Origin of the sequence: Streptomyces sp. Y1 (assembly GCF_041053115.1) — a bacterium.
Taxonomy (GTDB): domain Bacteria; phylum Actinomycetota; class Actinomycetes; order Streptomycetales; family Streptomycetaceae; genus Kitasatospora; species Kitasatospora rubellomurina.
Genome location: NZ_CP163445.1, coordinates 1,312,347 through 1,367,642 on the forward strand (window position 1 = coordinate 1,312,347; position 55,296 = coordinate 1,367,642).

Genomic DNA, 55,296 nt, shown 5'->3' on the forward strand with positions numbered 1-55,296 from the left:
CCCGCACGACGCCGCCACCGAGGCGGAGGTCGTCCGGGGCGAACTGCGCAAGATCAACGACATCCGGCTCAACCGGCTCCTCGACGAGGATTCCTGACGGGCCGTCACCGAACCGGACCGCCGGGCCACGCCGGGTCGGAGGGGCCCGGCAGCACGGACGTCCCTAGAGTGGGCGAAGCGGCACTTCTCGTCTGACGCATCATCAGATCTGCTATCAGTAAGGTCACTCCACTCATGACCGACATCTCCACCCACGTGCTCGACACCAGCCTCGGCCGCCCGGCCGAGGGCGTCCCGGTCGAGCTCGCACTGCGCACCGAGGGTGGCTGGCAGGTGCTCGGCACCTCCGCCACGGACTCCGACGGCCGGGTCAAGGACCTGCCGGCCGTGGAGGCGGGCTCGGTCGTCCGGCTGCTCTTCGACACGACCGCCTACTTCGCGCTCCGGTCGTCCGAGCCGCCGTTCTTCCCCGAGGTCCCGATCGTCTTCACGGTCGCGCCCGCGCAGCACCACTACCACGTGCCCCTGCTGCTCAACCCGTTCGGATACTCGGTCTACCGCGGAAGCTAGTAGACCGGCCTGGAAGCTTAGGAGCCACGTCATGGCCCACGTGCTCGGTCAGAACCAGTACGGCAAGGCGGAGAACCGCATCGTCCGGGTCTACCGCGACTCCACCCGGCACGAGATCAAGGACCTGAACGTCTCGGTCTCCCTCCAGGGTGAGTTCGAGGACGTCCACCTCACCGGATCGAACGCCAACTGCCTGCCCACCGACACCACCAAGAACACCGTGTACGCCTTCGCCAAGGAGTACGGCATCGAGTCGGCCGAGGCCTTCGGCATCGTCCTGGCCCGCCACTTCGTGGACGACACCGAGCGCGGCGTCGTCCACGGCGCCCGCATCCGGATCGAGGAGTACGCCTGGGACCGGATCAGGACGCCGGACAGCTCGGCCCGCTTCATCGGCTCGGAGGAGGTAGGCCACTCCTTCGTCCGCAGCGGCCAGGAGGTCCGCACCACCGAGGTCTTCTACGACGGCGAGAGCGTCCGGGTGATCTCCGGCCTGAAGGACCTCGTCGTGCTGAACTCCACCAACTCGGAGTTCTGGGGCTACATCAAGGACAAGTACACCACCCTGCAGGAAGCCTACGACCGCATCCTCGCCACCCAGGTCACCGCCCGCTGGAAGTACGGCTACAGCGGCCGCGACGGCGAGGCCCAGCCCAACTGGAACCGCTCCTACACCCACGTGCGGCGCCACCTGCTGGAGGCCTTCGCCGAGACCTACTCCTACTCGCTGCAGCAGACCCTGCACGCGATGGGCACTCGGGTCCTCAACAACCGCGCCGAGGTGGACGAGGTACGCCTCGAACTGCCCAACAAGCACCACTTCCTGGTCGACCTCGAACCGTTCGGGCTCAAGAACGAGAACGAGGTCTACTACGCCGCGGACCGGATGTACGGCCTGATCGAGGGCACCGTGCACCGCGAGGGCGTCGCCCCGGTCATCCCGGTCGCCTGACGCCCCGCTCCCCCACCGCCGACCCACCACCGACCCACCCGCGACCCACCGCCGACCCACCGGCGACCCACCGGCCGCGCCGGCACCTTCTCCGCCGGCCGTGCTCTCCACCTGACCGCTCCACCTGAAAGCTCCACCAGTTTCTCCACCCCCACCCACCGGAGTTCGTGCCTGCCTCGCGGCGGCCGGCCCGGGGTGCTGGAGAGACCGGCCGAGGGACCCTTGCACCGCCGTCCCGCCCTCGGTCTCCGCAACGTCAGCCGGTCTCCAGCGCCACGGGCGCGCCGGGAGCCACGGGCACAAGAGGGGCTCGACATGGCACCCAGCAACACCAGTAGCACCGACGGCGGTTCCACCCCGGCAAGAACCCCCGGACCTGACGAGTCGTCAGTTCCCGTAACCGACCGGCCGTCCGGGTCCGGACCCCACCCCGTGGACGAGTTGCTGCCCCCGGTGAAGCTGTTCTCCACCGGCCTGCAGCACGTCGCCGCGATGTACGCGGGAGTCGTCGCACCCCCGCTCATCGTCGGCGCCGCGGTCGGGCTCTCGCCCGCCGAACTCGCCCTGCTCATCTCGGCCAGCCTGTTCACCGCCGGACTGGCCACCCTGCTCCAGACCATCGGCGTCTGGAGGATCGGCGCGCGGCTGCCGTTCGTGAACGGCGTCTCCTTCGCCGGAGTCGCCCCCATGGTCGCCATCGCGCACGAGCAGGGACCGAGGAACGCCCTCCCGGTGATCTTCGGAGCGGTGATCGTCGCGGGGGTCCTGTGCTTCCTCGCGGCGCCGTACTTCTGCAAGCTCATCCGGTTCTTCCCCCCGGTCGTGCAGGGCACCGTGATCACCCTCATCGGGGTGTCCCTGCTGCCGGTGGCGATCAACTGGGCGCGCGGCGGCTCGCCGTCCACGCCCGGCTACGGCTCCATGCGGGCCATCGGGCTCGCCGCGTCCACCCTCGTCGCGGTGGTGCTCTGCAACCGGCTGCTGCGCGGTTTCTGGCAGCAGCTGTCCCTGCTCATCGGGCTGGCGGCCGGCACCCTGCTCGCCTTCCCGCTGGGCCTCGCCGACTTCGGCGCGGTCCAGGACGCGGACGTCTTCGCGCTCCCCTCCCCGTTCCACTTCGGCGCGCCGCGCTTCGACGCGGCCGCGATCGCCTCGCTGTGCATCGTCATGGTGGTCTCGATGACCGAGTCCACCGCCGACATGCTGGCGCTCGGCAGGATCGTCGACCGCCCGGCCGACGAACCCGTCCTCGCCGCCGGCCTGCGGGCGGACGGGCTGGCCACCGCGCTCAGCCCCGTCTTCAACGGCTTCGCGGCCAGCGCCTTCGCCCAGAACATCGGGCTGGTGGCGCTGACCCGGATCCGCAGCCGTTTCGTCGTCGCGGCCGGCGGAGGCATCCTGATCCTGCTCGGGCTCTTCCCCGTGCTCGGGTCGATCGTCTCCCTGGTGCCGCAGCCCGTCCTGGGCGGCGCCGGGATCGTGCTCTTCGGCACGGTCGCGGCCAGCGGCATCCGCACCCTCGCGGAGGCCGGAATGGAGTCCAGCGGCAACACCATCCTGGTGTCAGTCTCGCTCGGCGTCGGCATCGTGCCGATCGCCGCGCCGACCTTCTACGACTCCTTCCCGGAGGCCGTCCGCACCCTGATGCACTCCGGGATCTCGGCCGGCTGCGTGCTGGCCGTCCTGCTCAACCTGCTCTTCCACCACGCCGGAACCGCCCGCCGGTCCAGAACCGGCCGGGCCTCCGGCGCGACGGTGCCGACCGTGACACCGTCCTGACCGGCCCGGGAGGGGCGCACCCCGCCACGGCGCGCCCCGAGCCCGCCACCGCGCGCCCCTCCCGGCCACCATCCCCCTCAAGGAGCTCCGCCATGGCAGTCCAGCCCCCGCCCGCCGACCAGCGGATCGTCATCGAGAACGCCGCGATCGCCACCGTCGACGCCGAGGACACCGAGTACGCCCGCGGCCACGTGGTCCTGCTCGGCAACCGGATCGAATCGGTCGGCGACGGCCCCGCGCCGAACTGGCTGGACAACGTCGTGCGCCGGATCAACGCCGAGGGCCACCTCGTCACCCCCGGCCTGGTCAACACCCACCACCACTTCTACCAGTGGATCACCCGCGGCCTCGCCCAGGACGCCATCCTGTTCGACTGGCTCGTCGCCCTCTACCCGACCTGGGCGCGGATCGACGAACGGCTCGTGCACGCCGCCAGCCAGGGCTCCGCCGCCGCCCTGCTCAAGTCCGGCTGCACCACCGCCTCCGACCACCACTACGTGTTCCCCGCGGACGGCGGCGACGTCCTCGGCGCCTCCATCGAGGCCGTCCGGGAGCTCGGACTGCGCTTCACCGCGCTGCGCGGGTCGATGGACCGCAGCCGCAAGGACGGCGGGCTGCCGCCGGACCACGCCGTCGAGGACCTGGACGCGATCCTCGCCGCCTCCGAGGCCGCCGTCGACCGCTACCACGACGCCTCGTTCGGCTCGATGCTGCACGTCGCGCTCGCGCCCTGCTCGCCGTTCTCCGTCTCCACCGAGCTGCTGCGGCAGTCCGCCGAACTCGCCCGCCGCAAGGGCGTGCGGCTGCACACCCACGGCTCCGAGACGGCCGAGGAGGAGCAGTTCTGCAAGGAGCTGTTCGGGATGGGGCCGACCGACTACTTCGAGTCGGTGGGCTGGCTCGGCGAGGACGTCTGGATGGCGCACTGCGTGCACATGAACGACTCCGACATCGCCAAGTTCGCCGAGACCGGCACCGGCGTCGCGCACTGCCCGTCCTCCAACGCCCGGCTCGGCGCCGGGATCGCCCGGGTGCCCGCCATGCTGCGGGCCGGCGTCCCGGTCGGGCTCGGGGTGGACGGCACCGCGTCCAACGAATCCGGCGAGCTCGGCACCGAGCTGCGCAACGCGCTGCTGATCAACCGGCTGCACGGCTCCCCGGCCGCCCTCACCGGGCGGCAGGCGCTGCGGCTGGGCACCATGGGCGGCGCCCGGGTGCTCGGACGGCAGGACGAGATCGGCTCGATCGAGGCCGGGAAGCTCGCCGACCTGGCCCTGTGGAAGGTCGACGGGGTCATGCACTCCTCGATCGCCGACCCGGTCGCCGCGCTCACCTTCGGCGCGCTGCCGCCGCTGTCGGTGCTGTTCGTGAACGGGAACGCGGTGGTGGAGAAGGGCCGGCTGACCACCGTCGACGAGGACCGGATCGCCCAGGCCTGCGCCCGCGCCGCCAGGGACCTGGCGGCCCGGCCGGTGTGACTCCCCCCTGACTCCGGGACGCCCAGGGACGGTGCGTGACCCGGACTCCGCGCGCCCGGCCGGGCGCGCGGAGCGCGGCCCCGAACCCACGGCGAGGGTTCGGGGCCGCGGCGTCGGGCGCGACGGGGTCCGGCGGACAGGGTTCGGCCGACACCCGTCCGATGACAACTTTCAGCGAACAACTTTCAGCGGACAACTTTCAGATAACAGATAACAGATGTTGAAAGTTGTCAGCTGTCATCTGTTCGCCGCCGGCTGTGCACTCCGCTCGCCACCGCCCCGGCCCGCCGGGGGTGCGCTCACGCCGTGCGGCCGAGGGTGGCGAGGTAGGAGCGCCAGCCGCCGTGGTGGGTGATCTCGCGGTGCACGCCGCGCTCGGCCTCGCCGCGGGCCAGCAGCATCGACAGGCAGGCCGAGCCGTCCTCCAGCTCGATCACGCCGAGCTCCAGCTCGCGCGGCTCGCCGGGCAGGATGACGTCGCGCAGGCGCTCCAGGCTGATGTCGTACAGCTCCCCCTCGATGGCGGTGTCGACCGCGGGGTCGCGCAGCAGCCCCGGGCACACGTCGTCGATGGAGAAGAAGCGGTAGCCGGGCGCCGTACGGGCCGGGCCGATCAGCGCGTCCGAGACCTTCGCGTGGAAGGGCCCGCCGACCATCGCCTGACCGTTGAAGAAGATCCTTGCCATGCTCCAACTCCTATGCCGGGTAAGGAAGAACAAAGAAAAAAACACCGTCCCGCTCGGCGACGCGAAAACAGCCGGACGCGTCGCCGTGCGGAACGGAGCAGGTGGGTGCGCAGCCGGACCGGGCCGGGCCCGGGCGGGCTCAGCCCAGCAGGGGCAGCGCGGGGAGGGTCAGGAAATCCACGAACTCCTCGGCCAGCGCGACCTGTTCGAAGAGCCGGGCGGCCTCCGCCCAGCGCCCGGCGGCGTACGCCTCCTCGCCGAACTCGGCGCGCAGCTCCGCGAGTTCGGTGGCGACCAGGGAGCGGACGAGCTCCGCGGTGGCCTTCTCACCGGTGTCGGAGAGCACGACCCCGTTGTGGATCCACTGCCAGGTCTGGGAGCGGGAGATCTCGGCGGTGGCGGCGTCCTCCATCATGTGGAAGATCGCGACGGCGCCGAGTCCGCGCAGCCACGCCTCGATGTAGCGGATGCCGACCTGGACGGCGTTGTGCAGCCCGGCGCGGGTGCAGCTGCCGCCCGCGCCCGCGATGTCGAGGAGTTGGGCGGGGGTGACGGGTTCGGCCGGCCCGGGGTTGTCCTTCTGGTGGGGCCGCTCGCCGAGGACGGCGTCGAAGCAGGCACGGGCGACCGGGACGAGGTCGGGGTGGGCGACCCAGGAGCCGTCGAAGCCGTTGGCGGCCTCGCGCTCCTTGTCGGCCCTGACCTTCTCCAGGGCGGCGGCGTTGACCTCCGGGTCCTTGCGGCTGGGGATGAAGGCGGCCATGCCGCCGATCGCGTGGGCGCCGCGCCGGTGGCAGGTCCGCACCAGCAGCCGGGTGTAGGCGGCCATGAACGGCGAGGCCATGGTGACGCCGTTGCGGTCGGGGAGGATGTAGTGCTCGCCGGCGTCGCGGAAGTTCTTGACGATCGAGAACAGGTAGTCCCAGCGCCCGGCGTTGAGGCCGGCCGCGTGCTCGCGCAGCTCGTAGAGGATCTCGTCCATCTCGAAGGCGGCGGTGATGGTCTCGATCAGCACGGTCGCGCGGACGGTGCCGTGCGGGATGCCGAGTTCGGCCTGGGCGCGGGTGAAGACGTCGTTCCAGAGCCGGGCTTCGAGGTGGCTCTCGGTCTTCGGCAGGTAGAAGTAGGGGCCGGAGTTGGGGTCGTCGGCGCCCCTGGCGAGGAGCCGCGCGGCGTTGTGGAAGAAGTACAGGCCGAAGTCGACGAGGGCGCCGGCGACCGGGGTGCCGTCGACGAGCAGGTGGTTCTCGTCGAGGTGCCAGCCGCGCGGGCGGACGACGACGGTGGCGAGTTCGGCGGCGGGCCGGAGGGTGTAGGCCTTGCCGGCGGGGCTGGTGAAGTCGATCCGGCCCTCGAAGGCGTCGATCAGGTTGAGCTGTCCGCCGACGACGTTCTCCCAGGTGGGGGAGGTGGCGTCCTCGAAGTCGGCGAGCCAGATCCGGGCACCGGAGTTGAGGGCGTTGATCGTCATCTTGCGGTCGGTGGGGCCGGTGATCTCGACCCGGCGGTCCTGGAGGGCGCGCGGCGCCTCGGCGACCTTCCAGTCGCCGGCCCGGATGTCGGCGGTGTCGGGGAGGAAGTCCAGCGTGCCGGTGGCGGCGATCTCGGCGCGGCGGGCCCTGCGCCTGGCCAGCAGGTCCTGCCGGCGGCCCTCGAAGGCGCGATGGAGGCCGACCACGAAGGCGATCGCCTCCGGGGTGAGCACCTCCTCCGCCCGGTGGACGCGCGGACCGGCGACAGTGACGACCGGAGCGGCGGGGGAGGCGCCGGGTCCCTGATCTGCAGCCATGGGCAGGACACTCCTAAGACGGTTGAGCCTGGCGAGAGGGGTTCCGGTGGGAGCCCCGCTCGGGGAGATTCCTTGGATCGGGCCCGCCTGTCGGCGGGTTCGATTCTGTAAAGTGGAGACTAGTTTCCGCGATACAGAATTTCAACGGTTTGTTGAAAGATCGCCGGGACTCTGCTCCGCCCCGACAGCGAAGGGAACACCGGTGGCCCGGACCTCCGACCCAGCATCGACGACAGGCACCGACCGCGCGAGCGGCGGGGTGCAGTCCGTCGAGCGCGCGTTCCACCTCCTGGAGGCGCTGGCCGACTCCGGCGGCGTGGCCACGCTCAGCGAACTCTCCACCAGCTCCGGCCTCCCGATGCCCACCATCCACCGACTGGTTCGTACCCTCGTCCAGCAGGGCTATGTCCGCCAGGACACCGCGCGCCGCTACACCCTCGGCCCCCGGCTGATCCGCCTCGGCGAGACCGCCGGCCGACTGCTCGGCAGCTGGGCCCGCCCCTACCTGGCCGAACTCATGGAGGCCACCGGCGAGACCGCCAACCTGGCGGTGCTGGAGGGCGGCGAGGTGGTGTACGTCGGGCAGGTGCAGTCGCGGCGCTCGATGCGGATGTTCACCGAGGTCGGCCGGCGCGTCCAGCCGCACTGCACGGGCGTCGGCAAGGCGCTGCTCGCCCAGCTCCCCGAGGACGAGGTGCGCGCCGTCCTCGGCCCCAACCCCCTTCCCGCGCACACCGAGTTCACCGTCACCGACCCGCAGGAGCTGATCCGCCAGCTCGCCGAGGCGCGCGAGCGCGGCTACGTGGTCGACGACCAGGAGCAGGAGATCGGCGTCCGCTGCATCGCCCTCGCCGTCCCCGGCGCGCCGACGCCCACCGCCCTGTCCGTCTCCGGCCCGGAGGCCCGCATCCGCGCCCTGGAGGAGCAGACCGGCGCCTCCTCACTGGTGCCCGTGATGCACCGGATCGCGACCAGGCTGGGGCAGGTCCTCGCCCCCTGACCCCGGCGGGGCACGAACGACGGGGGCGCGAACGCAGGAACCGGCAGCCGTCCGGCCTCGTGGAGGTCGGGACGACTGCCGGTTCGTGAGAGCGGCTGGTCTGCGGGCTACGGGCTACCGGCTACGGCGCTCAGCGGTACACGCGCACGTAGTCGGAGGCGAAGGTGATCGGGGCGGTCCCCTGCGGCGCCGGGTGGTACTTCCCGGCGGACACCGACAGGTTGAGGATCAGGTACGCGGACCAGTTGGCGCCCACGCCCGTGCCGTCAGAGAAGACCTTGACGCCGTTGACGTACCAGTCCACCGAGTTGGCGCCGTAGTAGGTGCCGATGGTGACCCAGCCGTTGTTCGCGATCGACTTGGTGTCCTTGTAGAACAGGTGGTTCGGGTTGACGTGGTTGGTCAGCTCCAGCGTGCTCGAGTTGTCCGCGTGGTACTCGAAGGAGTCGATCTCCCCGTGCGTGCCGCTGGTGCCGTTCCAGGTCCACAGCGCCGGCCAGGCGCCGGTGCCGGCCGGGAGCTTGACCCGGGTCTCGGCGTAGTCGCCGGTCTTCACCTGGAAGCCCTGGCTGGAGAACTCGGTGGTGAGCAGGCCGGCGTCCCAGGCCTGCTTGCCGTTCTCCAGGGTGTGGCTGCTGGGCGCGGCGGTGAAGGTGGCGACGCCGTTCGCGACCGTGACCTTGCTCTTGTCGATCCAGTCGAGCTTGTTGTCGTTCGGGTTGTGCGTCTTGTAGTGGTACGAGCTGCTCTGGTCGCCCGTCCAGCGGGAGCCGTACGCGATCGGGCCGTTGAACTCCTCGTCGAAGGCCATCGACTTGCCGGCGATCGGGGCGGCCTGGGCAGGCGGGGTGGTCGGGGCCGGGGTGGGCGTCGGCGTCGGCGTCGGCGTCGGCGTCGCGGTGGTGGAGACCACGAGCTTCTGCGAGGTCAGGTTATGCCAGGTGCCGGCGCTGTCCTGCCAGAAGCCGAACTGGGTGTACGTGCCGGCCGGCAGGCTGCGGGCGGCGCTGGTGAAGGTCGTGCCGCTCGGGCATATCTGCACGTTGGAGGCGTTGCCGGGGAAGTCGAGGTTGGCGCCCTTCGCGTCGCGCACGCCCACGCCCACGGTCTTCGCGGTGAAGCAGGCCGAGGAGTGCAGGGTGAGCGAGGCGGTGGTGGCCTTGCCGGCGACCATGGTCGCGGGCGCGAGCCGGTCCTGGGTGACGGTCGGGGCGGTCGCGGCCTGGGCGCCGGTGGCGGCCGGCAGGCCGAGCAGGGCGGCGCCGCTGAGGGCGAGCGCACCGGTGGCGGCGACGGCGGTGTTGCGGGCGCGGTGCGACGGGCGGGCATGGCGCGGCGCGCGGCGCCGGGCAGGCTGCTGCATGGGATGTCCTCTGCGACGCCTGCGAGGTGAGCTGTCGGGTTCGGGCTGAGGATGCCCGGCCGCCGGATGTGGCGGCTTCACCCCAAGCCGCGGCGCGCACGCGGGAGCGTACGGCCGGGCGCTGACCTTGGTTCCCCCGCTCCCGTCCGCTGTGATCCTCGAGTGACCCGCCGGCGGGTGGACGGGACTCGGCGTCCCGGCGGCGGGGTCCGCGACGGCGGACGACCGTTGCAGGCTAGGCGGGCCGTCCGTGAACGGACAACTCCCCCGGGCCGCTTGTCGCGCAGTTCACACTGGTGTCGATCAACGACGCTGCGTGGCGGTCGAGTTGATCAATCCTGCCGGTCCGCCGGGTCGGCCCCGGCCGCAGGGCGGGGAGGGGGACGGGAAGCGGGCGGGGAGGAGGCGGGGGGGAGGCCGGGGGGGCGGTGCGGCAGGCGGCCCTCGACCGCGCCGGAGCCGGGCGCCGTCCACCGCCGCGCCGTGGGCCCGGTCGGATAAATTGGAGTCCTGGCATTTTCCGCACTGCACAAGACCCACCGCACGAGATCCACCGCACAAGACCACCGCGCGCTGCGTCGCGACCACCGCACGAGAGCGCCGTACCGAGGAGCCGCCCCGCCATGACCGCGTCCCTGCCCGCCTTCGCCGGCCGCACCTACCTCTTCCGGGTCGACAACGGCGCTGCGTTCCGCAACACCTACTCGGCCGATGGCACGCGGCTGCGCTGGGAGGGCCTCGGCGAGTCGGCGGGCCAGTGGGAGGACGTGCGGCTGCACGTCGCCGAGGTCGCGCCGGCGGTCTACTTCGTCAGCTGGACGGAGCAGAGCGGGATCACCGTCAGCCACGTCATGGACCTCAACCGGCTGACGGTCCGGGCGTTCTGGACCTTCGAGGGCGAGGGCGGCCGGGTCGGCCAGCTGCACACCGGCACGCTGGAGCCGGTCGCCTGACCCGGCGGGACGCACGAGCCCGGGGACGTCGACGACGGCCCCGGGCCGGGAGTCTCAGACGGTGGGCCGGCCGGGCACCTTGAGGTGCTGGGACAGCCACTCCAGCGAGGACGGCAGCAGCGCGCTCCAGGTCTCGAAGTTGTGGCCGCCGTTCTCCAGCATGGCGTACGAGACCTTCATCGGGGCCTGCACGGCGTCGATGAACCTGTCGGTCTGCTGCTTGTACTCGCCGTCGCCCTTCTTGGTGCCGGCGAGCAGCACGGACACCTTCGGCTGCGGCAGGTTCTTCAGCCGCCACATCAGGTCCGCCTCGTCGCGGCGCTGCTTGCTGCCGCCGAACAGGTCGCCGGTGGTCGGGTCGTCGGCGGCCTCGTAGTACCCGGAGAGGGCGACGGCGGTCGGGAAGACGTCCGGGTGGCGCATGGCCAGCTTCACGGCGCAGTAGCCGCCGGTGGAGTTACCCATGAAGGCCCAGGCCTGCGGGTCGGTGGAGACCCGGTAGCTGGCCTGGATCGCCGAGGGGACGTCCTTGGTGAAGTACGTGTCGGACTGCGGGCCGTTCGGGATGTCCTCGCACTCGGTGTCCTGCGGCATGGCCGGCGAGGGCTTGACCAGGACCATGACGGTCGGCTGCATCCGGCCCTCCTGTAGCAGCTTGAGGGCCGCACCCGGGTAGTTGAAGCGGGTGATCAGGTTCTCGGCCTGCCCGGGGAAGCCGGTGCTGACGATCACGGCCGGGAACTGCCGGTTCGCGTACTCGGGCTGGAAGTACTGGGGCGGCAGGTAGACGTAGCCCTCGGTGGAGAGCCGGCTGGCCTTGCCGTCGATGCGGACCTTGCGGATCTCGCCGGACTGGGCGGGCTCGCGGCCCACCGCGCCGCCGCCCTTGACCGAGGCGGTGCCGATCGTGTCCACCAGCAGGCGGCCGGAGGCGTCCGCCTTGTTCTGGATCACCACCGGGCCGTTGTCGCCGGTGCCCAGCAGGTCGTCCCAACTGCTGTAGAAGGCGAAGTAGTTGTTCGCCACCAGGCCGAGCGCGGCGAGCGCCGCCAGCTGGGTGCCGAGCAGCGCGCCGATCCGGCCGAGCACCGCCCGCCAGCCCTTCCCGGCGAGTCTGGGCCACAGCCAGACCGTGCCGACCATCATCACGACGGCGACCAATACGGCCAGCGCCAGCACCTTGTGGCTCGTCAGACCCATGTCCTTCTTGCTCCCACGCCTCGAACTCCCCGCCCCTCCGCTAGCTACAGGACATCCGAGGTCGTCGACCCGGTTCCCCCGCCGGGGCGCGAGGACCAACCCTAGCGGGAGCTGGGAGACAGCTGATCGCGGGCTGGGGGCGGGCAGGGCGCCGCCGCCGGCGGGTAACAGATGACAGATTTCAACTTTCAGCTTTCAGATTTCATCTTTCAACTTCTGTCATCTGTTACCTGTCAGCCGCCGGCCGTCAGCCGCAGCCCCGCCGTGAGCTCGCGCATGCAGCGGCCGCCGAGGTCCTGCGGGGAGCCCGGGCCGGTGACCGGGGCGTCGGAGGCGGCCCACTGCTCCAGCGCGACCCGGATCGCGGCCGTCGCCGCGGCGGCGGCCAGCCGGATCTCCAGCGGGTCGGCGCCGTCCGGGCAGCGGACGGCCAGGACGGTGCGCAGCCGCTCCTCCGAGCCGGCGTGGACGCGCTGCCAGGTGCCGTCGAGCCGGGGGTCGCGCAGCAGGCTGCGGGTCCAGTGCATCGCCTCGACGGCCGCGTCGTCGGCCGGGGTCAGCGAGGCGACGGCCGAGCGTTCCAGCGCCTCGCGCAGCGGGAGGTCCGCCGGGCTCTCGGCGAGCAGGTCGACCCACCGCTGCCCGCCCGCCGCGAGCAGCGGGGCGACGGCGTCCTCCTTGACCGAGAAGTACCGGTAGAAGGTGCGCAGCGAGATGCCGGCGGCGAGGGCGATCTCCTCGGCGGTGGTCTCCTCGACGCCCCGCTCGGCGAAGAGTGCGGCGGCGGTGCGGGCGATGTCGAGGCGGGTGGCCTCGCGGCGGCGCTGGTTCAGGGTGGGGCGTCCGGTCACGGGCTCAGCGTACGCGGCCCCCTGCCACTTCGGCGCGGCCTGCCGATATGGCACGGCGAGACTTATTGGCACAACGTGCCACATCGGCGTACCGTGTCCCTTCAGGTCGAGAGACCACGAACGGAACGGAGTACCACCATGGAGCGCTTCAGCGGACGGAACGTCCTGATCACCGGCGGCGGCTCGGGCATCGGCCAGGCCACCGTGCACCGGATCCTCGCCGAGGGCGGGAAGGTCGTCGCCGTCGACGTCAACGAGGACGGCCTGAAGAGGACCCTGGAGCGCGCGACCACGGACGGCACCGCGGACCGGCTCACCCTCCAGGTCCTGGACATCGCGGACGAGGCCGCCGTCGTCGCGGGCGTGGCCGAGGCGGTCGCGGGCCTGGGCGGGCTGGACGTCCTGGTCAACGCGGCCGGCATCCTGCGCTCCTCGCACACCCACGAGACCACCCTGGAGTTCTGGAACAAGCTCCTCGCGGTGAACCTGACCGGCACCTTCCTGATGACCCGCGAGGCGCTCCCCGCCCTGCTCGCGGGCGGCAAGGGCGTGGTGGTCAACTTCAGCTCCACCTCGGCGAGCTTCGCCCACCCCTACATGGCCGCCTACGCCGCGACCAAGGGCGGCATCCAGTCCTTCACCCACGCCATCGCCTCGGAGTACTCGAAGCAGGGCCTGCGCGCGGTCTGCGTCGCGCCGGGCAGCATCGACAGCGGCATGACGAACAACCCCGGCCTGCCCGCCGACGCCGACTTCAGCCTGCTGGCCAAGCTCTCCCCCGCCCTCGGCCAGGGCTTCGCGGGCCCGGAGACGGTGGCCGGCGTGATCGCCATGCTGGCGTCCGACGACGGCGCCTTCGTCACCGGCACCGAGCTCCGGATCGACGGCGGCACGCACATGTGACCCGCCGCCCGCCCCGGCAGGCAGCGGGGTCCGCGCCCTCCCCCGTGGGGCGCGGACCCCGCTGCGCCGCGTTCCGACCGGTTTCGGGCCGGGCTACGCAGGCCGGACCGTTCGGGCCCGGCTGTTCGGGCCGCACTGCTGAGACCGGGCTGCTCAGGCCGCACTGCTGAGACCGTGTTGCTCAGGCCGGGCTGCTCAGGCGCTTCGCGAAGCGGAGCTCGCCGGGCCCGTCCGCACCGGGCGGCTCGTCCAACGGGGCGAAGCCGTGGCGCCGGTAGAGGGCGATCGCGGGGGCGTTGCCGGGGAGGACGGCGAGGCGCAGCTCGGTGCCGCCGTCCGCGCGGGCCCAGCGCTCGACCTCCTCGATCAGGCGGTCCGCGACGCCCCGGCCGCGCGCCCGCGGGCCGACCCACAACGAGCGCAGCTCCCGTTCGCCGGGGCCGCCCGTCCCGGGCATGCCGCCGACCAGGCCGACCGGGGTGTCGGCGAGGAACGCCGCGACGCGGTGCGCGCCGGGGAGGTGGAGCCGGGCGCGCCAGCGCTGCGCGCCGCCGTCGTGCCAGTCCGCGAGACCCGCCTTGAAGGCGTGCGGCGCGTCGGTGAGGGCGGCGAGGCGCAGGTCCCGCCAGAGCGGCCAGTCGTCGGGAGTGAGGGCGCGGAGGGTCACCATGGCCGCCACCGTAGGGCTCCGGGCCGTCAGCCGGTTCGGGCGCGGGCGTGGCGGCGGCGCGGGGCGGGGTCGCGGCGGGCGTCCCGGTGGGCGGCGAGGGCGTTGCCCGCCGCCACGATCGCCCCGCCGACCAGCAGGAACGCCACCGCCATCAGGAAGCTGGCCCCGGCGACCCGCCGGTACCCGCCGTGCCGGGCGGGGTCGAGGAACGGGTACGGGTACCAGTCGACGGCGTGGCCGCGCAGCAGCGTGTACGTCAGGTAGAGCAGCGGGACGGCCAGCCAGCCGAGCACGACCGTCGGGCGCAGGCGCCGGGCGGGCGGGTCGATCAGCCAGTCGGCGAGCACGACGAGCGGCATCGCGCGGTGGACGACGTCGTTCACCCACGGGATCACCAGCAGCTCCGGGTACTTCGCCAGGACGGTGCCGTAGACCAGGCCGGTGATCGCGAGGTAGAGCACCGCCGCCCCGCGCACCGCGTCCGGGACGGGCGGACGGCCGGTGAGGCCGGCCCAGCCGCCGTAGCCCAGGACGGCCAGCCCGACGAAGTTGCTGAGGTTGGTGAAGTAGCTGAAGTAGTTCACCACCCCGGTGGGGTCGGTCGCCGCGTGGTAGCCGTTGATGCCGAGCGCGACGGCCAGGAAGACGGCGACGGCGAGCCGGGCGGGAGCGAGCCACGCGTGCATCGTCTCCTCCCCCTCTCTGGTGCCCCCGCTCTGGGGGCGTGGTCCGGCAGGGCTACTCGGATTGAAACCCGGGCGGGAGGAGTCGGCCACAGGAGCGGGGGCGGCGGCGCGGGCACCAGCGGGGGCAGCGGGGGCAGCGGGCGCCAACAGGGCGGCGGGCGCGGCGCTGAGCGGCTACGGCGTGCGCCAGTCGGCCGCGAGGGCGGCGGCCGGGTTGGCGGTGAGCAGCAGTTCGGGCAGCTCGGGGCCGAAGGTTCGGGCCAGGCGGGGGGCGAGGTCGGTGAGCAGTCGGGCCGGGCCGCCGGCCTGGCGGGCGGTGCGGGTGGTGGTGTCGGCGCCGAGGAGCAGCTGGCCGGCGTGGCCGGCGTCGACCAGGTCGGCGATGAGGTCGAAGGCCTGGTGGTCGGCGGGGTGGCCGGCCCGGGAAGGGCTGTCCAGTGCGAGATGGACGCCCTCGGCGGCGAGGCTGCGGTGCAGGGTCGGGTCGGGCAGGCGGGTGAGGTGGCCGAGGACGATCCGGTCGGTCGGGACGCCGTGCCGGCCGTGCAGTCGGTCCAGGATCTCGTGCGGGTCGCCGGCCGCTTCGAGGTGGACGGCGATCGGGGCGCCGGTGGCGTGGTGCGCCTCGGCGGCGGCCGCGTGCACCCGGCGGGTGTAGGCGGTGGTCGGGCCGGTGTCGGAGGCGATCTTGATCAGGCCGGCGCGGACGCCCCGGGGCGCGCCGGGCAGTCCGGTGGTCAGCTCGGCGACGAAGCGTTCGGCGAGGTCGGCGTGGCCCGCGACGGCGTCCCCGCCGTAGTGGACGGCCTGGTGGGCGCCGGTGGCGGCGACCAGCTGCACGCCCGTCGCCCGGGACAGCTCGGCCAGGGAGTCCGCGCCGCGGCCCATCCCGTACGGGGTCCATTGGACGAGGGTGCGGCCGCCGGCGGCGGCGAAGGCGCGCAGGACGTCCTCGGCGGCGGCCGGGTCGTCCAGTTCCTGGCCGGGGAGCAGCGGGCTGCGGATGAAGAGGTGGTCGTGGGAGTCGGTGACGCCGAGCTCGGCGGGGTCGAGGTCGCCGAGGACGGTGCGGACGGTGCGGCTCATGCGCGGGCCTGCTCGGGCTGGAGGGCGGACTCGGGGGCGGACTCGGGCGTGACCTCGGGCGCGGACGCGGACTCGGCGAGGGTGGCGGCGACGACCCGGAGGCCGGCCAGGGCCTTGGGGACGCCCACGTACGGGGCGAGGTGGACCACGACCTCGGTGATCTCCTCCGGCGTCAGCCCGATCCGCAGGCTGTTGCGGACGTGGTCGGCGAGCTGCGGCTCCACGCCGCCGAGGGCGGTGAGGGCGGCCAGGTTGGCCACCTGGCGTTCGCGCAGGCCGAGGCCGGGGCGCTGGTAGGTGCCACCGAAGAGGGCGGTGACGATCCAGTCGGGGAAGCCGGGGGCGATGGCGTCGAGGCCGCCGAGGGTGTCGACGGCGACCGGGCCGGCCAGGTCGGCGAGCAGGGCGTAGCCGGCCTCGCGGTCGAGCGGGGCGACGGCGAGGTCGGTGGGGATCAGCTGGTCGGGCATGGCGGTGGCGAAACCTTTCACCAGTGGCGGCCGGCGGGCAGCCGGTCGAGTTCGGGGCTGGACAGGTGCAGCACCTGGTAGCGGGTGCCGGGGGCGTCCTGCGGGGCCGGGCCGTGCCAGAGGGCGAACCGGAGCAGTTCCCAGCGGCTCGGGTCGACGGCGACGGCGGCGGTGTGCAGCGCGGGGTGGGCGGGCAGTTCGGCGAGCGCCCGTTCGACGGCCTCGGCGGGGTCGGCCGACTCCGGCAGCCGTACGGTCTCGAGGGTGGCGCCGGTCGGCGCCCCGGCCCGGGTGCCGTGGGCGACGCCCGCGCCGAGCCAGTGCCGGACGGCGGGGCGCCCGAAGTCGGCGCTCAGGCCGCGGAAGCCCGGGCCCCAGAGGAAGCCGTTCATGCCCTCGGGGGTGCGCCAGAGGTAGAACGGCGCGTACTGGTTGACCGGCGAGCCGTCCCGGCCGCGCTCGCGGATCAGGTACGCCTTGAGGCCGAGGCCGGGGTGGGCGTCCAGCAGGTGGCCCTTGTCGGCGACGCGCTTGCGGATGACGTCCATGTCGTAGTCGGCCGGGAGGGTGATCTCGTACTGCATGGCGTGCACGGCTGGGCTCTCCTCGGGGTCGTCGGGGTCCTCGGGTTCTGCCGGGTTCCTCCGGTGGCGGCCGGGCGCCGCCCGGGTGTCAGGCCGAACGGTGCGCGGCCAGCAGGCCGAGGGCGCCGCGCGTCGCCCGCTCGAACGGCCCGGCGTCGCCGGCCGCGCGGGCCAGGACGTAGCCGCCCTGGACGACGGCGACCACGGCGGCGGCGGTGTCCGCCGGGTCGAGGCCGGGGGCGAACTCGCCGGCGGCCTGGCCCTCGGCGACCAGGTCGGCGATCCGGCCGCGCAGCCAGTCGAAGGTCTCCTCGACCGGGGCGCGCAGCTGCGGGTCGGCGACGACGTCCGGGTCCTGCGCCATCCGGCCCATCCGGCAGCCGCGCAGCACGTCGCGGTCGCGGCGCAGGTAGGCGGCGATGCGGTCGTAGGCGGTGCCGGGGGCGGCGAGGTCGGCCTCGGCGATGCCCCGCATCTGCTCGGCGCTGCGGCGCAGGGCGGCGGCGGCGAGGTCGGGCTTGCCGGTGAAGTGGTGGTACATGCTGCCCTGGCCCACGCCGGAGCGCTGCTGGATGGCCTTGGGGCTGGTGCCGACGTAGCCGCGCTCCCAGAGGAGGTCCTGGGTGCTCTCGATGAGACGGTCCTGAGTGGTCACGAGGAACACTGTACATACCAGTAGGTACAGAGCGCCAGTGGTTTCGCGCGTTCCGGAACGCCGGAACGCCGGGAGGCGGGGAGTTGGGGAGTCGGGGACGACAGAGGGCCGTGCGCCGCCCCCCGGCGGCCACGGCCCCTCGACCGTTCGTCCTCCCCCGCCCGACCGGACGGCATTCCGCCGCGCGCCGGTGGCGCGCGTCACGTCACGGAAAGTCGCCGACATGACGCACCGTGAGGAGCGGGCCGCCGCCGCACCGGCCGTACACCGCACGGACATTGACGGCCGGGCCGCCCCTCCCCCGGCCCGCCCGGGGCCGGGACACAGCCGGCGGCCCGCACCACCCGAAGGGGACGAGGGGCCCGACACGCCGCGGCGGCTGGCAGGATGTCCGACATGAGCTACCTCGCCTCGGATGACCGCTACGCCTCGATGACCTACCGCAAGGCCGGCCGCAGCGGCGTGCGGCTGCCCGCCGTCTCGCTCGGGCTCTGGCACAACTTCGGCGACGCCCAACCCCTGGACGTGCAGCGCGCGGTGCTGCGCCGCGCCTTCGACCGGGGCGTCACCCACTTCGACCTGGCGAACAACTACGGCCCGCCGTACGGCAGCGCCGAGCGCAACTTCGGCTACCTGTACGCCCAGGACTTCCGGCCGTACCGCGACGAGCTGTTCATCGCCACCAAGGCCGGCTGGGACATGTGGCCCGGCCCGTACGGCGACGGCGGCAGCCGCAAGTACCTGCTCGCCAGCCTCGACCAGTCGCTGGGCCGGATGGGGCTCGACTACGTCGACGTCTTCTACTCCCACCGCTACGACCCGGAGACCCCCGTCGAGGAGACCATGGGGGCGCTGGACAGCGCGGTCAGGTCGGGCAAGGCGCTGTACGCCGCGATCTCCAACTACCCGGCGGAGCAGCACCGCGAGGCGGTGGCGATCCTGCGCGAACTGGGGACGCCGGCGCTGCTGAACCAGTCGGCCTACTCGATCCTCGACCGGCGGGTGGAGGACGGCGGCGTGCTGGACGCGGTGGGCGACACCCAGACCAGCCTGATCGCCTACTCCCCGCTCGCCCAGGGGCTGTTGACGGACCGTTACCTTTACGGCGAGGTGCCGGCGGGCTCGCGGATGTCGATCGGGAAGTTCCTGACCGAGGAGGCACTGACCGGGGAGAAGCTGGAGCGGCTGCGGGCGCTGAACAAGGTCGCCGAGGGGCGCGGGCAGACGCTGGCCCAGCTGGCGCTGTGCTGGGTGCTGCGGGATCCGCGCGTGGCCTCGGTGATCATCGGCGCGAGCAGCGTCGCCCAGCTGGACCAGAACCTCGACGCGCTGGCCGGCGGGCCGCTGACGGCGGAGGAGCTGGCCGAGATCGACCGACTGAGCCGCTGACAGGGCGCGAAGCCCGGTCGGTTGACAGCTGACGGCGAACAGCTGACAACAAACAGATTTCAGCGAACAGATAACAGATGTTGAAATCTGTTATCTGTTCGCTGTTTGTTGTTCGCTGTTCGCGGGTCGCCGCCGGCCGGGGAGCGCCAGCCGTCAGCCGGCCGGGGTGTACTTGTAGCCGACGCGACGGACCGTCACGATGCTGTCGCGGTAGGCCGGTCCGAGCTTGCGGCGCAGCCGGGCGACGTGCACGTCGACGGTGCGGCCGTCGCCCACGTGCCCGTACCCCCACACCGCGGTGACCAGGTGGTCCCGGGTGTGGACCCGCTGCGGGTGCTCGGTGAGGTGGGCCAGCAGCTCGAACTCCAGGTAGGTGAGGTCGAGCAGCCGCCCGTCGACGTAGGCGTTGCGCCGCTCGGTGTCGACGGTGACGCCGCGTCCGACCGGGCGGACCGGTCGGACGCCGGCCGGTGCGGGCGCCTCGGCGGGCGCCGGGGCGCCTGCCGCCGGGGTCTCGGCGGGCACCAGCACCAGGTACCCGACCATCGGCTGCCCGGCCGCGCCGGTGAACTGCGTGCCGTACTGGGCGAGCAGCCCCGGCGGCAGGGCGCCCTGCGGCAGGGCGGCGACGACCGTCGCGCCCTCCGGCAGTGCGGAGAGCAGCGCCTGCGGCGCGGCCGGCGGCAGCGCGGCGCCGACCGGGCGGGTCGACGGCACGGGGGCCGAAGTGCCGTGGGGCGGCAGGTGGTTGGGCGTGGTGACGACGGGGGGCAGGGAGCGGACCGCGCGCAGGTGCGGGGTCGCGGCGGGCAGGGGCAGGGTGGCCGTGGAGGACGAAGACATGGTGTGCCGCTCATTTCGCGCGTGACGGACGGGGTGGAGTCGTCTGCGCGTCGACCGGGTGTCCTGTCGGTCGCCGAACCGGGCCGTCCGGTGGACGGGGTTCAGCGGCCGCAGGGCCGGGACGCGCCGGGCGAGCCCGGACACGTCTGGTCGAACAGGTGCGGCTGCCGGGACGGCCAGAACGGTTCGAGGTCGGGGCGACCCCGGCGGCCGTCGACGGCGCGGCTCGCGCACCCGTTCCACCGGCCGGCGGGGCCGGCGCCGGGGGCAGGGGTCGTGCAGGCGTTGTTCACTGGTGCTCTCTCCGCGCGGCGGGGGCGTTTCGGGAGGCCGCGGACGTTCCGCGTGGGACGGGTCCGCCGCGGCCTGGTCGACGGGATCGAGGGTGCGTCAGACGGCGCGGCCGGGCGTGGGCCGGGGTGCCGGGGACGTACCGGAGGGGGCAGGTCCGGTCAGCGACAACAGGCGCTGCAGATCAGCGCGTGGTCGATGTAGCGGCGCACGGTGAGGGCCGGGACGGCGCGGGGGGACACGGCGGGACCGGGACGTCGGTCGACGGTCATCCTGCTGCCCTCCCCCTGGTCTCCGCGCGGTCGCGCCGCGGTCGTGTTCCCTCCCCCGGGCACGGCCGGGGGCGGCCTTCGTCCACAGAGCCTTCCACGGCCGGGGCGGTCCAGGCAACCTCTCGCGCACCGAACGTCCGGCATACGGACACCCGAATGAGACGGCCGGGGCGTGCCGGTCCCGGCGCGGCGGGCCGGGATCCGGCGAACTGGCCGGTCAGGCCCGGGCGGTGGCGGCGCGGTGACGGCCGGCGGCGGCGTGTTCGACGAGCGCGACCAGCACCTCCTTGCCGTCCTCGCGCAGCCGCGCGTCGCACAGCAGCACGGGGATGCCCGGGTCCAGGTCGAGGGCGTCCCGGACCTCCTCGACCTCGAACCGCTCGGCGCCGTCGAAGCAGTTGACCGCGACCACGAACGGGATGCCGCGCCGCTCGAAGAAGTCGACCGAGGGGAAGCAGTCGGCGAGCCGCCGGGTGTCCGCGAGCACCACCGCGCCGAGCGCGCCCCGCGCCAACTCGTCCCAGACGAACCAGAACCGGTCCTGCCCGGGCGTGCCGAAGAGGTAGAGCGCGAGGCCCGGCTGCAGGTCGATCCGGCCGAAGTCCATGGCCACGGTGGTGGTGCGCTTCGTCTCGACGCCCGAGGTGTCGTCCACCGGGCGGCCCTGCTCGCTCAGTTCCTCCTCGGTGCGCAGCGGCCGGATCTCGCTGACCGAGCCGACCAGGGTAGTCTTGCCCGCGCCGAAGCCGCCGGCGACCAGGATCTTCACGGCCGCGGCCGGACCGCCGCGCCAGCGCGGTTCGGCCGCGCCGCCGCGCGTGGCCGGGGTGTGGTCAGAGCGCACGGAGTCCATTGATCACGTCTCGCAGCAGGCGCTCGTCCGGCAGCTCGGCGAGCGGAACGGGTCGGGTGACGCTGATCAGGTCGGCGTCGTAGAGGTCGCCGAGCAGGACCCGCACCACGCTGACCGGAAGGTCGGTGAAGGAGCCCAACTCGGCGACGGACAGAGGCTCGTGGCGACACCAGGTGAGGATGGCCTGGTGTTCCGGGGTGAGGCCGTGCGCGGGCACGCCGCCGGAGTCCGGGCCGGGCCGGGCGGCGGTGATCAGCGAGATCAGGTCGAAGAGGCCCTCCTCGACCGGCCGGGTGCGGCCCCCGGTCATCGAGTAGAGCCGCACCACCGGGCCGGCCTCGTCGTCGAACCAGCGCTCCTCGGCCTGGGCGCGCGGACGGAACAGGTCGACCTCGGGCCCCTCGCCCGGGTCGGCCTGCTCCGCCCGCGCCGACTCCTGTGCGCCGGGCGGCAGTTCAGGGCCGCCCGGCACCTCGCGGCCGGCCGGCACCCCGGGGCCGTCCGTCGCGACCTTCGATTCCGCCATCGGTCGGTCTACCTCCCGGGCGGGGCGACTTCGGTGCGCGGCTCGGCGGCCATGTGCTCGCCGACCCGCTTGACCAGCAGGGCCATCTCGTAGGCGATCTGGCCGATGTCCGCCTCGGCCTCGCTCAGCACGGCCAGGCAACTGCCGTCGCCGGCCGCCGTGATGAACAGGAACGCCTCGTCCAGCTCGATCATGGTCTGGCGGACCCCGCCGACCTTGAAGTGCCCGCCGGCGCCCTTGGCGAGGCTGTGGAAGCCGGCCGCGACGGCGGCCAGGTGCTCGGCGTCCTCCCGGTCCAGGTCGCGGGAGGCGCCGGTGGCCAGGCCGTCGTTGGAGAGGATCACCGCGTGCCGAAGGGCCGCCACGCGCCCCACCAGGTCGTCCAGGAGCCAGTTGAGGTCCCCGGACGGCTGCGTCGAGATGGTCATGAATCGGTTCCTTCCGATGGAGCGGGTGATGCGGGTGGTGCCGATGGTGCCGATGGTGCGTTCGGTGCTGATGGTGCGTTCGGTGCCGATGGCGCCGGTGGTGCGGGTGCTTCCGGTCCTGCCGAGGTCGTGGGCGGCACGCGCGAGGCGGACCGCGGCGGTACGGCGGGCGCTCCCGGCGGGACCCGGCGGGCCAGCCGGGCCCCGCTGCCGTCCGCCGGGGCGGGCAGCGCCGCCGGGGCGGGCGCCGGGCCGATCGCTCGGCGGGCCGGGTCCGGCGGCAGCCAGCCGGGCCGGGCGCTCCCACGGTCGGCGGAGTCCGCCGGACCGTTCGGGGCGGACCCCGCGGACGGGGTACTCGAAGCGGACGGTGCGGAAGCCGTGGACGGCGCGGACGGCGCGGTGGCGCCGCGGCCGCGGGTGAAGCCGCGCTGGAAGGAGGCGAAGGTGGCCCGCGCCTCTTCGGGCGAGCGCTCGCGGGCGTCCCGGGCGTCCGCCGCGGCCCGCCCCTGCGGCCCGCCCCGGCCGCCGCCCGTGCGGAACCGTTCCTTCGCCTGTTCCTTCGCCTGCTCCTTGAGCTGCGGGGCCAGGTTCGCCTGCCGGACCCGCCGGGGCAGGCCGCCCTCCGTCCGCGACGCGGCACCGGCGGGCGCCGACATCACCGGCGTGACCTCGACCGGCCGGGTGGTGTCCGTGACCGGAGCCGCGGCCGCGGCGGTCCGGTCGGGCACCGCCTCCGGCCGCCGGTGCCGTCCGGTGGGCGACTCGCCGTCGCCGGACACGCCGCCCTCGGCCCCGGGCGCGGGCACCAGCACCGGCCCGCCCCGGCCCCGGGCGGCCCGGCGCGGCAGTCCGCCCGCCGTCCGTCCGGCCTCGGGCGCGGACGGCCGGGGGCCGCCGGCCACCCGGTGCCGCCCGCCCGAGGCGTCGGCGCCGCGGGCGCCCGCGGCCCGGTCCCCGTCCGCGCGTGCGGCGGCCCCGGCGCCGGTACCGGCGCCCACCCCCGCCCCGGCGGGCACGGCCACCAGCTCGCGCGCCCCGCGCCGCCCGGACACCCCGGACGCCCCGGACGCCCCGGACGCCCCGGCGGCCCCGCCGGACCCGGCCACCCCGGACCCGGCCGACCGCCCGGCCCCGGCCGACCCGCCGGACGCGGCCCCGGAAGGCTCCGGCATCCCGTCCGGCGCCTCCGCGAGCAGTTCCCGCGGAATGAGCACGACGGCCGTCGTCCCGCCGTACGGCGAGGGCCGCAGGTGGACCCGGACGCCGTGCCGCCGGGCGAGCCGGCTGACCACGAAGAGGCCCAGCCGGTCGGTGTCGGCGAGGTCGAACTCCTGCTCCACGGCGAGGCGTTCGTTGATCTCGGCGAGCAGCTGCTCGCTCAGCCCGAGCCCGCGGTCGTCGATCTCCAGCGCGAAGCCGTGCGCCACGACCTCGCCCTGGACGGTGACTTGGGTGCTCGGCGGGGAGAACACGGCGGCGTTCTCGACGAGTTCGGCGACCAGGTGGGTGATGTCGGCGACGGCGCTGCCGAGCAGCCCGGTGCCGGGGAACGGCCGGACGATCACCCGGGCGTAGTCCTCGACCTCGCCGACCGCCGCGCGCACCACGTCGACCATCCGGACGGGCTTGCGCCAGGCGCGCCCGGGCGAGCCGCCGGCCAGGATGATCAGGCCCTCGGCGTGGCGGCGCATGCGGGTGGTGAGGTGGTCGACCCTGAACAGGTCCTCCAGCTCGGCCGGGTCCTCGGTGCGGCGCTCCATGGTGTCGAGCAGGGTGAGCTGGCGGTGCAGCAGCACCTGGCTGCGGCGGGCCAGGTTGACGAACACGGCGGAGACGCCGCGGCGCAGTTCGGCCTGTTCGACGGCGGCCTGGACCGCCGTCCGCTGGACTTCGTTGAAGGCCTGGCCGACCTGCCCGATCTCGGCCTGCCCGAAGTGCAGTTCGGGCGCCTCGGCGGCCACGTCGACGGCCTCGCCGCGGCGCAGCCGGAGCATGACGGAGGGCAGCCGGGTGCTGGCGAGTTCGTTGGCGGCGTTGCGCAGGCCGATGAGTTCGCGGGCCAGGCCCCGGCCGATCCGGAAGGAGATCAGCACCGACAGCACGACGGCGACGAGGCCGACCGCCCCGGCGATGCCGGCGCGCAGCAGCGCGGAGACCGCGGCGGAGTGGCCGCGGTCGTCGAGGCCGGTGGCGATCCGGCCGTTGATCGCGGCCAGGTCGGCGAGGGAGCGGTCGGCGGTCTCGCGCCAGGTGCCGCCGGCGAGTGCCTGGGCGACCCGGTCGGGGCCGCCGGCGCCGACGAAGTCGGCTTCGGCGCGGGTGAGCGCGGACCAGGCGTCGCTGCCGCGCAGGGCGATGTAGTCGGACTGGTCGGCGGGGTCGAGCTCGGCGATGTAGACGGTGAACAGGGCCTGCTGGTTGTGCAGGGCGTCGAGGGCGACCTGGTACTGCTCGGCGGTGGGCCTGGCGGCCGCGGTGTGCAGGCCCTCCATCGCCGCGTCCTCCTGGGAGAGGTACTCGCGGGCGCGTTCGAGCTCGATCAGGATGGTGCCCTGGCGCGGGAGTTGGCCGCTCTGGCGGGCGACGTAGGCGGAGGCGAAGCCGAACACGGGCTTGACCAGGTCGCTGTACTGGCCGAGTGCGAACTCCCAGTTCAGCGCGGCGCGGCCGATCTGGGCGCGCAGCGGGCCGAGCTGGTCGGCGGCGGCGAGGACCTGCAGGTAGCGGCCGCGCTGGCTCGCGGAGAGCCGGCCGCCGGACTCGTCCTTCTTCTGCCGCAGCACGGCCAGGGCGCGGTCGGTGACGGCCCTGGCGTGTTCGAAGGCGTCCCGGGCGACGGGCGAGTTCGGGTCGGCGAGGCGCTGGACGGCGGTGCGGCGCTCGTCCTGGAGGGCGGCGGCGTACTGGTCGACCGGCGGGCCGAACTCCTTGTACGTACGGCTGATCTCCAGCTGGTTCCAGACGTCGCCGGTGGTGGCGAGGGTCGCGTACACCCACAGGGCGGTGAGCGCGACGATGGGCACCAGGAGCAGCGCGATGATCTTCGCGCGGATCGAGCTGCTGCGCAGACGCATGGAGTCCTCGGTCGGGAGTGTGCCAGGCGCGGGCTGGTCGGCGTGGGTCGTGCGTCGTCGGAGGGTGTCGTCGGAAGGCGTCGCCGGAAGGCGTCGTCGGAACGGGCCCGGCCGGGGTCCGGCCGCAGGTCTGCGCGACTCTACTACGCCCTGACCACTCGTTCGAGGGTCGAATTCCCCCGCCCCGTCCGCGCGGCCTCCGCACCCCTCCCGGCTTGCCCCGGACACGTCAGGAAAGGGCCGCGTCCGCCACCGATTCGCGCCCGGATCATCCGCCCACGCCCGATTTGCGACCCGGCTCGGCGCCACCACGGGCCTTCCCCTGATCTTCTCCGCGACGACACTTCCGGTGCGAATCGGTGCCGATCTCGTCGCGTCACCGTCACAACCCTGGGCAGTGACAGGGCGATCCGATAGTTTCGCTGCACCCGCGCCGCCGCCCCCGTGCCGGGGCAGCCGGGGCGGGCCACCAGTCGCGCGCCGCGACGGGCGGGCGGGCCGCGAGAGGCGAACGGGGAGGACTGTGCGCGAGTTCAGCACTCCCGCCCTGCCCGGGCCCCCGGCCACCGGAGGAGTCGCCGACTCCGTGTTCGACACCGCCGAGCGCACCCCCGAGCTGGTCCAGCTCTCCCGCCAGGGCCCGGACGGGCACTGGCACGACGTCACCGCCCGCCGCTTCCGGGACGAGGTGCTGGCACTCGCCAAGGGCCTGCTCACCCGCGGCGTGCGCTACGGCGACCGGGTCGCCCTGATGTCCCGCACCCGCTACGAGTGGACGCTCTTCGACTACGCGCTCTGGTCGATCGGCGCCGTCTCCGTGCCGATCTACCCGACCTCGGCGCCCGACCAGGTGCGCTGGATCCTCGCCGAGACCCAGGCGGTGGCCTGCCTGGTCGAGGACGAGGACGGCGCGATGACCGTCGGCGCCGTCTGCGACGCGCTGCCCGACCTGTCCGGCATCTGGCAGCTCGACCACGGCTGCGTCGCCGCGATCACCGAGGACGGCCACGGCGTCCCCGACTCCCTGGTGCACCGCCAGCGGCTCGGCGTCACCGCCGAGAACATCGCCACCGTCGTCTACACCTCCGGCACCACCGGCCGCCCCAAGGGCTGCCTGATCACCCACGGCAACCTCGCCGCCGAGGCCGACGCCATGCTCGGCGGCTGGCGCGACGTCCTGCACGACACCGGCGGCGAACAGCCCGCCACCCTGCTCTTCCTGCCACTGACCCACGTGTACGCGCGGGCCGTGCAGATCGCCTCGATCCGCGGCGGCCTGCGGATCGGCCACCTGCCGCAGGTGTCCACCGACGCGATGCTGCCCGCCCTGGCGGTCTTCCGGCCGACCTTCCTGCTCACCGTCCCGTACATCCTGGAGAAACTCCTCCAGCAGGCCCGGCAGGCCGCCGAGAACGCCGGGCGCGGCGAACTCTTCGAACAGGCCCGGCAGGTGGCCGTCGACTGGGCCACCGCCAAGGAGCAGAAGGCCTTCGGGCGCGGCCCCGGGCCCGGCGCGGGCCTGCGGCTGCGCCACATCGCCTACGACCGCGCCGTCTACCAGAAGCTGCGCGGCGTGCTCGGCGGCCGGATCCGCACCGTGCTGTGCGGCGGGTCCTCGCTGCGGCGCGAGCTGGCGCTGTTCTTCACCGGCGCCGGCCTGCAGCTGTACGAGGGGTACGGGCTGACCGAGACCTCGGGCGCGATGGTCGCCAACCCGGCCGGGCGGCAGAAGCTCGGCACCGTCGGGCAGCCGCTCGCGGACTGCACGGTGGCGCTGGCCGACGACGGCGAGGTGTGGCTGCGCGGCCCCACGGTCTTCGGCGGCTACCTCAACCACCCGCAGTGCACGGCCGACGCGCTGGTGGACGGCTGGTTCGCCACCGGCGACCTGGGCCGCCTCGACCAGGACGGCTACCTCAGCATCACCGGCCGCAAGAAGGACCTGATCGTCACCAGCAACGGCAAGAACCTCGCCCCGGCGGCGCTGGAGGAACGCGTCCAGGCGCACCCGCTGGTCTCCCAGTGCCTGGTGGTGGGCGACGACCGGCCGTACGTGGGCGCGCTGATCACGCTCGACCCGAGCGCGCTGGCGCACTGGCTCAAGTCGCACGGGCGGGAGCAGCTGGACACCTGGTCGGTGCTCGCGGACGAGCAGCTGCACGTGGAGATCCAGCGGGCGGTGGCGGCGGCGAACGCGGCGGTGTCCCGGGCCGAGTCGATCCGCGCGTTCCGGCTGCTGCCACGGGAGTTCAGTCAGGAGCAGGGGCTGCTGACGCCCTCGCTGAAGCTGCGGCGCGCGGCGATCACCAGGCACCACGCGCAGGACATCGAGGAACTGTACGCGCCCTGACGATTCGTCTGCGACCGCGTGGTGTACGGAGGTTGGATCGGCATCCGGCATCCCTGTCGGCGGCCGGCGGGGTGCGGGGCGGCAGTTCGCGGCGGTTCACCCGCCGTTCCCTTGACGGGCCGATTGGTCCAGTCCATTGTTTCTGTTCGGTCCGCGTGCGGGCGCACCACCCACCGCTCCCGCCCCTCCGGGAGCGCCCGGTTCCACGACTCTTTCACCCTCCCGCCCTCCCCACGGGCGGGTTCCCCCACCCGCAGGAGTCCTCACGTGTCCATGTCCACGCGCCTGTCCGCGCTGGCCGCCTCCGTCACCCTGCTCACCGGACTGACCGGCCTCACCGCCCCGGCGGCCTCCGCCGACCAGCCGCCCGCGTCCGCACCCGCACCCGCCGGCGGCCCGGTCGTCAACCTGGCCACCAACCCGGGCTTCGAACTGCCCGCACCGAACCTGGCCGACTGGGGCAGCATCCCGGGCTGGACCTGCACCGGCGGCCCCGCCGAGGCCGCCGTCACCACCGCCGCCCCGCACACCGGCACCTCCGCCCTCACCGTCACCCCGGCCGGCGCCGACTCCACCGGCGAGTGCGCGCAGACCGTCGCCGTCCAGCCGAACACCACCTACACCGCCTCGGCCTGGGTGCGCGGCAGCTTCGTCCACCTCGGCGCCACCGGCACCGGCAACGACGTCGCCCCCGCCTGGACGGAGACCACCGGCGGCGGCTGGCAGCAGCTCACCACCCGCTTCACCACCGGCCCGAACGCCCGCAGCATCCGGCTGTACGTCCACGGCTGGTACCAGCAGGGCCCGTTCTCCGTCGACGACGTCCACGTCGACGGCCCCGCGCCCGCCCCCGCCGTCCAGGCCGGCAGCGTGCCGACGACCGACAAGGTCGTCTTCTTCACCGTCGACGACGGCTGGCAGCGCACCCCCGAGGCGGAGAAGTTCATCGCCGACCACCACCTGCCGATCACCGCGTTCCCGCTGCCGATGCCGGCCGGCACCGACCCGGGCTTCTTCCAGCGCGTCACCGCCGTGCCCGGCTCCTCCGTCCAGGACCACAGCGTCTCGCACGCCGACCTCAGCAAGCTGCCGCTCGCACAGCAGCAGGTCGAGATCTGCGACGCCCGCGACGCGATGACCCGCCTCTTCGGTACCGCCCCCGTGCTGTTCCGCCCGCCGTCCTTCGCCTGGAACGCCGACACCCTGCAGGCCGCCGCCAACTGCGGCATCCGGACCGTGCTCACCGCCGACGCCGACTTCAGCTGGGGCGCCGCCAACATCTGGCACCCGGGCCCGCTGCAGCCCGGCGACGTGGTGCTGATGCACTGGAGCGACACCCTCGCCACCGACCTCCAGCGCGCCCTCGCCGCCGCCGACGCGGCCGGGCTCAAGCCTGCCGGGGTCGTCGACTACCTGCACTGACACCGCCGTCCGGGCCGGCCGGGTTCTCCGGGGCGGCCGGGCCGGGGAGCGCTCCGCGGTGATCCACCGCGTTGACAGAGCGCCCCCGGCCCGGCTTTCATGGGCGCGTGCAGCGCGGCGTCGGCCACAGAGCAGTGGGCCGGCCGGCGGCCGAGCGAGCACCCGAGAACGCCAAGGGACGATGCGCGATGAGTACCTTCTCCGCTGCCCTGATCTGACCCCGGCGGCCACCGCGGTGCCCGCCCGTCCATCCGTACGTACGCGCTGCCCGCGTGTGGCCGCGACTCCCCGAACCCTTCCGGAGACTCCACCACACACGCATGCCCATGCCCTCCCCTTCTCGCGGTCCCGCCGCGTCCTCCGACTCCGTCAGCTCCTCCAACTCCTCCAACTCCTTCGACTCCTTCGACTCCTTCAACCTGAGCGTCATCGAGGAGTTCCGCGCCAACGGCGGGCGGGTCGGCGGCCCGTTCGCGGGCGGGAACCTGCTGCTCCTCACCACCACCGGTGCCCGCAGCGGGCGGCCGCACACCGTGCCGCTCGGCTACGTCCGCGCCGAAGGACTGCTGCTCGTCGTCGCCTCGGCGGCCGGGGCGCCCGAGCACCCGCAGTGGTACCGCAACCTGCTGGCCCACCCGGTGGTCCGGGTCGAACTCGGCACCGAGGCCTTCGACGTCGTCTCCGTACCGGCCGAAGGCGCCCGCCGGGAGCGCCTGTTCGCCGCCGTCGTCCGGCAGGCGCCGGGGTACGGCGACTACCAGGCGCTGACCGAGCGCCGCCTGCCGGTCGTCGTCCTGGAGCAGCCCGAGACGCCCCCGTCGCCCGGGCGGCCGGCGGCACCCGCGGTGCCGACCCTCGCCGACCGGCTGCTGGAAGCGCACACCTGGCTGCGCGCCCAGCTGCGTCACGTCCGCGCCGAGGCCCGGGCCCTCGAACCGGGCCGCCCGGCCGGCCTCGGGTTCCAACTCCGGCAGCACTGCCTGGCGTTCTGCCAGGGGCTCGCCCATCACCACACCGGCGAGGACGCCGCCGTGTTCCCCGCCCTCGCCCGCAGCCATCCGGAGCTGGCCGGCACGCTGGCACGGCTCGGCGAGCAGCATCGCGCCATCGGCCGGATCAAGGAGGAGCTGACCGCGCTGCTGGCCGAGGCCGAGCGCGCCGATCCTGACCGGCTGCGGGCCGACCTCGACCGGATGTCGGCCGACCTGGAGGCACACCTCGACTACGAGGAGGCGGCGCTGCTGCCCGCGCTCGCCGCCATCCCCTTCCCACCGGTGCGGTCCGCCCCGGACGGACGGTGACACGGCGGTGCCGCCGCCCCCTCCCCGGCTCGGGAGGGGGCGGCGGCACCGTGGTCACGCTTCGATCACCGGCTTGCCGTATGGCATCGCCTCGGGCACCGGCTCAGGGCATCGCCTCCGGCACCGGCTCAGGCACCGGCTCAGGCATCGCGTCAGGACTGGCTGAAGACCGGCAGGTAGCCGTAGGCCTGGCCGTCCGCGTTCGGGTGGTAGCTCTCGTCGACCGGCCAGGTGGTGCTGTGCAGCCAGGTGGACGAGGACCCGCAGATCTCGTGCCCGGCGAAGATGCCGCGCACGTCGCCGAAGGTGAACCCGGCGTTGGCGACCCGCTTGGCGATGACGGTGTCCAGCGTGTCGGCGGCCTCGTTGATGGCGGCACGCTTGGTGTCGCCGATGCCGAACAGGCAGGACCCGTTGATCTGGTACAGGTGCGGGTAGCCGAGCACCACGACGTGGGCGTTCGGCGCCTTGGACCGGATCGCGGAGTACACCTGGTCGAGCTGGCCGGGCAGGGTGTTCTCGGCGTAGCTCTCGGCGGCGCTGACGGCGTTCAGGCAGTCGCTGTCACTGCTCAGCACGCAGGTCTGCATGGTGCTGGAGAACCCGGCGTCGTTGCCGCCGATCGTGAGGCTGACCAGCGTGGTGCCGGAGTTCAGGGCGGAGAGCTGGTTGTTGAGGACGTCCCCGGTTCTGGCGCCCGAACAGGCGACGAACGAGAAGGAGGACGGCGCGTTCGCGTTCTTCCAGAGGTAGGCGTAGGCGTTGGTGCTGCGCTTGCAGCTACCGCTGTCGCTCAGGTAGCTGCCGGCGCCGACGCCGGCCGAGTACGAGTCCCCGAGGGCCACGTAGTTGGCACCGGCCGCACCGGCGGACGACGCGGCGAAGAACGTCGTCAGCGTGAGGAGAGCGGAGACAGCGGCGACGGACAGGGCACGAACAGGGCGGAGCATTGCACCTCCTGGGGTGGCGGGAGTCGCGGAACGGGTGCCGGGCGGGGGCCCGGCACGCACGACCCGGGCAGGAGCGGGAGCCTGGGCCGAGGATTCGGGGGGCCGGAGCTGGAGCCGGAGGACTCGGCGGGGCCGGTCGGCTCAGCGGGGCCGGGACGACCGGGCGGCGTCGGGGCCGAACGTCAGGAAGCGGGCGTTCGGGGCCGGACGTCGGGACCGGGCGGGCGTCGGAGCCGGGTATCAGGACCGGGCGGGCGTCAGGACCGGCTGAAGACCGGCAGGTAACCGCCGGACTGGCCCGCGGCCTTCGGGTGGTAGCTCTCGTCGACCGGCAGCGTGGTGCTGTGCAGCCAGGCCGTCGACGAGCCGCAGATCTCGTGCCCGGCGAAGATGCCGCGCACGTCGCCGAAGGCGAACCCGTGGTCGGCGGCCCGCTTGGCGATGACCTCGTCCAGCGTGTCGGCGGCCTTGTCGATGGCGGCGCGCTTGGTGTCACCGATGCCGAATATGCAGGAGCCGCCGACCTTGTAGAGGTGCGGGTAGCCGAGCACGACGACATGGGCCCGCGGGGCCTTGGCGTGGATCGCGTCGTACACCCGGTCCAACTGGCCGGGGAGGGTGTTGCGGGCGTAGTTCTCGCCGGAGTTGACGGCGTTGAGGCAGTCGCTGTCGCTGCTCAGCACGCAGGTCTTCATGGTGTCGCCGAAGCCCGCGTCGTTGCCGCCGATGGTGATGCTGACCAGCGTGGTGCTGGAACTCAGGGCGGAGATCTGGTTGTTGAGGACGTCCCCGGTTCTCGCGCCCGAGCAGGCGACGAATCTGAACGAGGACGGCGCGTGCGCGTTCTTCCAGAGGTAGGCGTAGGCGTTGGTGCTGCGCTTGCAGCTACCGCTGTCGCTCAGGTAGCTGCCGGCGCCGACACCGGCCGAGTACGAGTCCCCGAGCGCCACGTAGTTGGCACCGGCCGCACTCGCCGACGATGCGGCGAAGAACGTCGTCATGGCGAGGGAGGCCGCTATGGCGGCGACGGGCAGAACGCGAGCTGGGCGGAGCATGACACCTCCTTGGCGTGACACGGGTCACAGAAGTGATAGCAGGAGGTGGGTGGCTCGGGAAGCGGTCATGCCAAGGATATTGACGGACCGTCTGACAGCGGAGAGGTGAACCCGCGACCACGGGGCGCACATCCCGGCAGCTCAACGCGGGTGTACGCCGACGCGCATCGGTCATCGCGCGTAGAAAGGTTTCTGTGGAGATGTCAGCACAAGGTCAGCCGAAGGCCAACACGTGGCCAGCCTCCGGTCAGCGAACGGACAGGCGGCCCGGCGCGGCGCGGCGACCGGTGGTGCGGCGCAGCGATCGGCGGTGTGGCGTCCGGCGGCGCGGCGCGGCGACCGGTGGACGTCGCCCGGCCTACGGGTGCTCGACGCCGGGGAAGACCTCGCAGCCCTCCACCGGCAGTTCCTCGATCGCCTCGTTCGCGGCCGCGGGCACGCCGAGCCGCTGGACGGCCGTGGCCACCGCCGCCCGCGCCTGGCGCAGCCCGGCCTCGCCCCAACCCAACAGCTCGACCGCCAGCCCGGGTGCGACCAGCAGCCGCCGGTAGTGCCGGCCCGAGGCCGGATCGGCCACGCTCGGCCCGACCGCCCGCAGGGCGGCCGTCATCCGGACCCGCGCGCACTCGTGCCCGCCGTTCGCCGAGCCGACCCGGTCGTAGAGGTAGCCGAGGTAGTACGGCCGGCCGATCGCGGCCTGCGCCTCCTCGCCCGCCTCCCGGACCAGCGCGGCGCCCGGGTCGCCGTCGTCCTCCGGCTCCAGTGAGCCGCCCGGCAGCGAGCAGATCCCGTCCCTGGGGTTGACCAGGGTCAGCACCCGCCCGTCCGGCGCGAACAGCCACCCCCAGGACTGCTTCACCGGCAGCCCGTCCGGCACCTGCTCGCCCGGCCTCCACGGCCAGCCCGCCGTAGGACGCCGGCGCACCCTGCCGAGCAGTTCGGCGACCTCCGCGCTGTACTCGATCCGGCTCATGCGCCCGCTCCTCCCGCGGCCGCCCGACCGGGAGCCTCCCACCGCCCGGCGGGGGCACCCACCCACGCGGGCGCCACGGGGAGGAGACGGCTCCGCTCGTTCATGCGTCCCCCTCTCGGTGTCGGGCTCGCCGCACCGGCGGCGCGAGGGGTCGACCTGCGGGGCACGGCACGGAGCGGAGCGGCCGGAGCGGCGGCGTGGGGCACCGCGCGCTCCTGCTGTTGATCTTCTCCGAATCTTCCCCGAACAGGCGGTCGATGAACAGTCCCCAGCGCCGCATGGCGGACGCGGCGGACGCGGCGGGCCCGCGCACCTCGGGCACGGTGGATCAGCCCAGCGGCCCACCCCCCTTCCGCGGTCCGGGGAATCCCGGCCGCGAGGGCCCGGACGACGGCCGCCCCGAGGGCGGTGGTGCGGACGGCGGCGGCCCGGACGACGAGGGCCCCGCGGGCGGCACGTCCGGCAGCGGGAACCCCGGCCGCGGCATCACCCCGGGCGGGAACGGCAGCCCGCGCTCGGCGTCGTCCGCGAGCTCGTCGAACACCTCGTGCACCGTCATCGGCCGCAGCCGCCCGCCGGCCAGCGCCCAGCCGCGCACCACCGGCCCGGTCTCCGGGTCGCCGTGCAGCAGCACCGCGCCCGCTCCGCCCGCGGCCACGCCCGCCGCCAGCGTGACGCAGAACGCCTCGGTGTCCCGCCCGGCGGGGCGCAGGCTCCCCGCCTCGACGCAGACGTCCGCCGCCGACGTCAGCTCCTCGCCGTCCTCCGGCCCGTGGCACCGGAGGGTCAGCAGGTGGCAGCCCTCCCCCGCGCCCTCGGCCAGCGCCAGGTACGCCGAGGTCACGTACCGCATCACCGACGTGAGCCGGCGCTGCCCGGCCGGGTCGTCTCCGACCGCGTCCAGCAGGGCCGCGCAGGCCACCGACATCCGCACCCTCGCCCGGTGGTCGTCCAGCAGCACCGGCGCCAGGTCGGCCAGCCGCTCCCCCGTGTAGACGAACGGCTCCCCGGCCAGCTCCGGATCGCCCGCGTACGCGACCCGGGCGGCCGGCGTCCGGGGATCGAGGCCGAGCGCGTCGCAGTAGTCCTCGAAGTCCCCCGCCTCGAAGACCCTCAGGTGCACCTCCACGCCCTGCCCGTGCAGGGCGCGCAGCTGCTCCTCCGACCGGCGCAGGTACTCCTGGTGCCGCAGCGCGCCGAACAGCCCGTACCTCGCCAGCCCGGCGAAGTCCGCGGCCTCGACCGCCAGCGCGACCGCCACCGGCTGCGGCGGCGGAGCACCCCGCGCCCGCCCGTCGCGCCGCCCCCGCGCACCGGAGCCGCCCGCACACCCACCCGGCGGCGCACCGCCCGCCGGCACGCCTCCGGCCCCGCCCGGCCGCGGCCCGCCGACCCCCGCCCCGGCCCCGCGCCCGGCGAGCAGCACCCACCGGCCCGCCCGCGGCCTCCCGCCCCGCACCACCGCGGCGCCCAGCGCCCCGGAGACCTCGCCCCACAGCTCCCGTACGGTCATGGTTCCTCCCAGCTCACTCGAACAGCACTGACATCTCCGGCCGCCCCGCCCCACAGAGCCGCCGACGTCGAGGAACATACACAGAGCCACTGACAATCCACCCCGAGTAATCGAACAGGCGCGGTGCAGCGGGCCGCGGGCGGGCGGGCGGGGCGCGGTGCCGGAGACCGGAGGCGCCCGGCCGTCGCGCGCGAGGAGGACGCGTCGGGATGCCGCGCAGCGCCGCACGGAGCGCTCCGACGAACGGCCCGGGTCCGGCGTGCGGAAGCACGGCGCGCCATCCGGCACACCGGGGCACGGGGAGCGGAACCGAGCGGGGCACCCGGCGGTGGCCGTGGCGGGATCGGACATCGCAGCGCGCCGAGCGGACCGCCCCTCCTCCGCGCGGCCCCGGCCGGGCGCATGGAGGTGCGGTTCACCGGGCTCGCCGCCCGAGACCGCCGCGCCTCGCGGGCGGCACGAAAGCCCCGTGCGCCGTCCGGGACGCCGAGGCCGGCGTCCCGGACGGTTCGCGCAGGCGAGAGCGACGCTTGGCATGGGCGCCGAAACGGGCTCCGAAGCGCGGCCGAGCGGCGCCGCGGCACGCCGGGCGGCACATCAGCCCGAGCCTCGGCAGCTCACGCAGAGGCGCGACGTGCGGAGCGGGCACCACAACCGGGCAACCCGGCGAATCCCCGGATCGACCCTGGCACCCGGCCCCGGCCCCGGCGCCTGCCCGGAGCCCGGCGCCCGGCAATCCGAGCACGCCGGACCGAGGACCGGTCCGCAAGGGACGCTCCGCACGCAACCGCAGCGCCCCGGCAGCACACCCGCAACCCCCGGAGCCCGCCCGCCCCGAGGCTGCGGGCGGGCGGGGCTTGACCGCGCCGGGCGCACTGGCCGGGAGCCGCGCACCCGGCCCCCCTGCCACCGAGGCGGGCGATCCGCCACGGACGCTCCGCACGCAACCGCAGCGCCCCGGCAGCACACCCGCAACCCCCGGAGCCCGCCCTCCCCGAGGCTGCGGGCGGGCGGGGCCTGACCGTGCCGGGCGCACTGGTCGGGAGCCGTGCACCCGGCCCCCCTGCCCCCGAGGCGTGCGATCCGCCACGGACGCTCCGCACGCAACCGCAGCGCCCCGTGCGGCGCGCCTCCGAGCGCCGCGCCCGTCCCCGCCCGGTGGTGCGGGCGGTTCGGGCGGGGTTGTCAGTGGTGGGCGTTATGGTCGGGGACCATGCGACTGCTGCACACCTCCGACTGGCATCTCGGCCGCTCGTTCCACCGGGAGAGCCTGCACGACGCCCAGCGCGCCTTCCTGGACCACCTGGTGGGCGTGGTCCGCAGCATGCGCGTGGACGCCGTGCTGGTCGCCGGGGACGTGTACGACCGGGCGCTGCCGGGCCTGGAGGCGGTGGAGCTGTTCGACGACGTGCTGCACCGGCTGGCGCGGCTCGGGGTGCCCACGGTGTTCATCAGCGGCAACCACGACTCGGCGCGTCGGCTGGGGGTGGGTGCCGGGCTGATCGGGCGGGCGGGCGTGCACCTGCGGACGGATCCGGGCGAGTGCGCGGTGCCGGTGCTGCTGGAGGACGAGCACGGGCCGGTGGCGGTCTACGGGCTGCCGTACCTGGAGCCGACGCTGGTGCGCGAGCGCTTCGGGCTGGCGAAGGGCGGGCACGCGGCGGTGCTGGGTGCGGCGATGGGCCAGGTGCGGGCCGACCTGGCGGCGCGGCCGGAGGGGACGCGGGCGGTGGTGCTGGCGCACGCCTTCGTCACGGGCGGGGCGGCGAGCGACAGCGAGCGGGACATCGCGGTGGGCGGAGTGGCCGCGGTGCCGGCCTCCGTGTTCGACGGCGTGCACTACGCCGCGCTCGGGCACCTGCACGGCAGCCAGACGCTGGCCCCGCACCTGCGCTACAGCGGCTCGCCGCTCGCGTACTCGTTCTCCGAGGCGCAGCAGCGCAAGTCGATGTGGCTGGTGGACCTCGCGGCGGACGGCTCGGTGGCGGCGGAGCGGGTGGACTGCCCGGTCCCGCGCCGCCTGGCCCCGCTGCGGGACACGCTGGACGCGCTGCTCACGGAGGAGAAGTACGCGCAGGCCGAGGACTGCTGGGTGCAGGTGACGCTCACCGACGCCGTCCGGCCGAGCGAGCCGATGGAGCGTCTGCGCCGCCGGTTCCCGCACACCCTGCAGTTGCTGTTCGATCCGGCGGAGACCGAGACGGAGCCCGTCCGCTCGTACGCGGCGCGGGTCGGCGGCCGGGCGGACCTGGAGATCGCCGAGGGCTTCCTGCGGCACGTCCGCCCGGGCGCGGAGCCGGGCGCGGAGGAGCTGGGCTGGCTGCGGGAGGGCTTCGAGAGCGTGCGGGAGTCCGCCGAGCGGAAGGCGGACCTGCCGCGATGAGGCTGCACCGGCTGACCGTCACCGCCTTCGGCCCGTTCGCGGGCACCGAGACGGTGGACTTCGACGCGCTCGCCGCCGGCGGGCTGTTCCTGCTGCGCGGCGCGACGGGCGCGGGCAAGAGCAGCGTGTTGGACGCGGTCTGCTTCGCCCTGTACGGCGAGACGCCGAACGCCCGCCGGGCGAGCCGGCTGCGCAGCGACCACGCCGACCCGAAGCAACTGACGCAGGTGCGGCTGGAGTTGACGCTGGGCGGTCGGCGGCTGGAGATCACCCGGCTGCCGGAGCAGCGGCGGCCGAAGAAGGTCGGCAGCGGCACCACCGTCGAGCGGGCGCAGACCCTGCTGCGCGAGTGGGCGGCCGACGCGGGCGCGGGCGTACCCGGCTGGCGGCCGCTGAGCAAGTCGCACCAGGAGGCCGGGGAGGAGATCCACCGGCTGATCGGGATGAGCCGGGACCAGTTCTGCCAGGTGGTCCTGCTGCCGCAGGGCGACTTCGCGCGGTTCCTGAAGGCGGACTCGGAGGAGCGCGGCAAGCTGCTGCGGCGGCTGTTCGACACCGAGCGGTACGGGCTGGTGGAGTCCTGGCTGGCCGAGCGGCGGCGCGCCCAGGAGGCCGCCGTGCAGGCGGGCCGGCGGCGGCTGCGCGACCTGGTCAGCAAGGCGGAGCAGGCGGCCGGGCCGGGTGCCGAGCCGGCCGAGGGCTGGGTGCCGGCCGAGGACGACGGGCCGGACCTGGCCGCCGGGGTGCTGGGCTGGGCGGCGATCCTGCGCAGCGGCGCGGCCGAGCAGGCGGCCGTCGCGGAGGCGGCACTGGACGGCGCGCAGGCGGCGCACCGCGCGGCCCAACAGGCCCGGGAGGCGGCCGAGGAGGTGGCCGGGCGGCAGCGCCGTCACCGGGAGGCGCTGGCCCGGGCCGAGCGGCTGGCGGAGTTCGAGCCGGCGGCGGAGCGGGACGGGCGGCGGCTGGCGGCGGCGCAGCAGGCGGTCGGCGTCGAGTCGGCGCTGCGGCTGCGCGAGGGCGCGGCCGAGGCGCACCGGCGGGCCCGGACGGCGGAGCGGCAGCGGCGCGAGGCGCTGGCCGGTGCGCTCGGAGCACTCGGATCACTCGGGGCGCTCGGAGCACTCGCTGGGCCCGGGGCGGCCCCCGGCGGCGCCCCCGTCGGTGCCGAGGCCGGCGCCGAGGAGCTGGCCGGGGCCGAACGGTGGCTGCGGGCCGAGGTGGTGCGGCTGGAGGCGGCCCGGGCGGAGGAGCGGCGCTGCGCCGAACTCGCCGCCGAGCAGCGCTCGTTGGGGTCTGACCTGCGCGGCGCCGAGGAGCTGGCGGAGGAGGCCGAGGACTGGCTGGCCGAGTTCGAGGGCGAGCTGGGCCGACTGGAGGAGCGGCAGGCCGGGGCCAGGGCGGCCGGGGCCAGGGTCGAGCAGTTGGACGGGCGGCGCGCCGAGTCGGCGGCCCGGCTGGCGGCCGCGCGGGAGCGGGACGGCCTGCGGGCGGAGATCGCGGCGGCCGAGCCGCGGGTGGCGGGCCTGCGCACCGCCGCGCTGGACGCCCGCGAGCACGGCCTCGACCTCCGGGACCGCCGACTGGCGGGCATGGCGGCCGAGTTGGCCGAGCGGTTGCGCTCGGGCGAGGCCTGCCGGGTGTGCGGGTCGCCCGAGCATCCGGCGCCCGCGCAGGCCGCGCCGGGCGGCCGGGTGAGCGCCGAGGACGAGGAGCGGGCAGCACGCGCGCTGGATGTGGCCGAGCGGGTCTGGAGGCAGGCCGACCAGGCGCTCACCGCGCTGCGGGTGCGGGAGGCCTCGGCCGCCGGCGCCGCCGGGCCGGACGGTGCCGACGTCCTCGCCCGGTCGCTCGCCGAGTTGGAGCACGAGCACCGGGAGGCGCTGGGCGCGGCGGAGGCGCTGGGCCGGGTCGAGCAGGAGATCGGCCGGCTGTCGCAGGACCGCGCGCGCCGCCTGGACGAGCTGCGCGAGGCCAAGGAGCGGGCGGCCGTGCTGACCGACCGGCTGCAGCAACTCGACGCCGAGCAGCGGGAGTCGGCCGGGCGGGTCGCGGCGGCCCGGGGCGGCGCGGCCTCGGTCGCCGAGCGGGCGGCGGCGCTCGGCCGGCTCGCCGAGGAGGTCGCCGGCGCCTCCGCGGCGGCCCGGGCCGCCGCGGAGGCGGAGGGCCGGCTCGCCGAGGCGGAGGAGGAGCTGGGCCGGGCCTCCGCGGCGGCCGGCTTCCCGGACTCCCGGGCGGCGCTGGCGGTGCTGCTGCCGGCCGAGGAGCGCGAGCGGCTGGCGGGGCGGCTGGAGCGGCACCGCGCGGAGTCCGCGGCGGTGCGGCGGGAGCTGGCGCTGCCGGAGCTGGCCGAGGCCGCGGCCCGTCCGCCGGTGGACCTGGCGGCCGCGGCGGCCGCGCTGGCCGCCGCCACCGACCGGCTCGGCCGGGCGCACGCCGCGCGGGCGGCGGCGGTCGAGCGGTGCGCGGCGCTGGCCGTGATCGGGCGTCAGCTGGCCGCGTTGGCCGCCGAGTTGGGCCCGGCGCTGGAGCGGTTCGGGCGGATCAACCGGCTGGCCGGGGTGGCCGCCGGCACGTCCACCGAGAACCGGCTGCGGATGCGCCTGGAGTCGTACGTCCTGGCGGCGCGGCTGGAGCAGGTCGCGGCGGCGGCCAGCGACCGGCTGGTCCGGATGTCGGGCGGCCGCTACACCCTGGTGCACAGTGACGACCGGGGCACCGGCAACAAGCGCTCGGGGCTGGCGCTGCGCGTGGTCGACGCCTGGACGGGCACCGAGCGGGACACGGCGACGCTCTCCGGCGGCGAGGGCTTCTTCGCCTCGCTGTCGCTCGCCCTGGGCCTGGCCGACGTGGTGACCGACGAGGCCGGCGGCATGCCGCTGGACACCCTGTTCATCGACGAGGGCTTCGGCACGCTGGACGAACAGTCCCTGGAGGAGGTGATGGACGTCCTCGACGGGCTGCGCGAGCGGGACCGCGCGGTGGGCATCGTCAGCCACGTCGCCGACCTGCGCAGCCGCATCCCGGCACAGCTGCTGGTCCGCAAGGGCCGGCACGGCTCGACCCTGGCGCTGGCCGGTCGGGAGGACGCCTAGCCGGGGAGGCGCACGGGCGAGGCGGGGAGCTGACGGGCGAGGCGGCGGGGGCGGCCGGTCAGCCCGAGCAGGCGATCCGCTGCGCCTGCTGCCAGGCGCAGACCGGGCAGAGCGTACTGCCGGGCCGGTCGGCGGGCAGTTCGGTCGGCTCGCCGCAGAGCACGCAGTCGGCGCGCGGGCCGGTGGCCGCCGGGTCGTGCCGCAGCGCGGCCTCGGCGCCGCCGTCCGGGACGAGGTCGCAGACCGCCGGGTCGGTGGCCGGGCCGCCGGTCGCGGGGGTGTCCGTGGGGGTGCCGTCGCTCATGTCGCCTTCCTACTCCGCACCCCCGGCCGGAGGCAAGGCGACCCCGGCCCCGGCGGTCGAATCCCCGGCGGTCGAACCCCCGGCCGTCGAATCCACAGCCATCGGAGCCGGGTCGGCGGCGGCCGCGATCATGGCGGCGACGCCGTCGAGCAGCGGTCCCAGCCCGAAGGCGAACAGCGCGTCCAGGTCGAAGTCGTAGCCGTCGCTGCCGAGCTCGCCGACGACCCGGGCGAACACCGGGTGGCGCCCGCCGCCGACGATCCCGGCCAGGGCGGGTCCCTGCCGGTCCATCCACTGCTCCTCGGTCAGGCCGGTGCGGGCCTCGGCCTGGGCCTCCCGTTCGAGGTGGACGGCGATGCCCTGGACGTAGCTGTAGAACAGGACGTGCAGGTCGAGGACGGTCCTGGGGTCGAGGCCGTGGCCGTCCAGGGCGCCGAGCGCCCACTCGGCGTGGTCCATCAGCGCGGGCAGCATCAACGGGCGGGTGAGCACACCGACCTGGGCGAGCCACGGGTGGCGCCGGTGGATCCGCCACAGGGTGTGCGCGCCGGTCTCCAGCCGCTCGCGCCAGGAGGCCGGCGGCTCGGCCGGGTAGGCCTCCTCCGCGAAGGCGGCGTCCGCCATCAGCAGGACGAGGTCGTCCTTGCCCGCCACATGTCGATAAGGGGACATCGCGGCGACGCCGAGCCGGGCCGCGACGCTGCGCATGGAGAGCGCGGCGAGCCCCTCCCGGTCGGCGATCTCCGTCGCGGCCCGGACGATCCGCTCCCGGGTCAGCTCGCCACCCTCGCCCGCCGCCTGCTCGCCGGGCATCCGGGCCGCCGACGACACCGGAACCGGAAACGCCGACGACATCGCTGCCGGAACCGACACCGAAACCGACACCGGAACCGGACCCGGCTCGGCCGGGCGCCGGCGGGCGGCGCCCGCAGCCGCGACCACGGTGCCGACCCGGGGCCGGGTCTCCACCAGGCCCTCCAGCCGCAGGGTGGTGAGCACCTTGGTGGCCGTCGCGAGCGCGACGTTCCACTCGCGGGCGATCCGGCGGGTCGAGGGCACCCGCTCCCCGGGAGCGAGGGCGCCCTCGGCGATGCGCCGCCCGATCTCGTCGGCGATCCGCCGGTACGGCGGCAGGGCGGGCTCGGGCTTCCCGGCCATACGGTGGCCCTCCTCGTGTGAGATCCGTCTCAGCGCGGCGGCCGACCACGGCTGCCCTAGTGCAGAAGCTACCAGCCACGCTCCCCTGCCGCACCCGTCCTGTCCTAGTTCAGTAGCGCCGAAAGCCCAGTTGGCGGGCCCATGCGTACGCCGTACATTCAGGCCGCGTACACCGTACGACGCGGGCGGCCCGCAGCTCGCCGCCCGGCGCACACCGATGCGAGGGAGCCGCCCCATGAAGACCTCACCGAAGACCGCGCCGAGGACCGCGCCGAGGACCGCGCCAAAGACCGCGCCGAGGACCGTGCTCATCTCCGGCGGTGGCATAGCCGGCTGCGCACTCGCCGCCCTGCTCGCACGCCGCGGCTTCGCCCCCACCGTGGTGGAGCGCGCGCCCGGGCTGCGCGACGGCGGGCAGGCCGTCGACGTCCGGGGCGTCGCGCTGGAGGTGGTCGACCGGCTCGGGGTGCTGGGGCCGGTCCGCGAGCACCGCACCCGGATGCGCGGCATGTCCGTACTGGACGGCGAGGGCCGGGAGGTCCACCGCTCCACCGACAGCACCTACAGCTCCGGGCGGCTGGACGGCGACGACGTCGAGCTGCTGCGCGACGACCTCGTCCGCATCCTGCACGGGCGGGCCGCCGAGGAGGGCGCCGAGTTCGTGTTCGGCGACGCCGTCACCGCGCTCGACCAGGACGAGGACGGCGTGCTCGCCCGGTTCGGGCAGGCGGGCCCGCGCCGCTTCGACCTGGTGGTCGGCGCGGACGGCCTGCACTCGGCGGTGCGCCGCCTCGCCTTCGGGCCCGAGGAGCGGTTCGCCACCCACCTCGGCCTGCACCTGGCCCTGTTCAGCGCCGAGAACTTCCTGGGCCTGGAGGACTGGCAGCTGTGGCTGCGCGACGGCGGGATCGGCTTCGGCATCTACCCGGCGCGCGGCAACACCGAGCTGCGGATCGGCTTCGGCTTCGCGGCCGGGCCCCTGCCGGACGGCCCGACGCCGCACGCCCGGTCCGGCCCCGAGGCCGATCGGGCCCTGGTCGCCGAACGGATGGCGGCGCTGCGCTGGGAGCGGGAGCGGCTGCTGCGGGCCCTGGCCGACGCCCCGGACCTCACCTGCTTCCCGATGACGCAGATCCACCTCGACCGCTGGTCGCGGGGCCGCGTCACGCTGCTCGGCGACGCCGGCTCCTGCCCGTCCCCGCTGTCCGGCCAGGGCACCAGCCTCGCCCTGGTCGGCGCGCACGTGCTCGCCGACGCCCTCGCCGGCTGCGGCGGCGACCACCGCGCGGCCTTCGCGGCGTACGAGGAGCGGCTGCGCCCGTTCGTCCGGCTGAACCAGGCGCTGGCCACCGAGAACCCGGGCGGCCCGGCCTCGGAGGAGTCGGTCGAGCGGGCGAAGAACGCGATCACCCTCGACGCCTGAGCCACCCCGCCACCCGACCACCCACGCCGCCCCACCAGGCCGCCGCCCCCTCCGACCCGCCGCCCGGACGGCTCGCCCTAGGGTGGCGGCATGACCGCCGACCTGCGCCGCCGCCTGCTCGCCGCCCACGCCACCGCGCCGACCTACCCGGAGGTGGGCGCGACCCGGGGCGGCCGGCTTCCGGACGGCTACGCGCACCTGCGTCGCCGGGTGCACCTCGGGCACGGCCGGGCGGTGCTGGCGCGGGCCGGCCGGTACGTGCTCGGCTGGGGGAGCCAGTTGGGCACCGGGTTCGCCGTGTACCCGCACGCGCCGGCCGAGCCGGGGGCGACGGTGCTGCTGCGGCTGAGCCCGCCGGGAAGCCGGTGGCCCCGCGTGGTGATCCCCTGCCGGGTGGTGTGGACGGTGGACGAGTCGGACCGGATCGGCTTCGGCTACGGGACGCTCCCCGGGCACCCGGAGTGCGGCGAGGAGGCGTTCCTGGTGTCCATGGACGACGCAGGCGAGGTGTGGTTCGAGGTGACCGCCTTCTCGCGGCTGGCCGCCTGGTACGCCCGGCTGGGCCGTCCGGTCGCGCTGCTGTGCCAGTACCTGGCGATCGAGCGCTACCTCGCCGCCGTCGCCGCCCACTGCCGCGACCCGCGCGGCGACGGGGCCTGAGCCGGGCCGGGCCGCGGCCCGGCCCGGCCGGCCCGGCCGGCCGCATCAGCCCGGCCAGCCACGTCAGCCGGGTCAGCCGAGGAACGACAGCCGCACGGTTCGCCGCGGGTTGTCCCCGTTGGTGTCGACGAACACCACGGACTGCCAGACCCCGAGGGCGAGTTGACCGCCGATCACCGGCAGCGTGGCGTGCGGGGCGACCAGCCCCGGCACCACGTGGTCGCGCCCGTGGCCGGGGCTGCCGTGCCGGTGGCGCCAGCGGTCGTCGGCGGGGAGCAGGTCGCGCAGGACGGCGAGGAGGTCGTCGTCGCTGCCGGAGCCGGTCTCCAGGACGGCGATCCCGGCGGTGGCGTGCGGGACGAAGACGTTGAGCAGGCCGTCGCGCCCGGCGGCGTGCTCGGTGAGGAACGCGGCGCAGCGGTCGGTGATGTCGAGCGCGACCTCGCGGCTGCCGGTGGTGATCTCGAAGGTGGCCGTCCGGAACCGGCCGGGGTGGGTGGGGTGAGTGGGATGGGTGTTGTCCGCCATGCCGCCATCCTGACCCAGGCCGACGGGTCGCGCGTACCGCGCCGCCGTCCGCCGGTGCCGGGCGGGCGCCGTGGCATAGGGTGGGGAGTTCGGACCAGCGCGGCCAGGCGGCGGCCGGACGGCAACCGGCCGCGGCCGGGCGGCGATCAGGCAGCGATCCAGCCGCCGCCGGGCATGACGAAAGCCCGGCGGACCGGACGATCCACCGGGCCGAAGCCCGCGCTCGGAGCCCGAAGGCCGAGCCCGAGGCCCGTGACCCCCGAGTCGGAGGTCCGAAGCCGAAACCCCGGCCCGAAGGCCGGGCCCCCCCGGCGCGGCAGGCCGCCGGCTGCTAGCCGCGCCCGCCGAACAGGGTCCGCCGCAGCCGCCGCAGCGGCGCCAGCAGCTTGACCCGGGTGTGGCGGCGCCGGGCCGCCGGAGCGTCCGCGGCGGCCGGGCCGCGCGGGGTGAGCTCCCTTATCAGCCCGAGCGCCTCGGCGGTGTCGACCGCCGAGAGTGCGGGCGCGCCGAGTACGGCCAGGTGTCGGTCGATCCGGCGGCCGGTCGCGCCGACGCCGCACTGGATCGCCGGCACACGGGGCCGAGTCCGCACTTGCATGTGTTCCATCTGTTTCCCACCCCTACGAGGCGCCAGGGCCGTGAGGCGAAGACTATCCGTGACGGACGGCCTTCGCGCAACCGTCCTGGTGTGCTGCCACCGTACCGTGCGACGTCAACTGACGGCGCACCAGGGGCCACCCGGGCGGTCACGACTAGGCATCAATGATGGGTGCACGGACCGCCTCCCGCCAGCGGTGCCCGGATGCACGGACGGGCGCACGGGCCGGGTCCGCGGTGCGCCCCCGGATCGGCTTGCCCATATAGGGGACAAGCGCCACGTCGACAAAGCGATCATGAACGGCGGTCGGCGATCACCCGCGGCACGGTCACCGGGTTCATGAAGTGAACACATTCGAGGGATTGACTCCCGGGTAAGCTCCAAGCAATATCTCTTCCAACGCACGCAGCGCACGGGTGCCCGCACCGCACCCACGCGTGTGTTCGAGTCATGAAAGACTCGATGCGGGACTCCGGCTCCCCGCGGGCCACTGCCCGGCCGCCTCGACGCTGCGGCGGCCAGGCTCGCGCGGTTGCCCGGACCGGCGGCCGGCCGTAGAGGGTCGGCCCGGCCGCCACCGACTGCCGGTGCCGCCCCCACCCGGGGCACGGCACCGGCGGTTCCGGGCCCTGGCGCCGGACCTCCCCGCCACGACGAGCCGCAAGCCCCGAGTCGCAAGCCCCGAGCCACGGCCCCCCAACCGCGGCCCCGAAGCGCCCGGGTGCCCGCCCCCGCCGGACGTCCAGGCAGGTCGGACCCGGCGGATCGGTAGACTCGGCCAGCGTGTCCCCCCTCCTCCTCAGCATCGTGCTCCCGGTCCACGGCGTGGAGCGGTTCCTGCCGCGCTGCCTCGACTCGATCCTCGGCGACACCGCCGCCGTGGAGTCCCGCTTCGAGGTGGTCGCGGTCGACGACCTCTCCCCGGACGGCTCCGGCGCGATCCTGGACGCCTACGCCGCCCGCGACCGCCGGCTGCGCGTCCTGCACCTCGACGAGAACCGGGGGCTCGGCGGCGCCCGGGCCGCCGCCCTGCCGCAGCTGCGCGGCGAGTACGTCTGGTTCGTGGACAGCGACGACTGGGTGCCCGAGCGCACGGTGAGCGTGCTGCTGGACGAGCTGGCGCAGGAGCACCGCCGCGCCACCCCGGCCGACGTGCTGATCACCGACTTCACCCACGTCTACCCGGACGGCGGGACGGAGCCCAACCCGTGGCGCCACGTGCTGACCGGCTCCCCGCTCATAGAAGGCTGCACCCTGGCCGAGCACCCGGCACTGTTCCGCACCGTGATGTCGGTGTGGAACAAGGTGTTCCGCAGAGCCTTCCTGGCGGGCCTGGACGTCTCCTTCGGCCCCGGCTACTACGAGGACATCTCGGTCACCTACCCGGCGCTGCTGGCCGCCGAGCGGCTGCGCTACCTGGACCGGCCCTGCTACAACTACCGGCGCGGCCGGGACGGCGCGATCACCGCCACCGCCTCCCCCAAGCACGCCGACGTGTTCGCCCAGTACGACGCGATCTTCGCCTTCCTCGACCGGGCCGACCGCCCCGGCCCGCCCGTCCCCGAGGCGCTGCGCACCCAGGTCTTCGAGCGGACCGTCCAGCAGGCGCTGAACGTGTACGACTCCCCCGGGCTCGTCCCCGCCGACCGGCGCAAGGACTTCTTCCGCCGGATCGCCCAGCACTTCGAGCGGCACCGCCCGGCCGGCTACCGCTTCCCCGGCGGCGTGCGCGGCGTGCAGTACCGGCTGGCGGCGCGCGGCGCCCGGATCGCCTACGCCGAGCTGCGCCGCACCGGCCGGCTGCCGCGCGAACTCAAGCGCGGCGCACGGGCGGTGGCGCCCGCGGTGAAGAAGGGGGTGCGCAGCGGCGCCCGGTTCACCGCGTACAACGCCTTCCGCCGCCTGCCGCTGGACGAGCACCTGGCGGTCTACGCCGCGTACTGGCACCGGGGTTACGCGTGCAGCCCGGCCGCGATCTACGAGAAGGCGAAGGAACTCGCCCCGCAGATCCGGGGCGTGTGGGTGGTGGAGAACCGCCGGCAGGCCGACGCGATGCCGGACGGCGTGCCGTACGTGATCGTGAACACCCCCGCCTACCTGAAGGTGATGGCGACCGCCAAGTACTTCGTCAACAACGTCAACTTCCCGCGCACGATGGCCAAGCGGCCCGGCACGGTGCACGTCCAGACCCAGCACGGCACCCCGCTCAAGGCGATGGGCATGGACCTGCGCGGCCGCCCGGAGGCGGCCGAGGGGATGGACTTCGACCGGCTGCAGGAGGCCATCGACCGCTGGGACTTCCTGGTCTCCTCCAACCCGCACACCAGCGAGCACTTCGCCCGGGCCTTCCCCGGGCACTACGAGATGCTGGACACCGGCTACCCGCGCAACGACCGGCTGGCGAACGCCACCCGGGAGGAGGTGCGGGCGATGCGCGAGCGGATCGGGCTGCGGCCGGGCACCACGGCGGTGCTGTACGCGCCGACCCACCGCGGCGGCAGGGGCGGCTACCTGCCGCTGCTCGATGTCACGGACCTGGCGCGGAAGTTGGGCCCGGACTTCACGCTGCTGGTGCGCACCCACTACTTCCACACCGGCGGGCCGGGCGATCTGACGGTGGATCAGGACGCGGCCCGGATCGTGGACGTGTCGGCGCACCCGGTCGTGGAGGACCTGTACCTGGCGGCGGACGCGCTGGTGACGGACTACTCGTCGATGATGTTCGACTACGCGGTGCTGGACCGTCCGGTGGTGGTCTTCGCCCCGGACTGGGAGGAGTACCAGCGCGAACGCGGCGTCTACTTCGACCTGTTCGCGCTGCCGCCGGGCGCCGTCACGGTGGACGCGGAGGGGCTGGCGAAGGCGCTGCTGGCGGGCGATCCGGAGCCGGCGGCGCGGGCGCGGTTCCGGGCGCGGTTCTGCGTCTGGGACGACGGCGGGGCGGCGGAGCGGGTGGTGCGCCGGGTGTTCCCGGTGCGGGGCTGAGCCCGGAGGGACGGCTGCGGGGAAGCGGCGAGGAAGCGGCCGGGACGCGGCGGGGACACAGCGGGGCCGGGGCCGCTCTCCGCCGGTACGGCGAGCGGCCCCGGCCCCGGGGGTGCTCAGCCGCGGCGGGCGGCCAGGAACTCCTCGAAGTCCAGGTAGCCCTGGTGCCGGGTGTCCATCGTGTGGATCAGCGCCTCGGCCATCGAGAGCGTCACGGTGTGGTCGCCCATCTCGTTGGCGGCCAGCGCGTACTCGGCCGGAGTGATCTTGCCGTCGCCGTTCTGGTCGAAGCGGTCGAACAGCGCCTTGATCTCCTCGACGCTCTGCATGGTGCCCTCCTGGTACTGCGGGGTCGTGCTCGGTTCGGACGGGCGTACCCTACCCCGGCCGTGGCACGCGCCACGGTCGGCGGGAGTGGACGGGCTCGGGGGTGGGTGTCGTAGTCTGCGGGTCTGATTGCAGGCCCGGGCACCTCCCGGGCGGTCGTTCGTCCAGGGAGGGAACCATGCTCGACCTCGTCACCAGGCTGGTGCTGAAACCCGTTTCGCGCGGGATCTGGCGCCCGGCCATCGAGGGTGCCGAGAACGTGCCGAGCAAGGGCGGGGTGATCCTGGCGAGCAACCACCTGTCGTTCATCGACAGCGTGGTGATCCCGCTGACCGCCCCCCGCCGGGTCCACTTCCTCGCCAAGGCCGAGTACTGGCAGGCGCCGGGCCTCAAGGGCAAGCTGTCCAAGGGCTTCTTCGAGGCGATCGGCGCGGTGCCGGTCGAGCGCGGCACCTACCGCTCCGCCCAGGCCTCGCTGGAGTCCGCGCTGGAGATCCTGGAGGCCGGAAAGGCCTTCGGCATCTACCCCGAGGGCACCCGCTCGCTCGACGGCCGGCTGTACCGGGGCAAGACGGGCGTCGCCTGGCTGGCGCTGACGGCGGGCGTGCCGGTGGTCCCGGTGGCGCTGGAGGGCCCGGAGCAGATCCTGCCGATCGGCAAGCGCGTGCCGCGGATCAAGAAGGTGACGGTCCGCTTCGGCGAGCCGCTGCACTTCGACGAACTGCACGGGCAGGCCCGTTCGCTGAAGGCGCGCCGCCAGGTGACCGACGAGGTGATGGCGGCGATCCAGCGGCTCTCCGGGCAGGAAGTCGTGGGGAGCTACAACGAGGTCCCGAAGGCGGCGTAGCCGCTTCACGCAGCCGCGTCCCAGGCCGGCCCGTCACGCGTGGCCCAGCACCTCGGCGGCGTCCGGGACTTCGCGGCGCAGCAGCGCGGCGTACCGCCCGTCCAGCGCCACCAGCTCCTCGTGGGTGCCGAGTTCGGCGACCTCGCCGCGGTCGAGCACGGCGATCTGGTCCGCGGCGCGCACGGTGGAGAGCCGGTGCGCGATGGTGATGGTGGTGCGGCCCGCGGCCAGGGTGTCCACGGCCTGCTGGACGGCGCGTTCGGTGCGGTTGTCGAGCGCACTGGTGGCCTCGTCGAGGATCAGCACGGGCGGGTTGCGCAGGATCGTGCGGGCGAGCGCGAGGCGCTGCTTCTCGCCGCCGGAGAAGCGGTAGCCGCGTTCGCCGACCAGGGTGTCGTAGCCGTCCGGGAGGGCGGCGATGGTGTCGTGGACCTGCGCGGCCCGGGCGGCCTCGACCAGTTCGGCGTCGCTCGCGCCCGGCTTGGCGAAGCGCAGGTTCTCGGCGACGGAGGCGTGGAAGAGGTAGGTCTCCTGGGAGACCACGCCGACCGCGCGGGCCAGGGTGTCGAAGGACAGCTCGCGCACGTCCACGCCGTCGATGGTGACCCGGCCGCCGGTCGCGTCGTACAGGCGCGGCACCAGGTAGCTGAGCGTGGTCTTGCCGGACCCGGTCTCGCCGACGACGGCGAGTGAGCTCCCGGCCGGGACGGCCAGGTCGACGCCGGCCAGGGTCGGGCGCGGCTGCTCGGGGTCGTAGCGGAAGTCGACGCCCTCGAAGCGCACCTCGCCGCGGATCCGGTCGAGGGTGACGGGCCGGGCCGGCTCGGCGATGTCCACCGGCAGGTCGAGGTACTCGAAGATGCGCTGGAAGAGCGCGAGCGAGGTCTGCACGTCGACGCCGGTGGAGAGCAGGCCGACGGTCGGGCGGAACAGGCCCTGCTGGAGGGTGACGAAGGCGACCAGGGTGCCGACCGAGACGATCGGCGCGCCGCCGGCGGCGGTCAGGCCGGCCGCCCAGTAGATCAGGGCGGGCATCGCGGCCATCACGATCATGATGGTGTTCATCCGCCAGCGCCCGGCCATGCTCGCCCGCACCTCCAGGTCGGCGAGCTGGTCGGACTGCGCGGTGAACTCCCGCGCCAGGGAGTCGGAGCGGCCCATGGTGCGGCCGAGCAGGATGCCGCTCACCGACAGCGACTCCTGGACGGCCGAGCTCATCGCGGCCAGCTGCTTCTGCCGCTCGGTGGTGATCTTCTTGCGCTCGCGGCCGACCCGGCGGCTGATCCAGACGAACAGCGGGAGCAGCAGCAGCGAGACGACGGTCAGCCGCCAGTCGAGGGCGACCATGGCGGCGACGGAGGCGACCACGGCGGTGAAGTTGGAGGCCAGGCTGGTCGCGGTGGACGTCACCGTGGACTGCATGCCGCCGATGTCGTTGGCGATCCGGGACTGCACCTCACCGGTGCGGGTGCGGGTGAAGAAGGCGAGCGACTGGCGCTGCAGGTGGCCGTAGACGGCGGTGCGCAGGTCGTGCATCACGCGCTGGCCGACCGTGGTGGATATCAGCGTCTGCAGGACGCCGAAGACGCTGCTCACGACGGCCGCGAGGACCATTCCGAGCGCCAGCAGGCTCAGCAGCCCGGTGCGGCCCTGCGGGATGGCGGTGTCCAGGACGGCGCGGAGCAGGAACGGCGTGACGACGGACACCACGGCGGTGGCGGCGACCAGCAGGCCGACCAGGGCGAGGCGGCCCGTGTACGGGCGGAAGAGCGCGAGGATGCGCCGCCACTGGGCCGGCGGGCGGGTTTCGCCCTCGGGGCGCGGGGGCGGGGTCCAGTCGATGGTGGCATGCCGCAAGGGCGGCCTCCCTGGGGTTCGGGCGCGCGGCGGGGCGCGCCGGCGGACGGGTTCGGGCACGCCGCGGGCACGGCCGGTGGGGCCGTGCCGGGCGGGCGGCCTCAGCATAGCGGGGTTAGCTCATAGTTAGGCAAGCTAATAGTGAGGGTTGCTCTATTCCCTGGCACTCCCTGGCATTCCCTGGCACTCCCCGGCGCCGAGGCCGCCCGTCCGTTTGGTTGTCCGACTGTCCGCTTGTCCGCTGGTCCGGCTCTCGGTCCGGCTCTCGGTCCGGCCCGCGGGTCCGCTACCTCAGTTCGTCCGGTAGGTGCGCGCCGCCTTGGAGGAGAGGCCGCCCAGGCCGCCGGACGGCAGCAGGCGGGCCAGCGCCACCACCGCCTTGTAGCGCTTGCCGGGCACCGACAGCGACTTGCCCCGGGCCAGGTCGCGCAGCGCCTCCTCCACCACCCGCTCCGCCGACAGCCACGACCAGCGCGGGATGTTGCCCGTACCCATGCCGGCCCGCTGGTGGAACTCGGTGCGGGTGAAGCCCGGGCACAGCGCCATCATCCGCACCCCGGTGCCGCCGAGGTCGCGCAGCACGCCCTGGGTGAAGCTCACCACCCACGCCTTGCTCGCCCCGTACGTGCCGCGCGGCAGGAACGCGGCCACCGAGGCGACGTTCACCACCGCGCCCCGGCCGCGCTCGCGCATGCCCGGCAGGGCGGCCGTGGTCAGCCGCAGCACGGCCTCGATGTGCACCTTCAGCATGTCCAGCTCGTCCTGCAGCGGGACCGTCCCGAACGCGCCCTTGTTGCCGAACCCGGCGTTGTTGACGAGCAGGTCCACCGGGCGGGCGGAGTCCGCGAGGCGGGCCTCGACGGCCGCGATGCCCTCCTCGGTCGCGAGGTCGGCGGTCAGCGCCTCCGCCTCGACGCCGTACTCGGCGTGCAGGGCGGCGGCGGCGCGCTCCAGGCGCTCGGTGTCGCGGGCCACCAGGACGAGCCGGTGGCCGCCGCGGGCGAGTCGGCGGGCGAACGCGGCTCCGATGCCGGCGGTCGCGCCGGTGATCAAGGCTGTGGTCATGCCCAGACCGTACCGACTCCCCGCAGCCACGCCCACACCCAGGGCAACCCCCCAGCTCAGCGGGCTGCGGATGCAGGCAGTCGGTGGTGCTCGTAGTGTCGGACAGGGGCATCGCCCGACCGGGCGGTGACGACCGGATGAGGAGGCACATCTGATGCTTACTCAGTTCAGGACCACCACGACTCGGGCGCCGCTGGCGTCGCCGGACGAGCTCGATGCGCTCGGCACGCTGATGGTGGAGGACGAGGCCGTCGTCAGCGACGCGCCCACGTACCGTCCCGAAGCCCAGGGCACGCTGCTGCTGGCGGGGCTGCTGCTGCTCGCCCCGAAGCAGCCCAAGGAGAAGGGCCGGTAGCCGAACGCGCCGACCGGCCCCCCGGGCCTCACGGGACACCCGGCCGCTGACGCCGCCGACGAGTGCGGCCCCGCCGCCGGGCCCCGCGAAGCCCCCTTCGAGGAGGACCACGCAACCATGCCAACCGCCGAACCCTCACTGCGCGACGAGTACGCCGCGGCGGTCGAGCGGGTGGCGGGCCGGACCCTCGACGCCCTCCGGGGCGCCGGGGGTGCGGTCGCGCTCGCGCCCGTACTCGGCCCCGAGCCCGGTCCCGAGCTCGCCTCCGCGCCCGGCCCCGAGCCCGCCTCCGGGCCTGGTGGCGCCGCATCCGGAGCCGTCGAACCGCCCCGGTCGCTGCTGGCCGCCCTGCGCGTCGTCGGCCCCGACCTCTTCGCGCCGCAACTGCTCGGCGGCGCGGCGCCCGACGAGCCCACCGCCCTGCTGCTCGCGCAGGCGCACCGGGTGTTCCCGCCGATGGCCGCGGCACGGGCCGGGCAGGGCACCGGAGCCCCGGACGGGAACGCGGTGGTGGCCGCCTGGCGGGACTGGGCCGCCGGGGTGCTGCTCGTCCGGGCCCTCGGGGCCGGCCCCGGGTCCGCAGATCCGCCGTTCGGCGTTGATCCGCCGGTCGACGGCGCCGCCGGCTCGGCGGAACGCTCCGTCACCGAGCCCGCGCCCGCGCCCGCGCCCGCGCCGGCCGCCGTTCCCGGTCACGCCGCGTGGCCGGACCCGGCCGCCTGGCAGGCCTGGTCGATCCGGATGGCGCAACTCTCCGCACTCGCACTGCCCGGCCTCGACGGCGCCGTCCACCGCACGGCCCGCGCCCACCCCCTGGCCCTCGCCCGGGGCGCCGTCCGCTCGATGCTGCGCCGCGACCACCGGGCCGCCGCCCGGCTCGCCCGCTGGCTCGCCTGGTCGCGGGCCCAGGGAATCGCCCTGCCGCTGGACGTCGAACCGATCATCGCGCGGATCCGCGTGGTCAGCGACGGCAGCGCCCGCACCGCCCTCGAACTGGCCATCGCCGAAGCACTCCTGGACACCGCCGGGGAGCGGGCATGACCGACCACGAAGTCCTCGCCACCGCCCAGCGGATCGGCTCGCGCGCGCTCGCCTGGCTGGACGCCTCGCACGAGACCGGCTTCGGCGCACTCGACGACAACATCACCATCGACATCGCCGACCCCAACAACGCCTACAAACCCATCGGGGAATGCGCGCTGGCCGCCTCGCTGGTGCTGCGCGAAGGCGTCACCGGCCCCGCCGACGCCGACCGCGCCCGCCGGATGCTGGCCTTCGGCTGGGCCCAGCTGCGCGACGGGAACCTGCTGTACGAACGGCAGCTGCGGCACATGCTGATGACCGACCCGCTGGAGGTCTACGCCCACTTCGTCCGCGCCGGCTACCGGCACCCCGCACTGGAGGAACTGGTGCGCTCGCTCGGCGAGCTGCGCTCCGTGCACGCCGCCGAAACGGCCCCCAACCGCCGCCTGGCCATCGCCAACGCGCGCCGCGTCGCCGGGCTCGACCACCGGGGCCCGGACTGGGCGCACCTCACCGCCGCCACCTGGCTCGGCGCCACCCCCGAGCCCTGGGCGCTGGACTGGTTCACCGGCTACGACATCACCCACACCGTCTTCCACCTCACCGACTGGGGCGCCCGGCCCGAGGACCTGCCCGAGCCGCTGCGCGCCTACGTCCGCGACTGGCTCCCCGTCTGGCTCGACATCTGGCTGGAGGTCGGGCAGTGGGACCTCGCCGCCGAACTCCTCGTCGTCGACTCGTGCATCGGCGAACCGGTCACCGGACGGGAGGGCTGGGAGGCGCTCGCCGCCGTCCAGCGCGAGGACGGGCTGATCCCGCGCGACAACGCGCAGCCCGTCGCCGAGGAGCCCGAGCAGGCGTTCAAGGACCACGAGCACACCGCCGTGGTCGCCGTCGTCGCCAGCACCGTCACCCTCTCGCGTGCGCTCGGCGGCGCCACGGCGGCGGTCGGGTGAACGCCGCGGACCGGGCGGGGGCGGCCGATCGCTCCTCGGTACCCGAGCGGCCGTCCACGGCCGACCGGCTGTGTGCGGCCGTGGTGCGGGCAGCACAGCCGTACGCGACGGCGGTGACGGTGGCGCTGGCGCACCGGGAGCGGGAGGAGGTGCGCTGCCACGGACGGCTGGCGCGCGGACCGTCCGCGCCGTGCACGCCGGACACCGTCTTCGAACTCGGCTCCGTCAGCAAGACGTTCACCGCGCTGCTGCTCGCCGCGATGGCCGCGCGCGGCGAACTCGCCCTGGACGACCCGCTGGAGCACCACCTCCCGCGCAACTGGCGCCCGCCGTCCGTCCGTTCCGGCGAGCCGATCCGGCTGCTGCACCTCGCCACCCACACGTCCGGGCTTCCCCGGCTGCCGCCCGGACTGCTCGCGGGCGCCGTCCCGGCCTGGTTCAGCAATCCGTACGCCCGCTACGGCGAGGAGCAGTTGCGTTCCGCACTCGCCCGAACCACCGTGCACGGAACACCCGGTGGCCGGTACGCCTACTCCAACTACGGTGTCGGCCTGCTCGGGCGGCTGCTCGCCGAAGCGGGCGGGGCGCCGTACCCCGAGCTGCTCGCGGACCGGATCTGCCGGCCGCTCGGGCTCCGCGCCACCGGCTGCGCGCCCGACCCGCCGAACCGGGCCACCGGGTACCGGCGCGGACGGGCGCTGCCGCCCTGGCACATCCCCGGACTGCCCGGCGCCGGCGCCGTCCGGGCCGGAGGCGCCGATCTGTTGCGCTTTCTGCTGGCCCATCTACGGCCTGCGGAGGGTGAGTTGGCCACCGC

At 74.6% G+C, this 55,296-nt stretch carries 49 protein-coding genes and 1 riboswitch (2 of these 50 running past the window's edge); of the genes, 22 read left to right on the forward strand and 27 right to left on the reverse strand.

Annotated elements, in window-relative coordinates; all coding sequences use genetic code 11:
• From uraD to AB2U05_RS05525, 5 genes are all read left to right on the forward strand, one after another.
• Positions 1-97: the 3' portion of a 2-oxo-4-hydroxy-4-carboxy-5-ureidoimidazoline decarboxylase gene (uraD, locus tag AB2U05_RS05505; RefSeq protein WP_369182567.1), read on the forward strand. The gene continues 410 nt to the left of window position 1, outside the view; only the last 97 of its 507 coding nucleotides appear in the window; its start codon lies off the left edge, out of view; it ends in the stop codon at positions 95-97.
• A 137-nt stretch (positions 98-234) separates the two neighbouring features.
• Positions 235-570: a hydroxyisourate hydrolase gene (gene uraH / locus AB2U05_RS05510; RefSeq protein WP_045701500.1), complete on the forward strand. Its 336-nt coding sequence runs from the start codon at positions 235-237 to the stop codon at positions 568-570.
• Between the two features lie 31 nt (positions 571-601).
• Positions 602-1,522, forward strand: a complete 921-nt coding sequence (gene pucL, locus AB2U05_RS05515; protein ID WP_045701496.1) for a factor-independent urate hydroxylase — start codon at positions 602-604, stop codon at positions 1,520-1,522.
• Between the two features lie 315 nt (positions 1,523-1,837).
• Positions 1,838-3,301 carry a nucleobase:cation symporter-2 family protein gene (locus tag AB2U05_RS05520; protein WP_369182568.1) on the forward strand — a complete coding sequence of 488 codons (1,464 nt, stop codon included), beginning with the start codon at positions 1,838-1,840 and terminating at the stop codon, positions 3,299-3,301.
• A gap of 92 nt (positions 3,302-3,393) precedes the next feature.
• A complete protein-coding gene (locus AB2U05_RS05525; protein ID WP_045710448.1) occupies positions 3,394-4,779 on the forward strand; it encodes an 8-oxoguanine deaminase in 1,386 nt (461 codons plus the stop codon).
• A 299-nt stretch (positions 4,780-5,078) separates the two neighbouring features.
• Here the strand turns inward: AB2U05_RS05525 and AB2U05_RS05530 are convergent, their stop codons facing one another.
• Positions 5,079-5,465 carry a gamma-glutamylcyclotransferase gene (locus AB2U05_RS05530; protein ID WP_045701490.1) on the reverse strand — a complete coding sequence of 129 codons (387 nt, stop codon included), beginning with the start codon at positions 5,463-5,465 and terminating at the stop codon, positions 5,079-5,081.
• A 139-nt stretch (positions 5,466-5,604) separates the two neighbouring features.
• A complete protein-coding gene (gene aceB / locus AB2U05_RS05535) occupies positions 5,605-7,254 on the reverse strand; it encodes a malate synthase A (RefSeq protein WP_369182569.1) in 1,650 nt (549 codons plus the stop codon).
• A gap of 202 nt (positions 7,255-7,456) precedes the next feature.
• Between aceB and AB2U05_RS05540 the strand changes: the two genes are divergently transcribed.
• Positions 7,457-8,254 (forward strand): IclR family transcriptional regulator, encoded by a 798-nt coding sequence (locus AB2U05_RS05540; protein ID WP_045710445.1) that lies wholly within the window; start codon positions 7,457-7,459, stop codon positions 8,252-8,254.
• Positions 8,255-8,384: 130 nt separating this feature from the next.
• Here the strand turns inward: AB2U05_RS05540 and AB2U05_RS05545 are convergent, their stop codons facing one another.
• Positions 8,385-9,617, reverse strand: coding sequence for a family 16 glycosylhydrolase (locus AB2U05_RS05545; RefSeq protein WP_369182570.1), 1,233 nt, complete (start codon positions 9,615-9,617; stop codon positions 8,385-8,387).
• 1 nt (position 9,618) lies between these two features.
• A riboswitch (cyclic di-AMP (ydaO/yuaA leader) is annotated at positions 9,619-9,784 on the reverse strand.
• 456 nt (positions 9,785-10,240) lie between these two features.
• On the opposite strand from AB2U05_RS05545, the gene AB2U05_RS05550 reads away from it, so the two are divergent.
• Entirely contained in the window at positions 10,241-10,570 is a 330-nt protein-coding gene (locus AB2U05_RS05550) for a MoaF N-terminal domain-containing protein (RefSeq protein ID WP_045701483.1), read from the forward strand.
• A gap of 54 nt (positions 10,571-10,624) precedes the next feature.
• Here AB2U05_RS05550 and AB2U05_RS05555 read toward each other — a convergent pair whose 3' ends face one another.
• Positions 10,625-11,770, reverse strand: coding sequence for an esterase family protein (locus AB2U05_RS05555; RefSeq protein ID WP_045710444.1), 1,146 nt, complete (start codon positions 11,768-11,770; stop codon positions 10,625-10,627).
• Between the two features lie 233 nt (positions 11,771-12,003).
• On the reverse strand, positions 12,004-12,621 hold the full coding sequence (locus tag AB2U05_RS05560; RefSeq protein WP_369182571.1) for a TetR family transcriptional regulator: 618 nt from the start codon (positions 12,619-12,621) through the stop codon (positions 12,004-12,006).
• 138 nt (positions 12,622-12,759) lie between these two features.
• Between AB2U05_RS05560 and AB2U05_RS05565 the strand changes: the two genes are divergently transcribed.
• Positions 12,760-13,524: an SDR family NAD(P)-dependent oxidoreductase gene (locus AB2U05_RS05565; protein WP_045701477.1), complete on the forward strand. Its 765-nt coding sequence runs from the start codon at positions 12,760-12,762 to the stop codon at positions 13,522-13,524.
• A 181-nt stretch (positions 13,525-13,705) separates the two neighbouring features.
• Here AB2U05_RS05565 and AB2U05_RS05570 read toward each other — a convergent pair whose 3' ends face one another.
• The 6 genes from AB2U05_RS05570 to AB2U05_RS05595 all read right to left on the reverse strand — a co-directional run bounded on the left by AB2U05_RS05570 (position 13,706) and on the right by AB2U05_RS05595 (position 17,675).
• Complete coding sequence (locus tag AB2U05_RS05570; protein ID WP_369182572.1) at positions 13,706-14,194, reverse strand: GNAT family N-acetyltransferase; 489 nt, start codon at positions 14,192-14,194, stop codon at positions 13,706-13,708.
• A gap of 26 nt (positions 14,195-14,220) precedes the next feature.
• Entirely contained in the window at positions 14,221-14,880 is a 660-nt protein-coding gene (locus tag AB2U05_RS05575; RefSeq protein ID WP_369182573.1) for a Pr6Pr family membrane protein, read from the reverse strand.
• Between the two features lie 174 nt (positions 14,881-15,054).
• The gene (locus tag AB2U05_RS05580) at positions 15,055-15,966 is read right to left on the reverse strand and encodes a phosphotriesterase (RefSeq protein ID WP_369182574.1); all 912 of its coding nucleotides are present in this window, start codon (positions 15,964-15,966) and stop codon (positions 15,055-15,057) included.
• Positions 15,963-16,436, reverse strand: coding sequence for a carboxymuconolactone decarboxylase family protein (locus AB2U05_RS05585; RefSeq protein ID WP_369182575.1), 474 nt, complete (start codon positions 16,434-16,436; stop codon positions 15,963-15,965). The genes AB2U05_RS05580 and AB2U05_RS05585 overlap by 4 nt, the downstream gene beginning before the upstream one ends.
• 17 nt (positions 16,437-16,453) lie before the next feature.
• Complete coding sequence (locus tag AB2U05_RS05590; protein ID WP_369182576.1) at positions 16,454-17,029, reverse strand: DUF4865 family protein; 576 nt, start codon at positions 17,027-17,029, stop codon at positions 16,454-16,456.
• Positions 17,030-17,108: 79 nt separating this feature from the next.
• Positions 17,109-17,675 (reverse strand): TetR/AcrR family transcriptional regulator, encoded by a 567-nt coding sequence (locus tag AB2U05_RS05595; RefSeq protein ID WP_045701542.1) that lies wholly within the window; start codon positions 17,673-17,675, stop codon positions 17,109-17,111.
• Between the two features lie 396 nt (positions 17,676-18,071).
• Here AB2U05_RS05595 and AB2U05_RS05600 point away from each other — a divergent pair, with 396 nt between their 5' ends.
• Entirely contained in the window at positions 18,072-19,064 is a 993-nt protein-coding gene (locus AB2U05_RS05600; RefSeq protein WP_369182577.1) for an aldo/keto reductase, read from the forward strand.
• Positions 19,065-19,217: 153 nt separating this feature from the next.
• On the opposite strand, the gene AB2U05_RS05605 is transcribed toward AB2U05_RS05600, so the two are convergent.
• From AB2U05_RS05605 to AB2U05_RS05625, 5 genes are all read right to left on the reverse strand, one after another.
• Positions 19,218-19,907: a winged helix-turn-helix domain-containing protein gene (locus AB2U05_RS05605; protein WP_045701467.1), complete on the reverse strand. Its 690-nt coding sequence runs from the start codon at positions 19,905-19,907 to the stop codon at positions 19,218-19,220.
• Positions 19,908-20,687: 780 nt separating this feature from the next.
• The gene (locus AB2U05_RS05610; RefSeq protein WP_369182578.1) at positions 20,688-21,323 is read right to left on the reverse strand and encodes an ATP/GTP-binding protein; all 636 of its coding nucleotides are present in this window, start codon (positions 21,321-21,323) and stop codon (positions 20,688-20,690) included.
• The gene (locus AB2U05_RS05615) at positions 21,304-21,849 is read right to left on the reverse strand and encodes a DUF742 domain-containing protein (RefSeq protein ID WP_369182579.1); all 546 of its coding nucleotides are present in this window, start codon (positions 21,847-21,849) and stop codon (positions 21,304-21,306) included. The genes AB2U05_RS05610 and AB2U05_RS05615 overlap by 20 nt, the downstream gene beginning before the upstream one ends.
• Before the next feature lie 8 nt (positions 21,850-21,857).
• On the reverse strand, positions 21,858-22,277 hold the full coding sequence (locus tag AB2U05_RS05620) for a roadblock/LC7 domain-containing protein (RefSeq protein WP_045701463.1): 420 nt from the start codon (positions 22,275-22,277) through the stop codon (positions 21,858-21,860).
• Entirely contained in the window at positions 22,274-25,354 is a 3,081-nt protein-coding gene (locus AB2U05_RS05625) for a nitrate- and nitrite sensing domain-containing protein (protein ID WP_369182580.1), read from the reverse strand. Before AB2U05_RS05625 ends, AB2U05_RS05620 begins: the two co-directional genes overlap by 4 nt.
• Before the next feature lie 523 nt (positions 25,355-25,877).
• Between AB2U05_RS05625 and AB2U05_RS05630 the strand changes: the two genes are divergently transcribed.
• From AB2U05_RS05630 to AB2U05_RS05640, 3 genes are all read left to right on the forward strand, one after another.
• Positions 25,878-27,704 carry a long-chain fatty acid--CoA ligase gene (locus AB2U05_RS05630; protein WP_369182581.1) on the forward strand — a complete coding sequence of 609 codons (1,827 nt, stop codon included), beginning with the start codon at positions 25,878-25,880 and terminating at the stop codon, positions 27,702-27,704.
• A 273-nt stretch (positions 27,705-27,977) separates the two neighbouring features.
• A complete protein-coding gene (locus AB2U05_RS05635; protein ID WP_052706903.1) occupies positions 27,978-29,126 on the forward strand; it encodes a polysaccharide deacetylase family protein in 1,149 nt (382 codons plus the stop codon).
• A gap of 326 nt (positions 29,127-29,452) precedes the next feature.
• Complete coding sequence (locus tag AB2U05_RS05640; protein WP_369182582.1) at positions 29,453-30,427, forward strand: nitroreductase/quinone reductase family protein; 975 nt, start codon at positions 29,453-29,455, stop codon at positions 30,425-30,427.
• Positions 30,428-30,579: 152 nt separating this feature from the next.
• On the opposite strand, the gene AB2U05_RS05645 is transcribed toward AB2U05_RS05640, so the two are convergent.
• The 4 genes from AB2U05_RS05645 to AB2U05_RS05660 form a co-directional block, all read right to left on the reverse strand.
• Complete coding sequence (locus tag AB2U05_RS05645) at positions 30,580-31,377, reverse strand: SGNH/GDSL hydrolase family protein (protein ID WP_045705299.1); 798 nt, start codon at positions 31,375-31,377, stop codon at positions 30,580-30,582.
• Positions 31,378-31,634: 257 nt separating this feature from the next.
• A complete protein-coding gene (locus AB2U05_RS05650; protein WP_045705336.1) occupies positions 31,635-32,378 on the reverse strand; it encodes an SGNH/GDSL hydrolase family protein in 744 nt (247 codons plus the stop codon).
• Between the two features lie 412 nt (positions 32,379-32,790).
• On the reverse strand, positions 32,791-33,405 hold the full coding sequence (locus tag AB2U05_RS05655; protein ID WP_063889790.1) for an NUDIX hydrolase: 615 nt from the start codon (positions 33,403-33,405) through the stop codon (positions 32,791-32,793).
• Between the two features lie 328 nt (positions 33,406-33,733).
• Positions 33,734-34,918 carry a hypothetical protein gene (locus AB2U05_RS05660; protein WP_369182583.1) on the reverse strand — a complete coding sequence of 395 codons (1,185 nt, stop codon included), beginning with the start codon at positions 34,916-34,918 and terminating at the stop codon, positions 33,734-33,736.
• Between the two features lie 1,213 nt (positions 34,919-36,131).
• On the opposite strand from AB2U05_RS05660, the gene AB2U05_RS05665 reads away from it, so the two are divergent.
• Both AB2U05_RS05665 and AB2U05_RS05670 read left to right on the forward strand, forming a co-directional pair.
• The gene (locus AB2U05_RS05665; RefSeq protein ID WP_369182584.1) at positions 36,132-37,301 is read left to right on the forward strand and encodes an exonuclease SbcCD subunit D; all 1,170 of its coding nucleotides are present in this window, start codon (positions 36,132-36,134) and stop codon (positions 37,299-37,301) included.
• On the forward strand, positions 37,298-40,393 hold the full coding sequence (locus AB2U05_RS05670; protein ID WP_369182585.1) for an AAA family ATPase: 3,096 nt from the start codon (positions 37,298-37,300) through the stop codon (positions 40,391-40,393). The genes AB2U05_RS05665 and AB2U05_RS05670 overlap by 4 nt, the downstream gene beginning before the upstream one ends.
• A gap of 58 nt (positions 40,394-40,451) precedes the next feature.
• On the opposite strand, the gene AB2U05_RS05675 is transcribed toward AB2U05_RS05670, so the two are convergent.
• Together AB2U05_RS05675 and AB2U05_RS05680 are read right to left on the reverse strand one after the other, a co-directional pair.
• Entirely contained in the window at positions 40,452-40,697 is a 246-nt protein-coding gene (locus tag AB2U05_RS05675) for a hypothetical protein (protein WP_369186065.1), read from the reverse strand.
• 9 nt (positions 40,698-40,706) lie between these two features.
• Positions 40,707-41,855 carry a TetR/AcrR family transcriptional regulator C-terminal domain-containing protein gene (locus tag AB2U05_RS05680; protein WP_369182586.1) on the reverse strand — a complete coding sequence of 383 codons (1,149 nt, stop codon included), beginning with the start codon at positions 41,853-41,855 and terminating at the stop codon, positions 40,707-40,709.
• A gap of 235 nt (positions 41,856-42,090) precedes the next feature.
• On the opposite strand from AB2U05_RS05680, the gene AB2U05_RS05685 reads away from it, so the two are divergent.
• Positions 42,091-43,278, forward strand: a complete 1,188-nt coding sequence (locus tag AB2U05_RS05685) for an FAD-dependent monooxygenase (protein WP_078859665.1) — start codon at positions 42,091-42,093, stop codon at positions 43,276-43,278.
• A gap of 90 nt (positions 43,279-43,368) precedes the next feature.
• Complete coding sequence (locus tag AB2U05_RS05690) at positions 43,369-43,938, forward strand: DUF1990 family protein (RefSeq protein WP_045693185.1); 570 nt, start codon at positions 43,369-43,371, stop codon at positions 43,936-43,938.
• A gap of 72 nt (positions 43,939-44,010) precedes the next feature.
• Here the strand turns inward: AB2U05_RS05690 and AB2U05_RS05695 are convergent, their stop codons facing one another.
• Both AB2U05_RS05695 and AB2U05_RS05700 read right to left on the reverse strand, forming a co-directional pair.
• Complete coding sequence (locus tag AB2U05_RS05695) at positions 44,011-44,466, reverse strand: YjbQ family protein (RefSeq protein WP_078859664.1); 456 nt, start codon at positions 44,464-44,466, stop codon at positions 44,011-44,013.
• A gap of 331 nt (positions 44,467-44,797) precedes the next feature.
• Entirely contained in the window at positions 44,798-45,073 is a 276-nt protein-coding gene (locus AB2U05_RS05700; RefSeq protein ID WP_078859663.1) for a hypothetical protein, read from the reverse strand.
• Positions 45,074-45,847: 774 nt separating this feature from the next.
• Here AB2U05_RS05700 and AB2U05_RS05705 point away from each other — a divergent pair.
• Positions 45,848-48,049, forward strand: coding sequence for a CDP-glycerol glycerophosphotransferase family protein (locus AB2U05_RS05705; protein ID WP_369182587.1), 2,202 nt, complete (start codon positions 45,848-45,850; stop codon positions 48,047-48,049).
• Between the two features lie 116 nt (positions 48,050-48,165).
• Here the strand turns inward: AB2U05_RS05705 and AB2U05_RS05710 are convergent, their stop codons facing one another.
• Positions 48,166-48,378 (reverse strand): EF-hand domain-containing protein, encoded by a 213-nt coding sequence (locus tag AB2U05_RS05710; RefSeq protein ID WP_045693182.1) that lies wholly within the window; start codon positions 48,376-48,378, stop codon positions 48,166-48,168.
• 176 nt (positions 48,379-48,554) lie between these two features.
• On the opposite strand from AB2U05_RS05710, the gene AB2U05_RS05715 reads away from it, so the two are divergent.
• Entirely contained in the window at positions 48,555-49,223 is a 669-nt protein-coding gene (locus AB2U05_RS05715) for a 1-acyl-sn-glycerol-3-phosphate acyltransferase (protein WP_045693181.1), read from the forward strand.
• Between the two features lie 33 nt (positions 49,224-49,256).
• On the opposite strand, the gene AB2U05_RS05720 is transcribed toward AB2U05_RS05715, so the two are convergent.
• Positions 49,257-51,080 carry an ABC transporter ATP-binding protein gene (locus AB2U05_RS05720; RefSeq protein WP_045709252.1) on the reverse strand — a complete coding sequence of 608 codons (1,824 nt, stop codon included), beginning with the start codon at positions 51,078-51,080 and terminating at the stop codon, positions 49,257-49,259.
• A gap of 291 nt (positions 51,081-51,371) precedes the next feature.
• On the reverse strand, positions 51,372-52,145 hold the full coding sequence (locus tag AB2U05_RS05725) for an SDR family oxidoreductase (RefSeq protein WP_045709253.1): 774 nt from the start codon (positions 52,143-52,145) through the stop codon (positions 51,372-51,374).
• Positions 52,146-52,299: 154 nt separating this feature from the next.
• On the opposite strand from AB2U05_RS05725, the gene AB2U05_RS05730 reads away from it, so the two are divergent.
• From AB2U05_RS05730 to AB2U05_RS05745, 4 genes are all read left to right on the forward strand, one after another.
• Complete coding sequence (locus AB2U05_RS05730) at positions 52,300-52,500, forward strand: hypothetical protein (protein WP_045693178.1); 201 nt, start codon at positions 52,300-52,302, stop codon at positions 52,498-52,500.
• Between the two features lie 117 nt (positions 52,501-52,617).
• Positions 52,618-53,541: a hypothetical protein gene (locus tag AB2U05_RS05735; RefSeq protein ID WP_369182588.1), complete on the forward strand. Its 924-nt coding sequence runs from the start codon at positions 52,618-52,620 to the stop codon at positions 53,539-53,541.
• Positions 53,538-54,479: a hypothetical protein gene (locus tag AB2U05_RS05740; RefSeq protein ID WP_369182589.1), complete on the forward strand. Its 942-nt coding sequence runs from the start codon at positions 53,538-53,540 to the stop codon at positions 54,477-54,479. Before AB2U05_RS05735 ends, AB2U05_RS05740 begins: the two co-directional genes overlap by 4 nt.
• Positions 54,476-55,296, forward strand: the 5' portion of a protein-coding gene (locus tag AB2U05_RS05745) for a serine hydrolase domain-containing protein (RefSeq protein ID WP_369182590.1). It continues 259 nt past the right edge of the window; 821 of the gene's 1,080 nt are visible here — the first part of the coding sequence; it begins with the start codon at positions 54,476-54,478; its stop codon lies off the right edge, out of view. Before AB2U05_RS05740 ends, AB2U05_RS05745 begins: the two co-directional genes overlap by 4 nt.

What these genes read in the sequence shown, in the direction of transcription:
- uraH (WP_045701500.1), top strand. Translation starts at nt 235, where the DNA reads ATGACCGACATCTCCACCCACGTGCTCGACACCAGCCTCGGCCGCCCG.
- pucL (WP_045701496.1), top strand. Translation starts at nt 602, where the DNA reads ATGGCCCACGTGCTCGGTCAGAACCAGTACGGCAAGGCGGAGAACCGC.
- AB2U05_RS05520 (WP_369182568.1), top strand. Translation starts at nt 1,838, where the DNA reads ATGGCACCCAGCAACACCAGTAGCACCGACGGCGGTTCCACCCCGGCA.
- AB2U05_RS05525 (WP_045710448.1), top strand. Translation starts at nt 3,394, where the DNA reads ATGGCAGTCCAGCCCCCGCCCGCCGACCAGCGGATCGTCATCGAGAAC.
- AB2U05_RS05530 (WP_045701490.1), bottom strand. Translation starts at nt 5,465, where the DNA reads ATGGCAAGGATCTTCTTCAACGGTCAGGCGATGGTCGGCGGGCCCTTC.
- aceB (WP_369182569.1), bottom strand. Translation starts at nt 7,254, where the DNA reads ATGGCTGCAGATCAGGGACCCGGCGCCTCCCCCGCCGCTCCGGTCGTC.
- AB2U05_RS05545 (WP_369182570.1), bottom strand. Translation starts at nt 9,617, where the DNA reads ATGCAGCAGCCTGCCCGGCGCCGCGCGCCGCGCCATGCCCGCCCGTCG.
- AB2U05_RS05550 (WP_045701483.1), top strand. Translation starts at nt 10,241, where the DNA reads ATGACCGCGTCCCTGCCCGCCTTCGCCGGCCGCACCTACCTCTTCCGG.
- AB2U05_RS05555 (WP_045710444.1), bottom strand. Translation starts at nt 11,770, where the DNA reads ATGGGTCTGACGAGCCACAAGGTGCTGGCGCTGGCCGTATTGGTCGCC.
- AB2U05_RS05565 (WP_045701477.1), top strand. Translation starts at nt 12,760, where the DNA reads ATGGAGCGCTTCAGCGGACGGAACGTCCTGATCACCGGCGGCGGCTCG.
- AB2U05_RS05570 (WP_369182572.1), bottom strand. Translation starts at nt 14,194, where the DNA reads ATGGTGACCCTCCGCGCCCTCACTCCCGACGACTGGCCGCTCTGGCGG.
- AB2U05_RS05575 (WP_369182573.1), bottom strand. Translation starts at nt 14,880, where the DNA reads ATGCACGCGTGGCTCGCTCCCGCCCGGCTCGCCGTCGCCGTCTTCCTG.
- AB2U05_RS05580 (WP_369182574.1), bottom strand. Translation starts at nt 15,966, where the DNA reads ATGAGCCGCACCGTCCGCACCGTCCTCGGCGACCTCGACCCCGCCGAG.
- AB2U05_RS05585 (WP_369182575.1), bottom strand. Translation starts at nt 16,436, where the DNA reads ATGCCCGACCAGCTGATCCCCACCGACCTCGCCGTCGCCCCGCTCGAC.
- AB2U05_RS05600 (WP_369182577.1), top strand. Translation starts at nt 18,072, where the DNA reads ATGAGCTACCTCGCCTCGGATGACCGCTACGCCTCGATGACCTACCGC.
- AB2U05_RS05605 (WP_045701467.1), bottom strand. Translation starts at nt 19,907, where the DNA reads ATGTCTTCGTCCTCCACGGCCACCCTGCCCCTGCCCGCCGCGACCCCG.
- AB2U05_RS05610 (WP_369182578.1), bottom strand. Translation starts at nt 21,323, where the DNA reads ATGGACTCCGTGCGCTCTGACCACACCCCGGCCACGCGCGGCGGCGCG.
- AB2U05_RS05615 (WP_369182579.1), bottom strand. Translation starts at nt 21,849, where the DNA reads ATGGCGGAATCGAAGGTCGCGACGGACGGCCCCGGGGTGCCGGCCGGC.
- AB2U05_RS05620 (WP_045701463.1), bottom strand. Translation starts at nt 22,277, where the DNA reads ATGACCATCTCGACGCAGCCGTCCGGGGACCTCAACTGGCTCCTGGAC.
- AB2U05_RS05625 (WP_369182580.1), bottom strand. Translation starts at nt 25,354, where the DNA reads ATGCGTCTGCGCAGCAGCTCGATCCGCGCGAAGATCATCGCGCTGCTC.
- AB2U05_RS05635 (WP_052706903.1), top strand. Translation starts at nt 27,978, where the DNA reads ATGTCCACGCGCCTGTCCGCGCTGGCCGCCTCCGTCACCCTGCTCACC.
- AB2U05_RS05640 (WP_369182582.1), top strand. Translation starts at nt 29,453, where the DNA reads ATGCCCTCCCCTTCTCGCGGTCCCGCCGCGTCCTCCGACTCCGTCAGC.
- AB2U05_RS05645 (WP_045705299.1), bottom strand. Translation starts at nt 31,377, where the DNA reads ATGCTCCGCCCTGTTCGTGCCCTGTCCGTCGCCGCTGTCTCCGCTCTC.
- AB2U05_RS05650 (WP_045705336.1), bottom strand. Translation starts at nt 32,378, where the DNA reads ATGACGACGTTCTTCGCCGCATCGTCGGCGAGTGCGGCCGGTGCCAAC.
- AB2U05_RS05655 (WP_063889790.1), bottom strand. Translation starts at nt 33,405, where the DNA reads ATGAGCCGGATCGAGTACAGCGCGGAGGTCGCCGAACTGCTCGGCAGG.
- AB2U05_RS05660 (WP_369182583.1), bottom strand. Translation starts at nt 34,918, where the DNA reads ATGACCGTACGGGAGCTGTGGGGCGAGGTCTCCGGGGCGCTGGGCGCC.
- AB2U05_RS05665 (WP_369182584.1), top strand. Translation starts at nt 36,132, where the DNA reads ATGCGACTGCTGCACACCTCCGACTGGCATCTCGGCCGCTCGTTCCAC.
- AB2U05_RS05670 (WP_369182585.1), top strand. Translation starts at nt 37,298, where the DNA reads ATGAGGCTGCACCGGCTGACCGTCACCGCCTTCGGCCCGTTCGCGGGC.
- AB2U05_RS05675 (WP_369186065.1), bottom strand. Translation starts at nt 40,697, where the DNA reads ATGAGCGACGGCACCCCCACGGACACCCCCGCGACCGGCGGCCCGGCC.
- AB2U05_RS05680 (WP_369182586.1), bottom strand. Translation starts at nt 41,855, where the DNA reads ATGGCCGGGAAGCCCGAGCCCGCCCTGCCGCCGTACCGGCGGATCGCC.
- AB2U05_RS05685 (WP_078859665.1), top strand. Translation starts at nt 42,091, where the DNA reads ATGAAGACCTCACCGAAGACCGCGCCGAGGACCGCGCCGAGGACCGCG.
- AB2U05_RS05690 (WP_045693185.1), top strand. Translation starts at nt 43,369, where the DNA reads ATGACCGCCGACCTGCGCCGCCGCCTGCTCGCCGCCCACGCCACCGCG.
- AB2U05_RS05695 (WP_078859664.1), bottom strand. Translation starts at nt 44,466, where the DNA reads ATGGCGGACAACACCCATCCCACTCACCCCACCCACCCCGGCCGGTTC.
- AB2U05_RS05700 (WP_078859663.1), bottom strand. Translation starts at nt 45,073, where the DNA reads ATGGAACACATGCAAGTGCGGACTCGGCCCCGTGTGCCGGCGATCCAG.
- AB2U05_RS05710 (WP_045693182.1), bottom strand. Translation starts at nt 48,378, where the DNA reads ATGCAGAGCGTCGAGGAGATCAAGGCGCTGTTCGACCGCTTCGACCAG.
- AB2U05_RS05715 (WP_045693181.1), top strand. Translation starts at nt 48,555, where the DNA reads ATGCTCGACCTCGTCACCAGGCTGGTGCTGAAACCCGTTTCGCGCGGG.
- AB2U05_RS05725 (WP_045709253.1), bottom strand. Translation starts at nt 52,145, where the DNA reads ATGACCACAGCCTTGATCACCGGCGCGACCGCCGGCATCGGAGCCGCG.
- AB2U05_RS05730 (WP_045693178.1), top strand. Translation starts at nt 52,300, where the DNA reads ATGCTTACTCAGTTCAGGACCACCACGACTCGGGCGCCGCTGGCGTCG.
- AB2U05_RS05735 (WP_369182588.1), top strand. Translation starts at nt 52,618, where the DNA reads ATGCCAACCGCCGAACCCTCACTGCGCGACGAGTACGCCGCGGCGGTC.
- AB2U05_RS05740 (WP_369182589.1), top strand. Translation starts at nt 53,538, where the DNA reads ATGACCGACCACGAAGTCCTCGCCACCGCCCAGCGGATCGGCTCGCGC.